We start from the raw sequence: 57,671 nt of genomic DNA on the forward strand, positions 1-57,671 counted from the left end.
TAGGCGACCAGGTAGATGGCCACGGCTGCGACGACGATCCAGAGGGCGTTGATCGGTTCGCCGCGGCGCAAGGCCACGACACTCAACGCACAAGCTCCCAGAACAGCCACGGCAAACCAGGCAAGGTGTTTAACCAGACGGGTTGTCATTGCGTGTCTCCTGCCGATATCCAGTGGATTGCGGCGATTGTTTTTATAGTGTGCCCCGACTATTCGGAGCCGGCCCAATATCCGTGGAAGCCGTCAATAAATAAATCCGCAGTACTACGTACGGGCCATCTACGTAGTTCTACGTAGATTCTTGCTGGATCCCTCTGTGAGAGCCCATGCAACCCAATGCAGGCCAACGACTGTGAGAGCCCATGCAAACTCAATGTGGGCCAAGACTGTGGGAGCCCATGCAAACCCAATGCGGGCCAACGACTGTGGGAGCAAAGCTTGCTCGCGATAGCGGTGGGTCTGTTAGCAACAGCAGACTATCCGACGCGATCGCGAGCAAGCTTTGCTCCCACAGCGTTATGATGCCGACCATTCGCCTCCCACCATTGAGTCCGGCCAGGAGTACACATGCTGCTCAAACACAAAATCGTCGCCCTGGGAATTCTGCCCCTGGTCCTGGCGATTGCTGTCATCTGCGCCTTGGTGATCTCGCTCAATCGCCAGTTGGGTGATCAACAGGCGCAACTGATCGAAGACAGCATCCTGGCCAGCAAGCGCGCGGAGCTTAAAAACTATGTCGAGATGGCGCAAAGCCTGATCGCCCCGCTGTATAACAACGGTCAAGGGGACGCACGCGCGCAGCAGCAAGTGCTGGAGGAGCTGCGCAAGCTCAGCTTTGGCATCAATGGCTATTTTTTCGTCTACGACCGCCAGGGCCGCAGCCTGATGCACGCCCGGCAGTCCGAATTGGTGGGCCAATACCTCTGGGACATGAAAGATCCCCAGGGTCTGCCGGTGATCCAGGCGCTGCTCAAGAGCGCCGAATCCGGCGAAGGTTTCCAGCGCTACGCCTGGAACAAGCCCTCCTCCGGCCAGGTGACCGACAAGCTGGCCTATGTGGTGATGCTCGATCGCTGGGGCTGGATGCTCGGGACCGGGATTTACCTGGAGGATGTCGAGCGTGCCACCCAGCAAGCCCGCGCAGAAGTGGCTCAGGGCATCCACACCACCATGCAGGCCATCGCCGCCATTGCGCTGGTGGCGGTCCTGCTGGTGTTTGCCGGCGGCATGACCCTCAACGTCAGCGAACACCGCCTGGCCGACAAAAAACTGCAGCGGCTGAACCAGCGCATCGTCAGCTTGCAGGAAGAGGAACGCTCGCGAGTGTCACGCGAGCTGCACGACGGCATCAGCCAATTACTGGTGTCGATAAAATTCCAGTTCGAACTGGCCAGTCATGTCCTCGAAAAGGGCCAGGAAAATGGTCTGGGCATCCTGAAAAACGCGACAGATCGGCTGGGAGAAGCCATTGGCGAGATCCGCAGCATCTCCCACGACTTGCGCTCTTCCCTGCTCGACACTCTGGGCCTGTCCGCCGCCATCGGCCAGCTCGCGGCCGAATTCCAACAACGCAGCGGGCTCGAGGTGTCGTACAAAAGCAACGAATTCAATTGCCGCCTGGAAAATGGAGCGCCCGTTTCGCTGTTTCGCATTGCCCAGGAAGCCTTGACCAATATCGAGCGCCACGCCGGAGCGAAAAGTGTCGGTATCACCCTGTTCGGCTCCGGCGAGTCTTTGCGCCTGACGGTGGTGGATGACGGGATGGGTTTCAACGTACCCCAGGTCGAACGTGGCCATACAGGCATCGGCCTGCGTAATATTCGCGAGCGGGTCGAGCATTTCGGCGGACGGCTGGAAATGACCTCGGCGCCGGGACGAAGCGAGCTGGATATCCTGCTGCCCATGAACATGCCGGCGATACAAAGCTGATGCGCGCCCAACCTGACAAGAGCACCTGCCGATGAACCTGCCCCCTGTGATCCGCGTCGCGCTGGTCGACGATCATTCCCTGGTCCGCGATGGCATCAGGGCTCTGCTGTCGGTGATGCCCCAACTGGACGTAGTGGGCGAAGCCGAGAACGGCGCACAGGCCATCGAGATGGTCGGGCGCTGCCAACCGGATCTGCTGCTGATGGACATCAGCCTCAAGGACATGAACGGGCTTGAACTGACCCGGCTGCTGGGCAAGCAATACCCCAGCCTCAAGATCCTCATCCTGAGCATGTATGACAATTATGAGTATGTGAGCGAGTCCGTGCGCTCCGGCGCCAGTGGCTACGTGCTCAAGAACGCCCCTTCACGGGAAATCATCGCCGCCATCGAAGCCATCATCAGCGGTGGCACCTTCTACAGCGCCGAGATCGCCCAACGGCTCGCCACCGACCAGACCACCGATAACGAGCTGACGCCGCGCGAGAGTCAGGTGCTGTACAAAATGGTCCAGGGATTGAACAACAAGGAAATGGCCCGGGAACTGGACATTAGCGTGCGCACCGTCGAAACCCACCGCCTGAGCATCCGCCGCAAGCTCAACATCGACAAACCCGCAGCCCTGGTGAAATACGCGATCGATCACGGGATCATTTCGCGCTAGCGTTTTATGATTGAACCTCAGTCTGTCTATCAATCCGACTCGGCAGATCATCGGCAACCGTTCGATTGCGCCCGGTTCGCTTTGCCTGGTAAAGCAGGAGATCCACACGCTTGTAGAGCCCCTTCCAGGTTTCCATGGGCCCCAGACTGCCTACACCGAAACTGGCGGTGACCGGCCCGACAGTGCCCACTGTGGCAGGCGTACCGTTCTCGATGGCGGTTCTCAAGCGCTCCGCGCATTCGAAGGCTTCCCGGGCATCGGTATCCGGCAGGAGCACAGCAAACTCTTCACCGCCGAGCCGACCGACGATGTCCCGTTTGCGCGCCGAGGTACGCAACAGGTGGCCAACCTCGCGCAAGATGTGATCGCCTACATCATGGCCATAGGTGTCGTTGATGCCCTTGAACTTGTCGATGTCGCACAGGGCCAAGGACGTCGTTCCACACGGGTTCTTCATCAACATCATCACCCGGTCTTCGAAGCCGCGCCGGTTCAGGACGCCGGTCAACGGGTCAAAATCGCGCTCGCGTCGCAAGTCATCGATCACATCGGCAATGGTGGCGGCCAGAATCGCAAAGGCGAGCCCAACGGCGAGCACCGCCAGGGACAACTGCAGGGCCTGCCAGAACACCGAGTTGGCGAAAGCCACCCGGTCGACGGGCGCCGACAGCCCGACGGTCAATAGTGTCCGCGGAAAGAAATGCAACGCGAAGGCCAGCAACACCCAGAACAACGCCTTGTCGACGAGCCGGCCGCGCATCAGCGATCTCAACTTGAGCGCCGCCACAAGCAGAATCAAACCATATCCGAAGTTCTGGATGTAAATGCGCACAAGAAGGTTACGGTCGATATAGAAAAACCAAGCCAGCGCCAGGGTAATGGCGCACACCACTACAACGTCCAGCCACCAGCCGAGCCGTTGATGCGAACGCAGCAAAACGCCTTCGGCCACCGCCAGGACCGCCGCGGTATACAGCGCGCCGGACACTACGGCATTGGGCCCGTGCCCGGGGGGCAGGCCGAAAATCTGCGACATGGCAGCACACGCGAACAGGGCGCAGCCACCAGCCAGCAGCAGCAAATAGTTGCGTTTTTTGTCGATAAGCCACGCGCAAACGAATGCAACCCCAAAGACCGAGAGGATCCCGGGGACCATCAACATAAGTGTGATTCTGACGACTGATGGGTCCATCTGAAACTGGCTTCTCGCCGAGAAAGGTCTGCAATGGCCCATGATGACAGAGCCGGGGACAGGAAACCTGCGAAGTTTGTCCGACCCGCTGATGGCGGCAAGATCCGTAGCCTGAAGTGACAGCCTGCAAACACTTTTACTACACTGGCCCGCGTTGACTCTTTCCCACCCGAGACGTCCCATCCCATGAAAAACATAACAAGCACGATGACGTTCTGTGGCCTGCTGGCCTTGTGCGGCAGCGCATTGGCCGAGCCAGCCCCTTCGCATCTGGATCAGGTCCTGCAACGCGGTGAGTTGAAAGTATGCACGACGGGCGACTACAAGCCCTATACCTACAAGGCCGAAACGGGCGAATACGAAGGCATCGACATCGACATGGCGCGCTCGCTTGCCGCCAGTCTGGGCGTCAAGGTGCAGTGGGTACAGACCACCTGGAAAACCCTGATGCCGGACATGATCGCGGGCAAATGCGACATCGGCATGGGCGGGATTTCCGTGACCCTGGAGCGCCAGAAGAAAGCCTACTTCAGCACCACTCTGGACGTGGATGGCAAGATCCCGCTGGTACGTTGCGAGGACCAGGCGCGCTACCAGACCATCGAGCAGCTCAACCAGCCTTCGGTGCGACTGGTGGAGCCGGCCGGCGGCACCAACGAAGCCTTCGTCCGGGCCTTCCTGCCCAAAGGGCAGCTCAAGTTCCACGACAACGTGACCATCTTTCAGGAGCTGCTGGACAAGCGGGCCGACGTGATGATCACCGATGCGTCGGAGGCGCTCTATCAGCAGAAACTCAAGCCCGGTCTTTGCGCCGTCAACCCCAGTCGCTACTTGCAGTATGGCGAGAAGGCCTACCTGCTGCCACGCGACGACACCACCTGGAAAATGTACGTCGACCAGTGGCTGCACCTGAGCAAAGCAAATGGCAGCTACCAGAAGGTCATCGGCCAATGGCTGGCGGTCCCCCAGCAGCAGTGACAACGCGAACGCCGCACCCTACTCACTCACCCAGGGTTTGTGTGCGGCCCCTGGAACTGGCATGTTGGTCTCTCAATTGATCAGTCACGAGGTTCCATGCAGATCGAGTTACTGGAAATCAGCGAGCACCTGCATCGCTTCCCCCCTTTCGATGCCCTGCCCCAGCAAACCCTGGAGGCCATAGCGCAGCGCGTCGAGGTCAGCTACTTCAAGGCCGGCAGCGATATTCTCGAAACGGGCGCCATCGTCCACGACCTGCACTATGTGCGCAGTGGCGCCGTCGAGATCTACCGGCGTAACGGCCAGCTGTACAACCGTCTGGTGGAAGGCGACATCTTCGGTCAGGCCAGCCTGCTGCGCAGCAACAAAGTGCGTTTTCCGGCGCGGGCCCTTGAAGACAGCCTGATCTATTTCATCCCGGCGGATGTGTTTGCCCAGCTATGCGAGCGACATGACAGCTTCGCCGACTTTGTCGAGGCCGAAGGACACTCCAGGCTCAAGTCCGCCGTCGAGGCCCAGGGCCGCGCCAGCGAACTGATCCAATTGAAATCCCGCGCGCTGATTTCCCGGGACCTGGTCTGGGTCACTCCACAAACCAGCGTTCACGAAGCGGCACGGTTGATGTCCCAGGAAAGTGTTTCCTGCATCGTCGTCCTGGAACCTGCCGGACATCATCCGGAAAAAATGCTCGGCATCGTCACCGACCGCGACCTGCGCACCCGGGTAGTGGCCGCCAACCGCAGCGGCGATACCTGCATCGGTGAAGTGATGTCGACCGATCCGGTGGTCATCCAGGCGGATGATTCACTGTTCGAAGCCATGTTGTGCATGCTTCGCAGCAACATCCACCACCTGCCGGTGGTTCACAAGGGACGCACGCTGGGGTTGATCAACCTGTCGGACATCATCCGGCACGAGTCCCAGAGCAGTCTGTACCTGGTCAACAGTATCTCCAACCAGACGTCTGTCGACGGCTTGCGATCATTGTTGCGCGATCTACGCGGCACCTACATTCGCATGGTGCGCGACGGTGCGACGGCCCACATGATCGGCAGCGCCATCTCGGGCATTGGCCGTGCCTTCACCCAGCGATTGCTGGAGTTGGCCGAACGGGAACTGGGGCCGCCGCCGGTTCCTTATTGCTTCATGGTGCTGGGATCGATGGCCCGGGACGAGCAACTGCTGGTGACCGACCAGGACAACGCCCTGGTGCTGGATGATCGTTTCGACCCGGCCCTGCACGACGAATACTTCAGGAACCTGGCCACCTTCGTCAGCGACGGCCTGGCAGAGTGCGGCTACAGCTACTGCAAGGGCGGCATCATGGCCACCAACGCGCAATGGCGTCAGCCGTTGCGCGTATGGCGCGAGTATTTCAGCCAGTGGATCGAGAAGCCCAATGCCGCCACCCTGCTCAACAGTTGCATCTTCTTTGACCTGGACGGGGTCTATGGCCAGTTGGACATGGTGAACGAGCTCAAGGTGCTCTGCGCTGAAAAATCCAGGGTGACACCCGCCTTCCTGGCGGCGATGGCCCGTAATGCCTTGAACCGCACGCCCCCCCTGGGCTTCTTTCGCACCTTCGTGATGGAAACCGACGGCAAGCAAAAACAGATCATCAACCTCAAGGGCCGTGGTACGGCGCCGTTGACCGATCTGATCCGTATCCACGCCCTGGCCTGCGGGTCCACCGCACAGAACTCCTTTGATCGTCTCGAAGCCATCAGCACCACGCAGCTCGTGCAACCGCAGGCCATTGAGCATCTACGCTACGCCCTGGAGTTTCTATCGATGGTGCGCATCCGACACCAGGTAGATGCCATCGAACAGGGCCAGAAACCAGATAACTACATCGAACCGGAACGCTTTTCCACCACTGAGCGGCACAACCTCAAGGAAGCGTTTCAGGTATTGAGTAACGCGCAGAAATTCCTGCGATTCCGCTACCCCGGTCACGCGCGGCCATCACGATGAACAATCCGAAGGGACAAGAAACGCTGGATTGGGCGGCACGCTTCAAACGTCTGGCAAAGCAAGCCCGGCACCCGCTTCTGCAACGGTTCTACCAACACGGGGTCGTCGACGCCACGACGGCTCTGGAGCAGGTGGAGCTGCTGGCCATGGACCTTGAAACCACCGGGCTCAACGCGCGCACCGACAGTATCGTCAGCATCGGCCTGCTACCGTTCACCCTAAAGCGGATACGTTGCGGCGAAGCCCTGTACTGGGTGATCAAGCCCTCGCAGCTCAGTCATGACTCGGTGACGTTTCACCACATCACCCACGCGGATATCCGCCATGCCCCCCGGTTGCCGGATGTCATGGAGAATGTACTGGAAGCGATGGCGGGGAAAATCATGGTGGTGCATTACCGGGCCATCGAACGCAACTTCCTGGATCAGGCGTTACGCAACCACCTTGGGGAGGGCCTGCATTTTCCGGTGATTGACACGATGCAGCTGGAAGCGCGACAGGTGCGCGGTCAGCGCCGCTGGCTGGACCGACTGTTACGCCGTCCGCCCGAGTCCGTCCGGTTGGCGGACAGTCGCTTGCGCTACAACCTGCCGCCCTATCACGCCCATCATGCCTTGACCGATGCCCTGGCGACGGCCGAGCTGTTGCAAGCGCAAATAGCCACTCACTACAGCCCGACCATCCCCATTGGCCAACTGTGGGATTAAAAGGTCAGGCGCGCGGTTCCGACATCAATCCCTTGACCAGGGAAATACAGCCCAGCAGCAAGACAATGGCAAACGGTAAGCCGGTGGAAACCGCCATGGCTTGCAACGCAATCAAACCACCGCCCAACAACAGCGCGATAGCGATCACGCCCTCGATGATGGCCCAGAACACCCGCTGTGGGACGGGCGCATCGACCTTGCCGCCAGCGGTGATGGTGTCGATGACCAGCGATCCGGAATCCGAAGAGGTGATGAAAAACACGATCACCAGCACGATACCGAGCAGTGACGTGATCTCCTTGAGCGGGAGCCCTTCGAGCATGGCAAACAGCTTGAGCTCCAACACCGCATCCTTGACCCCGCTCAGCCCCTGGAGGGTGGCCTGGTCGATGGCGGTCCCGCCAAAGGTGGTCATCCACAATACCGACACCAGCGAAGGCACCAGCAGCACCGAGATCAAGAACTCACGAACGGTACGGCCGCGACTGACGCGGGCAATGAACATCCCCACAAACGGCGACCAACTGATCCACCAGGCCCAGTAGAACGCCGTCCAGCCTTGGGTGAATTCAGTGTCCGTACGACCGAAGGGGTTGGACAATGCCGGCAGGTACTCGGCGTAGGTCACCAGGTTCTTGAAGAAACCGGTGAGGATCGCCAGGGTTGGCCCCACCACGATAATGAACAAAAGCAACAACAGGGCCAGACCCATGTTGATTTCGGACAGCAGCTTGACGCCCTTCTCCAACCCGGCGAGTACCGACCACAGGGCAATCAGGGTGATGCCGATGATCAGCACGACCTTGCTCACGCTGGTCGATTGAATGCCAAACAGGTGTTCGATCCCCGCGGCAGCCTGCTCGGCACCGATGCCCAGCGAAGTCGCCAATCCGAACAGCGTGGCGAATACCGCCAGGATGTCGATGATGTGGCCGGGCCATCCCCAGACGCGCTCACCCAGCAGCGGGTAAAAGATCGAGCGTATCGAAAGCGGCAAGCCTTTGTTGAAGGAAAACAGGGCCAGCGACAACGCGACGATGGCGTAGATGGCCCAAGGGTGCAGGCCCCAGTGGAAAATGGTCGCGGCCATGGCCAGGTCTGCGGAGGCTTTCACATCGCCCGCCGCACCGCCCAGAGGCGCCCAGTCGGTACGTGCGCCGCTGGCGTCGAGCGTGACACCGCCCATGGCGGCAGAGTAATGGGACATGGGTTCTGCCACGCCGTAGAACATCAGGCCGATGCCCATCCCGGCGGCAAACAACATGGAGAACCAGCCCACATAGGTGTGGTCCGGCGTGGCATCGCGGCCGCCCAATCGAACCTTGCCCAAGGGCGAGACGATCAGCGCAAGACACAGCACGACGAAGATATTGGCCACGCTCATGAAGAACCAGGCCAGATGCTTGGTCAACCAACTGCGCATGGCGCTGAAAAGCGGTTCGACTTCATTCTGCAGTGCAAGCGTCATGATGACGAACAGCAGAATGGTCGCCGCGGAGATGATGAAAACCTTGCCGTGGATATCCAGAGAGAAAGAGAACTGACCTCGGATATTGTCTTGCCCGATCACGTAGTCGGTATCGATGAGATTGGCTTTGCCGCTGGGGGCTGGTATCCCCTCTGTGCCGGTTGACTGGGGTTGTCCTGATAGATCGTCTACAGGGTTTTTTCCCACGAGAACCTCCTTTTATTATCCGCACGCTTGGGCGCGCAATGGTCTGATAAGCCCCGCTGTTCCTATGGTAAAAACGAGATGTGTGCGCATGTATCTTACAAGCTTATGAGCTTGTCTGGGACATTGTGGCCTTTCAAGCGTTCCCCCTGCTGGGAAAATGGCCCCTGCGCCGGCCCTCGGCGACGGTTTCGCGGCAGGAAAAACCTGAATCGCAAACGAAAAAAAGGGCACCGGGATTGCCCCAGCGCCCTTTGTTCAACCTCTATGGAACACCCGATTCAGCTCATTGTGCGGCGCGCACCTTGGCAATTTCGTCGTACATCATCTTCACCAGGCTGGCATCCAGGGACTTGGCGAATTTGTCGATCACCGGTTGCACACGCTCGCGAAAGCGATCTTTCTCGGCCGGGGTGATTTCGTTGACAGTCATCGCGCCGGCCAACGTAGCCTTGGCCTTGTCCATGCTCGCGGCGGTGACGTCGCGCTGGAACTTCTGCGCCTCAGCGGCGGCCTCGCGGATCAGGTTTTTTTCATCGTCATTCAGACGGTTCCAGGTTTTCTGGCTGATGATCAGCGACTGGGGATTAAAGATGTGGCCAGTCACCGACAGGTACTTCTGTACCTCGAAGAACTTGTTGCCTTCAATCACCGTGTAAGGGTTCTCCTGGCCGTCGATCGTGTGCTGCTCAAGGCCGGTGTAGACCTCGGGGAACGCCATCGGCACCGGATTGGCGCCGAGGGCGGAAAAGGTTTCCAGGTAGATGGGCGACTGGATCACGCGAATCTTCAAGCCTTGCATGTCTTCGAGCTTGGTCACTGGATGCTTGCTGTTGGTCAGGTTGCGGAAACCCAGGTCCCAATAGCCCAAGCCAACCAGCCCTTTGCTATCCAATTGCGCCGCCAGTTTCTGGCCGACCGGCCCGTCGATCACTGCGTGGGCTTCTTCGGCGTTGTTGAACAGGAAGGGAAAATCGAGCATCGCGAAATCCGCTGCCTGGGCGGCCAGGATGCCGGAGTTGAGCACGGTGATGTCCAGCGTGCCGCCCTGCAAGGCCGAGACCGTCTGCACGTCACCCCCCAACGTTCCACCGGGGAACAGACGGACCTTGATCTTGCCGCCGCTCTTCTCGCTCAGCAGGTCGGCGAACTTCTGTGCGCCCTGCCCTTGTGGGTGCTCCTTGACGTTCTGGAACGCGAATCGCAGGGTACGCTCGCGGATCTCGTCCGCGTGGCTGACCACGCTGCCCAGCAGCAGCCCCGTTGCACATGCCCCGGCCAACAGGGTTTTCATCAGTTGTCCCATGTCACTCTCCGATCATTATTGTTTTAGAAGTCGAGCTACTACCGCTTGCACCGGCGTCAACCGGTGAAGAATTTCAAAGGCCCCAGCACCAGTTGCGGGAACAGGACCAGAAGGAACAGCACTACCAGTTGCGCGAGCAGGAACGGCCACACGCCACGAACGATCTCTTCGATATTGAGTTTCGAAACCCCGCTCACCACATTGAGCACCGTGCCCACCGGTGGGGTAATCAGGCCGATGGCGGTGTTGATCAGAAACAGCACGCCGAAATAAACCGGATCGATACCCGCCTGAGTCACCGCCGGCATCAGCACCGGGGTGAGGATGAGGATGGTGGGCGTCATGTCCATGACCGTACCGACCATGATGATCAACAGCATGATCACCACCAACAGCAGGGTCGGGCTGTCCATGAACGGTTCGAGCACCGCCGCCAACTGGCCCGGCAAGTCGGCAATGGTCACCAGCCAGGAGGACACCATGGCCGCCGCCACCAGGAGCATCACCACCGAGGTGGTCTTGGCCGAGGACAGGATCACTTCGTACAGCTGGCTGACTTTCATTTCCCGGTAGATGACCAGGGACACAAACAGCGAATAGACCGCCGCGACCACCGCTGCTTCCGTCGGGGTGAAAATGCCGAACTTGAGACCCAGGATGATGATCAGCGGCAGGCCCATGGCCCAACTGCCCTCGACCAGGGCCCGCATCACTTCGGCCCGCGAGCGCTTGGGCGGGGTCTGCACATGCTCGCTACGGGAGATGAACCACCAGGCAATGGCCAGGGCGACACCGAGCATCAGTCCCGGCACGATCCCGGCCAAAAACAGCTTGGAAATCGATACCCCGGATGCCACGCCAAACACAATGAAGCCAATGCTCGGAGGAATGACCGGGGCAATGATGCCTCCAGCGGCAATCAACCCGGCCGAACGCGCCCGGTTGTGCCCCGCCAGCACCATCATTGGCACCAGCAAGGCCGCCAGCGCCGCCGCGTCGGCCACCGCCGAACCCGAGAGCGAAGCCAACAGGCAGGACGCGATGATCGCCACGTAACCCAGGCCGCCACGCTTGTGTCCCACCAGCGCCATGGCGATGTTGACGATGCGTTTGGACAGACCGCCAGAGTTCATCACTTCGCCGGCCAGCATGAAGAACGGCACAGCCATCAACGGAAAGCTGTCGGCGCCGTTAAGCAGGTTCTGGGCGATGATTTGTGCGTCAAACAGATCCAGATAAAACATCAACGCCACACTGACCACCAGCAAGGCAAAGGCAATGGGAATGCCCAACGCCATGCTGCCTATCAATGACCCGAGGAAAATAACCAGTGTCATGGGCGGGTACTCTTGATGGGGTTATGTGCATTCACCTCGGCGTCGCTGTCCTTGACCATGACCATTTCGTCATCCCTGAGTTTGCCGAACAGCGCCAGGTAGAGTTCGTAGACCAGGATGGCAGCGGCGCTGGCGCCGAACACCAGGCCGGCGGCGTAGAACAGTGCCATCGACAAACCCGAGGCCGGCGCGACCACATCCAGGTTGATCACCGCCTGCTGCCAACTGCCGCTGAAGATCAACCAGCAGATGTACAACATCATCAGGTGCCCGATCACCAGGCAGATGCGCTTGCCGGCCGGTGGCAGGCGTTTGACCAGACTGTCGAGCCCCAGATGGGCACGGTCCTTGAGCGCCACCAGGGCGCCGAGAAAAATCATCCAGACGAAGAACCAACGCGACAGCTCCTCCGAGACGCTGATGCCTGAATTGAAGGCATACCGCAGCACCACATTGCCGAACACCAGCACGATCATTGCGACCATGCACAGCACAATCAGCAGTTTGAGCAGTTTGAAATACAGATCGACGACCTTTGTCATCTTGAAGACCTCCCGGACTTGTCGAGCGCCGGCATCCAGCCACCGGCGCGATAGGACCGTAACGATGGGCGATGGCTATCGGGTCAGGACAGAACGGCCGAGCGTTGTTCCGGGTCCGGAGCAACGGAGCGTGGGATAGGGGCTTAGCGCTTGCAGACGGGTACGCATGGGGGTTCCTCAATTTTTTATTATGGTCTTGGTCATGCTGAGCAAGAGGTGTTGCGCCTAAAATGTACCAACCGGTTAGTTCGGTCAATCACCTTGGCAGGAGGGTCACACAAAGCGTGCGATTATCGGATAAGCGTTTGGGCCGGCTTGTCCGGTATTTTTCATGTTTGACACAGTGTCCAAGCGCGTTTCTTATTTATTAACCAACCACTTTATTTATGAACTAGCCCTGTACAAAACTGTTCGACTCCACCGATCTGAAAACCCAACAATAAAATTGAACCTTATTTAACTTCCGCACTTTAGCAACACTCCAGCCCACTTGATAATACGTTCACCCTCGACAACAAACAGGCGCCATTCCAATGACAAACATCTAAGCACCTTTCTATAAAGCGGCGTCAAAAATAAAACCTCGATGAACTTTGCGTGATCAAGCCGCTTCACAAGCACCCAATAAATCAATTAAAATCCTTTAAAATTCAACGCATTAAACCCTTCTCACTTCAAAGTAATAGCGCAACTTTCCAACCTCCCTTCAACCATTCACAGTCAAAACAACGAACTGTCTTTCAAATAAAACTTTGCGCCCGCGCCCTTCGGTGTTATTACTTCGCCGCTCCAAACTGCAATAGGCCATTACGCAACTTTCCGCGTGCGTAACACGCCTGCCTGATATTGGATCCCACTTAATTCAACTCGCTTGTTTACTCAAACGCATGATCGCGTTTGGGCGAACAGTTGTGCGGCGCAGCAAACTGCGCGAGGAAGGGCGTCATCGCTACTCATCAGTCACGGATCAGGATTCTTTCGATCTTCGGTACCCGTCCGGAAGCCATCAAGATGGCACCTTTGGTCAAGGCCCTCGCCGCCGAACCGGGCATCGAGTCGCTGATCTGTGTGACCGGCCAGCATCAAAGCATGCTTGAGCAGGTATTGAATCTGTTCGATCTCAAGGCCCATTTCACCCTCAACGTGATGACGCCGCACCAGACGCTCAACTCGTTGACGGCCGCGTTGTACGGCGCGATCGATCCGGTACTGGAACAGACCCGGCCGGATCGGGTGCTGGTCCATGGCGACACCACCTCGGCCATGGTGGCTTCGATGGCGTCCTTTCATCGACGCATTCCCGTGGGCCATGTGGAAGCCGGGCTACGCACCGGCGACATCTACAGTCCGTGGCCGGAAGAAATGAACCGTCGTTGCATCGATCTCAGCGCTGACCTGTTGTTTGCCCCCACCGCACAATCTCGCGCTAACCTGCTGGACGAACGTCTGCAAGGCCGCTGCCTGGTGACCGGCAATACCGTCATCGATGCGTTGCAGATGACCGCCCGGCGCATCGAGCAGGATGCACAGCTGCGACAAGCACTGGACCAACAGTTCCCGTTCCTGCAAACCGGACGCAAGCTGTTGCTGGTCACCGGCCACCGCCGGGAGAACTTTGGCGAAGGTTTCCTGAACATCTGCAAGGCCTTGCGCCACCTGGCACAGCGTCCCGACATCCAGATCGTCTACCCGGTGCACCTCAATCCCAGTGTATTGGGCCCGGTGACTGAACAACTGGGTGACCTGCTCAACGTCCACCTGATCAAGCCTCTGGATTACCTGGCGTTCGTGCGTTTGATGCAACACGCCCACGTCATCCTCACCGACTCCGGTGGTGTCCAGGAAGAAGCGCCGTCCCTGGGCAAACCGGTGCTGGTGATGCGCGACGTCACCGAACGTCCCGAAGCCGTAGCTGCGGGCACGGTGCGGCTGGTCGGCACCTCCCCGGCCTCGATCATTGCCGGCGTGGACGCATTGTTCGACGACAAAACCTTGTGGCGCCGCGCCTCACAGGCAGCCAACCCCTATGGAGATGGCAAGGCCAGCCAGCGCATCGTCGATACCCTGCTGGGGCGCCCGGTGGACGAATTTTTCGTGGGCCAGTCGCAATTGCCCCAAGGCTGGGCTCCCGCACCGATGTACGCGCCTCGCCAGTTACTCGCCTCCTAATCGCTGCTCCCCCTTATCAGACTCGAGATTTACCTGAATGAAGCCTTCCGTTGCCATCTCTACGGGCGCACTCAGCGCCCTTGCCTGTGGCCTGAGCCTGCTTGCGCTCATGCCAACCTTTGCCTTGGCTGCCGATAGCCCGCTCACCGAGGCTATCCATCGGCTCAACGCCGATACCCGCCAGGAGCGCGAAGTCCGCTTGAGCGACCTGGGTATCAGTGCGCCGATCCTGCTGGGCGCCAGCGATTCCCGACGGGAACTGTATTTGCCAGTGCCGGCCGGGGTTACCCTCAATGAGGCGACCCTGCAGCTGGACGCCAGCTATCTCAATGGCGAAGGGGGCCGCAACACCTTGCTGCTGTCACTCGATGGCTATCCGGTGCGCGCCGAAGGACTCAGCGAACCTCAGGGCAGTGCCAGCGCCACACTGGGCGTCGACAGTGCCCCGCGCGACAACGGCCTGGTGCGGCTGGGCATTGCCTGGTCTTCGGTGGTTTCGCGGCCGTTGTGCGAAGACGACCGGGTCATCGGCAACGTGCTGCGCATCCAGCCCGACACGCGCCTGAACTACAGCTACGACGCCCGCCAACTGCAGGATGTCGGCGCCGCCTGGACGGCATTACCTGCCGAACCCGGGATCCTGGTTGCACCCGGTTCGTTGTCCGCCGACAGCTACGACGCGGCCTGGCGATTGGGCGTGGCCCTGGAGCGAATGGGCAAGCACAGCCGCATCTTGCCGTTCCCTGCCGTACAAGACAGTGTGGATCTGAGCGCTCTGCGCATCCCGGCCGAACTGTTGAGCATCCCCGCTTTCGCCAGCCTCAACGCGAAGGGTCAGCACCGCCTGGCCAACCCGGCTGAGATCGGCGCGCTGCTGATGCTGGGGCAAACCCCGAACGCACAGGCCGACCTGGCCATCAACGACCCGCAATTGCTCCAGGCCATCAATCAGTCCCTGGATGCTTTGCAGAGTCAGGTCCAGAGCGTCGACCCAACGGCGGCCAGTGCATTGACCCAATGGCGCGAACAGCATGTCAATGCAGCCACGGCAGGCACCGGCCCTGACGATGTGCGTCTGGCGCTGCTAGGCACTCGCCCGGTCCTGATGATCGCCCCGCCCGCCACTGGCAAAGCCCTGTCGTTGCTCGGTTCGGCCTGGAACAAATTGGCGCGCAGCCGTCAGTTGACCGTGAGTGAAGCGCAAACGCCTTTGAGCAACGATGGCCGCGTAGCCTTGTCGCGACTGGGCGGCGCACCTGGTACCTACGACGTGGCCTCCCGATTCGACTGGAGCACCTCGTTCCCCTTGGGCAGCGTGGCGTATGACGGTCGCTTGCCGGTGACAGCCGTGGTGGATCTATCCGCAGCACCGGGTGCTTCACACACCCCGCCCGTGGCCTCGCTGTTTTTCAACGATTTCCTGATCGGTGCCCAGCAGTTGACCACCGATGGTCAGTCACAACGTATCCAGGCCCATATCCCCAGCTATGCCCTGGGTTCAAAAAACGTATTGCGCGTCTCGTTCCAGCGCCAGCCTGTCAGCGATCGTTGCCTGGAAACCCCCCAGGCCTTCCCGGTAGCGGTGCTGCCGAGCAGCCATATCGTGCTGGAAAAAATCGCCCTGGACGACGGTTTCTCCGGCATGGCCGCGCGCTTCGCCGTTGACACCCAGATCCTCGTTCCCCAGGCATACCTCGACCAACCGGCCGCCAGTCTGGCCCGGGTGATCTCGGTGGCCGATGCCGCCGGTGTTTCACCATTGCGCGCGCAGTTGAACGTCAGCGCCGATCCCAAAGCCGTGGTCAGCCCGGACAAAGCCTTCCTGGCGTTCGAACTGCCGCTTGAAGACAGCAAGGAATCGGTCCTGGTCGATGAGCAGGGTCGCCTGCGCATCAACCATGACGATCAGTTGCTGCTGGATGTGCAGCCCCTCAACCACCTGGCTTCGCTACAAGTGGTGCAAGCCTCGGGACAGCATGGGCTGGTGTATCGGACCCTGGGCCGCCAAGCGCCCGACTTCGCCCAGCCGATTGTGCTGACCCGTGGCGATGTGGCGATTCTCGGCGACAGCGGCGCCGTGACGATCATCGACAGCAAGGACCCCAGCGGCAGTCGGTTGATCGGCCGTGAAGAACCCAAAGGGCTGGATGCCTGGCGTAAACCGTCGCTGCTCTGGCTGATCCCTGGCGCCATTGTGTTGTTCCTCCTCCTGTTGCTGGCTGGCCGTAGCGCCCGTCGCAATCGCCAGTAACGGTAACCTTCGATGACGTCGCTTTATTGGCCCTATTGGCTGGCCCACTACTACAACTACCTGGAAGCGGCGACCATCGTCGTCGCGGTGGTGATCCTGATCTCCAGCCTGGACGACCTGATCATTGACCTGTGGTACTGGTCTCGCCGCCTGTACCGCAAGCTCACCGCGGACCGCAAATACCGCTCGCTGACCGTCGAACAACTGCTGGCCCGGGACGAACAGCCCTTGGCGATCATGGTGCCGGCCTGGCTGGAATACGACGTCATCGCACCGATGATCGAGAACATGGTCTCGACGCTCGATTACCAGAACTACGTGGTCTTCGTCGGCACCTATATCAACGACCAGCGCACCATCGACGAAGTCGAGCGGATGCGCCGGCGCTACAAACAACTGCACCGCGTGGAAGTGCCCCATGCCGGACCGACCTGCAAGGCTGACTGCCTGAACTGGGTGATCCAGGCGATCTTCCTGCATGAGAAAACCCATGGCATGACCTTCGCCGGGGTGGTGTTGCACGACAGCGAAGACGTGCTGCACCCGTTGGAATTGCGTCTGTTCAACTACCTGCTGCCACGCAAGGACATGATCCAGTTGCCGGTGGTGTCGCTGGAGCGCAACTGGTACGAATGGGTGGCCGGGGTCTACATGGACGAGTTCGCCGAATGGCACGGCAAGGACCTGGTGGTGCGTGAAAGCATGACCGACACCGTGCCCTCGGCCGGCGTCGGCACCTGTTTCTCCCATCGCGCGTTGCGGGTACTGGCCGGCGAAACCGAAAACCAGCCGTTCAACACCGACAGCCTCACCGAGGACTACGACGTCGGCGCGCGACTGGCCAAGGTCGGCATGAATGCGATCTTCGTGCGTTTCCCGGTGCAATTCCGGGTGCTGCGCAAATCCTGGTTCCGCAAACCCTACGAATCGACCCTGACGATGCCACTGTGCGTGCGCGAGTTCTTCCCGGACACCTTCCGCACCGCGTTCCGACAAAAGGCCCGCTGGACCCTGGGCATCGGCCTGCAAGGTTGGGAACAGATGGGCTGGAGCGGCTCGCTGGCCAACCGTTATCTGCTGTTTCGCGACCGCAAGGGCGTGGTGACGGCGTTCGTCAGCATCATCGCCTACGTGATTCTGGTGCAACTGCTGGGCTTGATCATTCTGCGCAACAGCGGCTGGTGGGATGTCACCTTCCCGACGCCCTTTGAAACCAACGATCTGGTCAAATACCTGCTGGTGGCCAACGGCATTGCCCTGCTCTGGCGGATCCTGCACCGCTGTTACTTCACCACCGTGCTGTACGGCTGGCAGCATGGCTTGCTGTCGATCCCTCGCATGCTGGTGGGTAACTTCGTCAACTTCATGGCCGCGTCCAGAGCCTGGCGGATGTTCCTGGTGGGCAAGGTAATGAATCGCAAACTGGTCTGGGACAAGACCATGCACGACTTCCCTTCCACCGACCTGGTGGCCATCGCGCCGCGCCGCCTGGGCAGTGTATTGCTGTCCTGGCAGGCCATTACCGACAGCCACCTGCAAAGCGCCCTGGACCAACAACAATCGCGAAACATGCCGCTGGGACGCATTTTGCTCAATAACGGCTGGCTGGATGACGAAACCCTGGCCGAAGCCATCGCGTTCCAGAATGACCTGCCCCGGGTCTTCGACGTGGCGCAAAAAGCCGCCGCCTCAACCTCGTCACTGACCGGCGAATTTGCTTTGCGCTGGCGGGTCATTCCTCTGGGCCGCAACACTGAAGGGTGCGAACAGATCGCCGTTGCCAACCCCCTGACTGACGAAGGCCTGCAACAGATCGCCGCCGAACTGGGCAGCGAACCGGTGCAACTGATCGCCCGGGAAAGTGAAATTCTCGCGCTGTTGCGCCAATTGCCCGAACGCAACGGCCACGCCGTTCCGAATGCCAGTGCACCGCTGCTGGGTGACTTGCTGATCGAAATGGGCCTGCTCGATCGCGATCAGTTCAGCCGCGCCATGTTGCAGTATCGACCGCAGCACCACGGTCGGATCGGCGATTACCTGGTCGACAGCGGCGTGCTGCCGCGGGCCACTATTGAACAGGTGGCGGCGCGTCAGCACAGCGTCTACCCCATGGAGCTTCCGGCATGAACCGCGCCCTTTTGACCCTCTTGGCCACGGGGCTGGGCCTGATACCGGCCCTGGTTGCTGCCGAAACCTTGCCGCTGCCGTTGTCCGGCCCGGCCTACACCGCCGCCAACCAAGCCTACAGCGCCTACGAGCGCAAGGACTACGACCTGGCCATCGCCAAGGCCCGCGAGGCCCTGCGCCTGCGCGCCGACGTGACGCGTCTGAACACCCTGATCGCCATGGCCGAACGTGACAAGAAACTGCGCGACCAGCCCCGGACCGTCGCTGCATCCGCCGTTGCCACGGCACCGGGTTTCATGGCCGCCACCCAAGGGTACAGGGCCTATGATCGCGAACGGTTCGGTCTGGCCGCGCAATCGGCTCGCCGGGCGATTGCCCAGGCTCCCCGTCGCCGGGAGTACCGGCTGTTGTTGATCGACGCCTTGCAGCGCCAGCATCTTCTGGTCGAAGCCGACCAGGCTGTGGGCGATGCACTCGGGGTCTTCGCCAACGATGACGCGCTCCTGATGCGTCGAAAGGCGATTCGTCGCCAACTGGCGGCGCCGCTGGCGGTCCAGGGCTACCGTGCCCTGCAGCAGGGCAATGCGGTGCTGGCCGTGGACAAGGCTCGCCAAGCCGTAGCTTGGGCTCCGGAAATCGCCGCCAACCAGCAATTGCTCAACAGTGCGCAGCTCGCTGCCGAGGATCGCGACGCACCGATTCTGGAGTGCCAGGAAAGTACCTTCGGCCTGACGTGCGCCACCAGGTCGGGTCACACCGATGAACAGGCACCGGTCAGTGATTTGCAACTGGCCTATGATTCGGGCCGGGCCGGTGACGACGAGGCCGCCCACGCCGCGTTCCGCAAGGCCGATGCCAGCACCCGGCTCGCTCCGGCGGCGGCCCAGGATGCAGCCTACAACGCCATGCGCGTGCATGAAGACGACGAAGCGGTGGCGTATTTCAAACGCGTCATCGATGCCCAGGCAACCACTGAATCACCCCTGTCTGCACAACAGCTGTTCGATACCCGTCGTGCCGTGGGCGACATCTCACGCACCCTGGGCCTGACCAGCACCACCAGCTATCGCGGCAACAGTTCCAGTGGCCTGAGCGCTGCCCCGGGCACCAGCAGCAGCGGCAGCCAAAGCAATGACCTGCTGCAGAACAGCACCGAGCTGTCCTGGCGCCCGCTGGGGTATCGCAATGCGCGTTTCATCGAACTCTACGGCCGCGTCACCGACACCCTGTGGAGCAAGAACAGCGACTCGGACACCGGTGCGCAAGCCTTGCAAGGGGCGCTGGGGGCACGGATCAAACCCTTCAGCTCCATCAACATCATGGCCGCCTTTGAACGCACCTTCCCCCTGGGCTCCTCGAACGTCGAGGGCGACTGGCTGGCGCGCCTGGGCTACGGTTCGAGTATCGGCACCGACCTGCGGGTCGATGCGCCCAGTTGGTGGACCTCGCAGCTGTACGCCGAGGTCGGCCGATACATCAACGACTCACGCAATTATTTCAACAGCGAATGGCAAGTGGGACGCAGCTATGCCATCGGCGGTACCGGCTCGCGCTGGGTGACCTTCCCCCATGTCGTGGCGGCGCTCGACTACGATTCCAAGATGAAGAGTGGCGCCGACGGGGACTTCTCGTCCGGCAACGCCGGCGGGATCGGGGTGGGCAATAACGTACGCTACTGGTTCCGGGAGGACGCCTACAACGCCCCGCGCTCCTATGTGGATTTCTCCCTGCAGTACAGGGCCAGGGTATTGGGCGAGGAACGAGCCAAAGGCGTGTTCGCTCGCTTGACCTACTCCTATTGAGGCCGTTGATGTGATGTGCAATTGCAGGAAAGCGCTCGTTTGAAAATCTTCGGCCATATCATCCGCCGCACGACCGTGGCGGTCATCTCGCTGGCAGCGGCCCTCGGCGCAGGCACGGGGACGTATTACATGCTGAACAAAGAGGTTGCACCGGATATCGTCGGCATCGTCTGGCAGCCAGACAACCAGACCGTGGGAATCAAAGGCAACTGGGAAAAGCTGGGGGTACGCGAGCTGCTGGTGCAATGGACGGTGGTGGATGACCAGGCCTTCGTGCCCGGCACCGGCCTGCCCAGCGTGCCGCTGCTGCCTGACTGGGCGCGCATTGCCAAGGCGCCCTGGGCCCAGGATGTCATCCTCGGGCTGGCCGGTCATTTCAGTGAAAACCGCTCCAGGGACAACATTGAGCAACTGGCCGCGGTGTCGGCGCGCATTGCCCGGTTGCCGACACCGCTGCACGTGACCGGGTGGTATTTTCCGGCCGAGGTCGATCCCAGCTGGTCTCGCGCCAAGGAACTGCCCGCCTTGCTGGCCAAGCTGCCACGCCCGTTGTGGATCAGCGTCTACGACGGCGCCAACATCGGCCCCGCCGCCACTGCCGACTGGCTCAAGCAATGGTTGCCGGACGACATTGGCGTGTTCTTCCAGGACGGCGTCGGCGTCTACGCCCGCACCGCCCCGGTGGCCCGCGACTACGCCGACACCCTGCGTGACCGGCTCGGAAAAGATCGCGTGCGGATCATCGTCGAAGCCTTCCGCCCCAAGTTCGGCGGCGGCTTCCGCTCGGCCACGGTTGCCGAACTCAAGCCGCAACTGGCCGCCTATGCCGGCTATCCGTTGTACCTGTTCGACGGCCCACATTACGTGACGCCTGAGTTGGTGGAGCAGTTGAGGCAATCCTTGACCAAGCCGTGACCCTGGTTCGGGACCCTCGCCCCAGGCCTGGCTTCAGAGATTTGTATCGCTGTGTATATGAACTGCGGATTGATACGAAACCGTTGAATTCGAGCCTTGCCGACACACAACGTCGATACACCTGCGCGTTTAACTGTGATCACCGGACAGCAGCACACCCGCTGCCACTGGCCCACTCAATCAAGCGCAAGGAGAATCACCATGTTCAATCTCTCGAAAGTTTCCTCCCTGGCAATCGCCCTGGCACTGGTTGGCGGGCTCGGCCTGTCGAACGTCGCTTCGGCCACGGCCATGAGTGCAGCGGCGAAGGGTCAGGCTGCACAATTGCTGGTTGAGGGCGGCTCCGATCGTCTGAGCCAGAACCGCGTCGCCGAAGGTGGCTCCGATCGCCTGCTTCAGAACCGCGTCGCCGAGGGTGGCTCCGATCGCCTGCTTCAGAACCGCGTCGCCGAAGGTGGCGCTGATCGTCTTCAGGAACTGCGCGAACGCAACGCTTAAGGGTTGCCGATAGCCGTGGCGCTCACCCCAGGTAGCGCTTGAACCACTCAAGGGTTCGCCCCCACGCCAGCTCGGCAGCCGCTTCGTCATAGCGCGGGGTCGAGTCGTTGTGAAAGCCATGGTTGACGCCCGGATAGATATAAGCCTGATAGGTCTTCTTCCCGGCCTTGAGCGCTGCTTCATAGGCCGGCCAGCCTTCGTTGATGCGGGTGTCGAGTTCGGCGTAGTGGATCAGCAGCGGTGCCTTGATTCGCGGCACGTCCTCAGGTTTGGGCCCGCGTCCGTAGAATGGCACCGCCGCGCCTAGCTCGGGATACGCCACGGCGGCGGCATTGGCCACCCCGCCGCCGTAGCAGAAGCCGGTAATGCCGACTTTCTTGCCGCCGATGGCGTCGTGTTTCATCAGAAACTCAACGGCAGCGAAAAAATCGTTCATCAGCTTCTCGGGATCAACCTGCTGCTGAAGCTCACGCCCCTTGTCATCGTTCCCCGGATACCCGCCCACCGAGGTCAGGCCATCCGGCGCCAGCGCCACGAAACCGGCCTTGGCCACGCGCCGGGCGACGTCTTCGATGTAAGGGTTCAAGCCACGGTTCTCATGGGCGACCACCACACCGGGCACCGGGCCACTGGCCTTGGCTGGCCGGACCAGATAGCCGCGCACCTGACCGTGACCGTTGGGTGAGGGATAAGTGATGTACTGCGCCACGATATCCGGGTCGGTGAAGTTCACCTGCATGGCCTGGGCATAGTTGGGGCTCAATGACGCCAGCAGCGCGCCGGCCGTCAGCCCGCCCACCGCGAACTGACTGGCCCGCTCCAGGAAGATCCGGCGGGATATCTGGCCGTGGGCGTAAAAATCGTAGAGCTCGAGCAGTTCGGGGGCAAAGTCCTTGGCGGTCAGGCGAGTCATGGTTTGATCCTCTTTGGGGATCGAAAAATCATAGACGAAAAAAAACGCCGCTCGATGAGCGGCGTTTTTTATTTCACCAGACAGCGTCCGGTTTACAGCGCCATGTCGGCCGCCGGGTTGCTTTGCGGGGCAGCAGCCGGCGCGGTCGGTGCAGGCGCGGTGCCCTGCTGGCTGATCGTCGGTGGTGTGTCCAGCTGCAGGACTTCGCTGGTGTAAGCCCACTCCTGAGCCACACGCTCAGGGCTTTCGTTGAGCTTGCTGCCGTAGCTTGGCACGATCTGATGCAGTTTTTCCTGCCAGGCCGGGGTGGCGACCTTGTCCTTGAAGACCTTCTCAAGCACCGTCAGCATGATCGGCGCGGCGGTCGAGGCACCTGGCGAAGCACCCAGCAGTGCGGCGATGCTGCCGTCCTGGGAAGCGACCACTTCAGTACCCAGCTTCAGGACGCCGCCTTTCTCTTCATCACGCTTGATGATCTGCACGCGCTGGCCGGCCTGCCACAGGCGCCAGTCTTGCTGCTTGGCGTCCGGGAAGTACTCCTTCAGGGCGTTGAAGCGGTCTTCGTCCGACTGCATCAATTGCCCGGCCAGGTATTCAACCAGCGGGTACTGTTCGATACCCACCTTGGTCATCGGCCACACGTTGTGGGTCGTGGTGCTGGTCAGCAGATCGAAGTACGAACCGTTCTTCAGGAACTTGGTGGAGAAGGTAGCGAACGGGCCAAACAGAATCACCCGCTTGCCATCGAGCACGCGGGTGTCCAGGTGCGGCACCGACATCGGCGGTGCGCCAACCGAAGCCTTGCCATAGGCCTTGGCCAGGTGCATCTGGGCGATGGTCGGGTTTTCGGTCACCAGGAACGAGCCGCCTACCGGGAAACCAGCGTATTCACGGGCTTCCGGGATGTCGGTTTCCTGCAGCAGGTGCAAGGCACCGCCGCCAGCGCCGATGAACACGAACTTGGCGTCGGTCTCGGTTTCGCTACCGTCCTTCAGGTTCTTGTACGAAACGCGCCAGGTGCCGTCTTCGTTGCGGGTGATGTCGCGCACTTCGCTGGACAGCTTGAGAGAGAAGTTCGGTTTGGTTTGCAGGTGAGCAGCAAACTGACGGGTGATTTCGCCGAAATTCACGTCGGTGCCCAAGGGACTCCAGGTGGCCGCGACTTTCTGGCTCGGGTCACGCCCTTGCATCATCAGCGGTACCCACTTGTTGATCTGCTCGCGATCTTCGGAGTACTGCATACCGGCGAACAACGGGCTGGCCTGAAGGGCTTCGTAGCGCTTCTTCAGGAACGCGATGTTGTCCTCGCCCCAGACAAAGCTCATGTGCGGCGTGGAGTTGATGAACGAGCGCGGGTTCTTCAGCACGCCGTTCTTGACCTGCCAGGCCCAGAACTGACGGGAAACCTGGAACGCCTCGTTGATCTCGATGGCCTTGGCGATTTCGACCTTGCCATTCTTGTCTTCGGGCGTGTAGTTCAGCTCGGCCAGCGCGGAGTGACCGGTACCGGCGTTGTTCCAGCCGTTGGAGCTCTCTTGGGCAACACCGTCCAGGCGCTCGACCATTTCCATGGTCCAGTCCGGTTCCAGCTCATTGAGCCAGACGCCGAGTGTCGAGCTCATGATGCCGCCACCAATGAGCAAGACATCCACTTTTTTTGCTTCGGCGGCGTGCGTGGTCGCAAGACCCATCGCCATCGCCAGGCCCAGCAGCGCCGTGTGTGTTTTCTTCAACATGTGTGTATCCCTAGGGTAGAACGCCATTCCGCCCACCAGTCCGGCAATGATAGACCACGCCATGGCCTGTATACGGCATGACGGGGGTCGAGACGGGACTGGAGGATGGACCTACAGGGGCCGAGCATCATCGGCCTCGCATTTATGTCTCTCCGGCGCTGACTTCTTGTAGGTCTTGGCTTCAGCTGGGTGAGGGACACTGCAAAACGCTTGTAATCGGGCCTGACATGGCCGTGCCCGATTGTCGCAGCGGGGGGAGTTTACAGAATGAACTAAACAGACCGAAGCCTCTTTTTTCATCCAAGGCATAAACACCCAGCAAATGACGGCGTTTTAAGGGCGCACTGGCTGAAAAATGTGGGAGCGAGCCTGCTCGCGATGGCGGTGGTGCATTAGACAGTGATGCCAGCTGACCCGGCGCTATCGCGAGCAGGCTCGCTCCCACAGGGGATTGTCGGTGAAATCTGACTTCACCTCTCCATTCGCTACCCGAGCAACTGACTCAACACCGCCCGCAATTTGCCGGGCTTGAGCGGTTTGTTGAGCAGTGGTGCATTGAGTTTGCGCAAGGCGCGGCGGCACTGGTCGCTGCGATCGGCGGTGATGATCACCGCCGGTATGGTTTGTTGGAAATGCTCGCGCAAGTGCTTGACCACTTCGCACCCGACCACGCCATGATCCAGGTGAAAATCCGCCAGGATCAGTTCCGGCGCACGGCCTTGCAGCACGTCAAAGGCCCCCGCCTCGTCCGTGGCGGTCAACACGTCACACCCCCACTGCCCGAGCAGCGCGGCCATGCTTTGCAAAATGCTCAGCTCATTGTCGATGACCAGCAGACGGCGTCCAGGCAGCGGGTTTCCCGCGACCACCTGGATGGGGACCTGGGACATGGGCAGCAGCCTTTCTGCCGACAACGGCACCTCGATGCTGAATACCGAACCGCGCCCCGGCCGGGAACGCACCCGGACCCGATAGCCGAGGATATGGGCGATGCGCTCGACAATCGCCAGCCCCAGGCCGACGCCCTTGCGGTCCGCCGCCCGGCCCACGTCCAATTGGTTGAATTCCAGGAATATCGACTCCAGGCAGTCGGCGGCAATGCCGCGCCCCGTGTCCCAGACCTCCAGGCTCAACCGCTCGCCCCGACGCCGCGCAGCCAACAGGATGCCGCCCTGGGTGGTGTAGCGACAGGCGTTGCTGAGCAGGTTGCGCAAGATCCGGGTCATCAGCCGCAGGTCGGTCATCACCGTTTCGTCGCCGAAACGTACCCGTAGCTCCAACCCGGCGGCGCCAGCCACTGATTGAAATTCCGAAGCCAGTGGCGCGAGCAGCTCATCGAGCCGATACGGCGCCAGGTCCGGCTTGACCGCGGCCTGGTCCAGCCGGGAAATGTCCAGCAGGTCGGTGAGCAGGTCTTCCGCCCCTTCGAGAGCCTGGTGGGTACGCTCCACCAGTACCTGCTCGGACGTGGGCAGCGAGCGTTCGCGTAATGTGGATATCAGCAAACGTGCGGCATTGAGTGGTTGCAGCAGGTCGTGGCTGGCGGCGGCCAGGTATTTGTCCTTGCTGCGGTTGGCCGCCTGCGCAGCATCCCGGGCGTCGCGCAGTTGTTGTTCGATCAGCTCGCGCTGGGCGATCTGCTGCTGCAGATTCAGGTTGGCTTCCATCAACGCGTCGGTGCGCTCGGCCACCCGCTGTTCCAACTGATCGTTGAGCTGTTGCAGGTGTTGCCGGGCCTGTTCCAGTTCATCCAGGCGCGCGGCCAGTTCCGGATAGTGGCTCTTGCGCGTCGAATGGTTGCCTAGTCCCAGCAGCCCGGCCAGGGCTTTTTGCTGTTCGTCAGAGGGCTTCGCCATAGACGACCTCGACATCCCGCTGGCTCGACTCCCGAGGGTTGGTGAGAATGCACGGGTCATGCATCGCATGTTGCGACAGGAACGGAATATCCGAAGTGCTCACCCCGTGCAGCCCCAGGGTTTCGTGAAAGCCGATGGTGCGTTTGAGGGCAATCAGGTGTTCCACCAGGCGGGTACAGATCTGCCGGTGATTGAGGCCACGGCAATCAATGCCCAGCGTCTGGGCAATCACCTTGAAACGCTCGGGAGCCGAGTTGTAGTTGAACGCCACCACATGCTCCACCAGCACGGCGTTGCACAAGCCATGGGGCAAATCCAGGAAACCGCCCAGGCTGTGGGACATCGCGTGCACCGCCCCAAGGATCGCGTTGGAGAACGCCAGCCCGGCCTGCATGCTGCCGAGCATGATTTTTTCCCGCAGGGCCACATCAGCCGGGTTGGCGATCATCTGCACCAGGTTGCCGTTGATCAGGCGCATCGCCTCCAGCGCATGGGGGTCGGTGAGCGGGCCGTGGCCGGTGGATACAAACGCCTCGATGGCATGCACCAGCGCATCGATGCCGGTGCAGGCCGACAGGAAGGGGTCCATGCTCAAGGTCGTTTCCGGGTCGATCAGCGACACGTCCGGCACCGCGGCCTTGCTGACGATGGAAAACTTCATGCGCTCTTGCTGGTTGGAAATGATCACGAACTGCGACACGTCCGCCGAGGTGCCGGCGGTGGTGGGAATCAGGATCAGCGGTGGACTGGGCACGTGCAAGGTGTCCACGCCTTCGAACTCGAGGATATTGCGACCATGGGCAACGACGATGCCGATGCCTTTACCGCAATCCATCGGGCTGCCGCCACCGACCGCGACGATGACATCGCAGTGGTTTTCCCGGTACAGCTCGGCACCGAGCATGACTTCTTCGACCCGGGGATTGGGTGAGACGGCACTGTAGATACAGTAATCAATGGCCTGGGCCTGGAGGCTGGCTTCGACGTCGGCGACCCATCCTGCAGCGATCACGCCGGGATCGGTGACAATCAGCACCTTGCGTGCGCCGAACGTCTTGGCGTAATTGCCGACATTGTGCCGGCAACCGGCGCCAAACATGATTTCAGGTGAAACGAACTTGCGCAGCGGGCTGAGACTCTGGCTCATCGGTAAGCCTGTTCTTATTGTTCCGGGAATACCCTGAGCCTAAAGCATCCCACCGTGATTGCAATCCGACCAAATGGGTAGCCCGGCCTGAACATCTCAGGCCGGGCCAGCGCTCATCGGTTGGCGAAGTACATCGTCACTTCAAAGCCGATACGCAGGTCGGTGTACGCGGGTTTAGTCCACATGGGTCTTTCCTCTTCTTGTACCGGGCCATTCCGGCAAGGTCATTAATGCACAGGGCGCCCAAGGCTCGAATGCTACTTTCGAAGCGGTGGGTGGGGTGCGTTGGTACTACGAGAGAAGCGAGCATCTGTGGCGAGGGAGCTTGCTCCCGCTGGGCTGCGCGGTAGGAGCTGTCGAGCGGAGCGAGGCTGCGATCTTTCCCCAGACACTTGAGTCTTAAGCGGAAAATCAAAAGATCGCAGGCTTCGCCAGCTCCTACAGGGCCCAGCGGGAGCAAGCTCCCTCGCCACAAGGTTCAGTCAGCTACATTTTCGGGGAATCAGAAGAACCCCAACGGATTAATGTCGTAGCTCACCAGCAGGTTCTTGGTCTGCTGATAGTGATCGAGCATCATCTTGTGATTCTCCCGGCCGACGCCGGACTTTTTGTAGCCACCGAACGCCGCGTGGGCCGGGTACAGGTGGTAGCAGTTGGTCCACACACGCCCGGCCTTGATCGCCCGGCCCATGCGGTAGGCGCGGTTGATGTCGCGGGTCCACAAACCGGCACCAAGACCGAACTCGCTGTCGTTGGCAATCGCCAGGGCTTCGGCTTCGTCCTTGAAGGTGGTGATGCCTACTACCGGGCCGAAGATTTCTTCCTGGAACACGCGCATCTTGTTGTGGCCCTTGAGCAGGGTCGGCTGGATGTAATAGCCACTCGACAAGTTCCCCTCAAGCCGCTCTGCCGCACCGCCGGTGAGCAGTTCTGCCCCCTCTTGCCGAGCAATCTCCAGGTACGAAAGGATCTTGTCGTATTGCTGCTCAGAGGCCTGGGCGCCCACCATGGTGTCGGTGTCCAGCGGGTCGCCACGCTTGATCCTGGCGATCTTTTTCATGACCTCGACCATGAACGGTTCATAGATCGACTCCTGCACCAGTGCCCGGGACGGACAGGTGCAGACTTCACCCTGGTTGAAGAACGCCAGCACCAGGCCTTCGGCCGCCTTTTCGATGAAGGCCGGCTCGGCCTGCATGATGTCTTCGAAGAAGATGTTCGGTGACTTGCCGCCCAGCTCCACGGTGGACGGGATGATGTTCTCGGCCGCGCATTTCATGATGTGCGAGCCCACCGGGGTGGAGCCGGTAAAGGCAATCTTGGCGATGCGCTTGCTGGTGGCGAGGGCTTCACCGGCTTCGCGACCAAACCCATGGACGATGTTCAACACACCGGCTGGCAGCAGGTCGGCAATCAGTTCGGCGAAGATCATGATCGACAGCGGCGTCTGCTCCGCCGGTTTGAGCACGATGCAGTTACCGGCGGCCAGGGCCGGGGCGAGTTTCCAGGCGGCCATCAGCAGCGGGAAATTCCACGGAATGATCTGCCCGACCACGCCCAGCGGCTCGTGAAAATGATAGGCGGTGGTCAGTTCATTGATTTCGGCTGCACCGCCCTCTTGGGCGCGGATGCAGCCGGCGAAGTAACGGAAGTGGTCGGCCGACAGCGGCACGTCGGCGTTGAGGGTTTCGCGCACCGCCTTGCCATTGTCCCAAGTCTCGCTGACGGCAAGGATTTCCAGGTTCTGTTCGATGCGATCAGCGATCTTCAGCAGCACCAGGGAGCGGTCCTGGGCCGAGGTCTTGCCCCAGGCATCGGCCGCGGCATGGGCCGCATCCAAGGCCTTGTCGACATCCGCGGCGCTGGAGCGCGGGAATTGCGCAATGACTTGGCCATTGACCGGGGACGTATTGGTGAAGTATTCGCCGTTGACCGGCGCGACAAATTCGCCGCCGATGAAATTGCCATAGCGCGGCTTGAAGGTGACGACGGCGCCTGGGGTTCCGGGTTGTGCGTAGATCATAATGGGCCTCTGCCTGGTCGATGCCTGTCACGGGACAGGCGATAGGCCGATGGTAGAGAGCCTCGCGCGGTGGACGAATGCGTCGTTGGCAGGGGGGCTCTCGTTATTTGGTCGTAGATTTCAAGCATTGGAACGGGCTTTTTGGCGAAACGCCGCACCGCCCCTGTGGGAGCAAGGCTTGCCCGCGATGAAGGCAATGCGGCCTCCAAGGAACCGAGGCGACTGCATCGCGAGCAAGCTTTGCTCCCACGAAGCAGTCGCCACAAGGACAGTGCCCGGCCCTGTTTCAACTCAGCGCTTGGCCACCAGATCCTTCGGCAGCTTGAAGGTCCAGAGCATCCCGCCCTGGTTGAAGTCCTTCACGCGCTTGGCCACTTCGCCGCCCCACAACGGCACCGCACCACCCCAGCCCGAGAGCACGGAGACGTATTGCTCGCCGTCCATCTCCCAGGTGATAGGCGAACCGAGCACGCCGGAGCCGGTCTGGAACTCCCAGACCTTTTCCCCGGTCTTGGCGTTGAAAGCCTGCAGGAAACCTTCAGGCGTACCGGTGAACACCAGGTTGCCTTTGGTGGTCAGCACCCCGCCCCACAGCGGCGCGTAGTTCTTGTGGCGCCAGACTTCCTTGCCGGTCTTGGGGTCGATGGCCCGCAACACGCCAATGTAGTCCTCGTTCAGCGGCTTGATGGTGAAACCGGCCCCCAGGAACGCCGCGCCCTTCTTGTAGGCGATGCCTTCGTTCCAGATATCCATGCCCCACTCGTTGGAGGGCACGTAGAACAACCCGGTGTCCTGGTTGTAGGCCATCGGCATCCAGTTCTTCGCCCCGAGGAAGGCCGGCGCGACAAACACCGAGCCGCCCTTGGCTTCGCTGCCCGGCGCGCCCGGACGACCGGCCTCGTTGTAGATCGGCCGTCCGTCCTTGTCCAGGCCGTTGGCCCAGGTGATCTTGTCGACAAACGGGAAGCCACGGATGAACTTGCCGTTGGTGCGATCGAGTACGTAAAAGAAGCCGTTGCGGTCGGCGGTGGCCGCAGCCTTGATGTCCTTGCCCCCTTCCTTGTAGTTGAAGGAGACCAGCTCGTTGACGCCGTCATAGTCCCAGCCGTCGTGAGGGGTGCTCTGGAAGTGCCATTTGATGCTGCCGTCGTCCGGGTTAAGGGCCAGGCGCGACGAGGAATAGAGGTTGTCGCCCGGGCGCAGATGGGAGTTCCACGGCGCCGGGTTACCGGTGCCAAACAGCAACAGATTGGTTTCCGGGTCGTAGTAGCCGCCCAGCCAGGGCGCGGCACCACCGGTTTTCCAGAGGTCCCCCGGCCAGGTCTTGCCGGCTTCGCCGCCGGAAATGCCATTCTCGATGGCCTTGCCGTCCTTGTAGACATAACCCATGTGCCCTTCCACGGTCGGGCGGGTCCACAGCAGCTCGCCGTTTTTCGGGTCGTAGGCGCTGATCTTGCCCACCACGCCGAATTCGCCGCCCGCCACACCGGTGATCAACTTGCCGTTGATAACCATGGGCGCAGCACTGATGGAATAACCTTCCTTGTGGTCAGCGACCTTCTTGCTCCACACCACTTTGCCGGTGTCTTTGTTCAACGCCACCAACTTGGCGTCCAGGGTGCCGAAGTACACCAGGTCGCCATACAGCGCCACGCCACGGTTGATCACATCGCAGCAAGGGCGGATGTCATCGGGCAGGCGCGCGTCGTACTGCCAGAGCTTCTTGCCGGTGCGCGCATCCACCGCGAACACGCGCGAATAGGAGCCGGTGAGGTACATCACCCCATCCTTGACCATCGGCTGGGCCTGCTGGCCGCGCTGTTTTTCACCGCCAAAGGAAAACGCCCAGACCGGCCGCAGCTCCTTGACGTTATCGGTGTTGAGGGTCGCCAATGGACTGTAGCGCTGGCCCTGGACACCCAGGCCGTTGGTCACGATCTGTTGCGGGTTTTTCGGATCCTGGAAGATCTCCTGATCGGTCACGGCGGCCAAGGCCGAACCGGACAGCAGCATGGCACTGAGCAGCAGGCTCACGGCGAAGGGCTGGCGACGTGCGGGATGAGTCATGACGGCTACCTCTGCGGTTATTGTTATACCCGGGAAATTTTCCCGGTCTGTCGCAGATTCTTGGGCCCGCAGCCCCTGGCAACAATTGCCCGCAGTGTTGAGTTTTCTAGTTCCTTGGTACATGTGGGGGGTGGTCGTGCCTGCCCCTGTGGCGAGGGAGCTTGCTCCCGCTGGGCTCTGTAAGAGCTGGCGAAGCCTGCGATCTTTCGCTTGAGACTCAAGTGCCTGGGGAAAGATCGCAGCCTCGTTGCACTCGACAGCTCCTACGGGCGTAGCGTAGCGGGAGCAAGCTCCCTCGCCACAGGGGGACCGGCCTGAATTATTCGGAATTGCTATCCATCCGCCTCATCCCCACCCGCTCATAGCGCGGATACAGATGACTGACACTGCGAATCAGCTCATACCGAGTCAGGCTGATCCCGGCAAAACGCTGGGGAATGGGGCTGCGGATCATCTCGGCCATGTCATCGCCACGGGCCGCGCCGTCGCGCATCAGTTGGTCGAGCCAGCCCAGGTAATCGTGCATCTGGGCAAACGGCTGCGGGTCAGTCGCGACCGGGCCATGACCGGGGACGATCTGCTTCCAGGGCAAGGCTTGCAGGGTGTCCAGGTCCTTGAGCCACACCTCGAGTCCCGGGCTGTTGGGGGTGGTCAGGGCCCGCTGGTAAAACACCAGGTCGCCGGCAAACAGCACGCCGGTGGTTTCATCGAGGATCGCCAGGTCCGCCCCGGTGTGCCCGGCCAGTTCCAGCAACCGCAAGGAATGACCGCCCACCTTCAGCGGTCCGGGAACCAGCACCTGGGTCGGCAACACCACTTCGGTGCCACGCATCCAGTCACCGACCAGCCGATACATGTTCTCGGCCATGGCATCGCCCTGCTGGCGCAACAGCTGCGTGGTCGCCGCCAGCGCGCCGATGGAGACGTCGCTGAAGGCCTGGTTGCCCAAGACATGGTCGGGATGATGATGAGTCAGCAATACCTGGATCACCGGTTTATCGGTGGTCGCGGCAATCGCCTGGCGCAAGGCCTGCCCGTAGCGCCGGGATGGGCCGGTGTCGATGACCACCACGCCGGCCTCGGTGACAATGAACGCGGTGTTGACGATGTTGCCGCCGTTGGCCTTGGCAAAATTGTCCGTGCTGCCTTCCAGCAGCCAGGTGCCTTCGGCGATCTGCCGGGGCTTGAGTGCATAGTCCGGCCCGGCCCATGTCGGCAGGCACAGGCCGAGCCAGATCAGCAACAACCAACGCATGGCGCGCTCCTTGTGGTCAGGGGACCGTTGCCTCGAATTCATTGCCGCTGTTGTCACGCAACAACAGGCGGGTCTGCCCGGGGCCGCGAATATCGAAGCCCAGGTTGGGGTTTTCGCTGACGGCCGGAAACAGCTCCAGGCGCGCCAGCACCTGGCCGTCGGCGTCCAGCAACTGCGCCTGGTTGAGGTAAAACTCAGGGATGCCGCTCACTAGCCCATTGTCCATCGGGTGGGCCACTTGCAGGCGCAGGCGACTGTCTTCACCTCGGGGGTAACGGGCTCCCAGCACTTCGCCCAAGTGTTCTTCCCAGCCCGGCTGGGTGCGTACCACGCTTGGCGCGGTGCAGCCGCCACCGGCCGCGTCGATCAACGTTGAGCCGACGTGCCACAAGCCGTCACGGGTCTGCACGGCGGCGCGCAACGGCGTGGCCTGCTCGATGCGAATGCGGATTGACAGCCAGGGCAGCACCCGCCCCCCCGGCTGGAAATCGACGATCTTGGGCAGCGGGTTCAGTTCGGCCCAAACCAGCATGCGCACCACGTCACCGGCGAATGCCCGGGCATCGATCTGCAACGGCACCTGGCGCGCGTCTTCGGCAAAAGGCGGCGCCAGCAACCGGACCCGGTCGTCGAACACGAACGGCGCCTCACCCAATAGTTGTTTGTGATAGAAGGCCCACATCACCGAGGGCACCGGGTCCTTCCCGGTCTCGAGCGCCGTCGCCGTCAACGGCAGGCAGCACAACAGCAGACCCAACGCTCGCCAGTTCATCCCTGCGCTCCTATTGATACATCTCGGGTACTTCGTAACGCAGGCCGTAATGGGCATAGATGGTTTTGAGACTGCCGTCGCGGATCAACCCTTCCAGCGCTTCTTCCACCGCATAAGCCAGCTGCCGGTTGCTCTCATGCACCGCCATGCCGATTTCCCAACGTTGCTTGCCCATGTTCGGGTAAGCATTTTCGGCCAATGCCAGTTGCGGATCGGCTGCCTCATGCAGTTGCCAGTCGATCTCCCCGCGCATGGCCATGACCGCGTCGACCTGCCCGGCCCGCATGGCCTTGAACGCCTGGCCTACGCCGGGGAAGTGATGGGTCCTGGCGCTGAGCATGCCGTTGAACACCGAGGTCAGGTAGAACGACGGCACGCTGTCGACTTCAACGCCAATGGGGTGCTGCTGGAATACCGCGACACTGCCTACGCTTTCAAGCCGGCGGCGGTCGTACGCCACTTGCCAGCACTCCTGCTGATAAGGCCCGAACATGGCGACCTGGGCGTTTTCCAGTTCACCGATGTCGTTGCGCTTTTGCACGTAGTCGCGATCGTAAGGCACGCGCATCATCAGGTCGGCCAGTTGCCGACCATGCAGGGCGCTGCTGCGCCAGATGTAATCGCGCAGGTCGTCATCGAGCTTTTCGCCGGGCGGCGCCCAGATCAATCGCAGGCGCACGCCAAGGGCTTTGGCGAGGGCCTGGGCCAGTTCCACGTCCACGCCCCGGGGCTGGCCGTGGTCTTCGAAGCTATAGGGGGCAAAATCCTTGTACACCGCCACTTTCAGCTCGCCGGCGGCGATCATTTCGTCGTAGTTGCGCACCTGTGCCTGAACCGTCTGGCCACACAGCAACAGGCTGCACAATATCCACGCGAACAGGCGCATGACGATCACTCCTCGACGTGCACACTGTCGAGATAGGTGCGCACCGCCCACAAGGCTTCCTGACTCAAGTAGTCCGCCATTTTCGGCATGTAGACCCGACCGTCGCGCACCGCGCCGTGGCGCACCCGTTCGACAAACCACTCATCCCCAGCTTCGGCGGCATCCAGCAGGCGCAAATCCGGCGCGATCCCGCCGGACTTGGCTTCCAGCCCGTGGCACGCGGCGCAGTTCTGGTTGTAGGCCGAGGAGCCGATTTCCACGGCCTTGTCCCGCTCGGGAGAGCTGCGATAGGGGTTCTGGGCGACCCAACCATCGCCGTCCACCGGCAGGCCGGTGTCCTTGATCGCGGTCAGCCCTTTGGTTTCCACTGCCTGGGGCACTACGTTGCCATGGGCCCACACGGAGCCTGCGCCGGTCAGCCCTATCAGCAATGCGGTAGCGATGATGGCGTTGCGTTTTGTTGTCATTGTTATGCCCTCGAATTTACACGCAAGACCTCTCTACAGAGGCCGTGCCGTCATCTTAGGAACGCCTGCACCCCAGCCGAATGCTGCTTTGGTGGCCGCACTCTAGTTCCTTGGTAGCGGGTCATCCGGCGCGGTTCGCAAAGACAGCCGGTTCGGGAAGTCTTCCCGGCAAGGGCGGGACTTTTTCCGTATCGGTAGAGCCCTGGCGCGACCCAACCTAGTCAGGCCAAAACCTCACTGGGAATGCCCACCATGACAATAAAAACGCTACCCGCCCTCTCTTCCCTGACCGTCGCCTTGCTGCTGGCCGGTAGCCTGTCGTTGAGCCCCCTGGCCAACGCCGCAGCGCCCGGGGTCACCTGGGAAGACATCGCCAACGACCACCTGACCACCCGCGACGTATTGCAATACGGCATGGGCACCAACGCCCAGCGCTGGAGCCCGCTGGCCCAGGTCAATGACAAGAACGTGTTCAAGCTCACGCCGGCCTGGTCTTACTCATTCGGCGACGAAAAGCAGCGCGGCCAGGAATCCCAGGCCATCGTCAGCGACGGCGTGGTGTACGTCACCGGCTCTTACTCGCGGGTGTTCGCCCTCGACGCCAAAACCGGCAAACGCCTGTGGACCTACAGCCATCGGCTGCCGGACAACATTCGCCCGTGCTGCGACGTGGTCAATCGGGGCGCAGCCATTTACGGCGACAAGATCTACTTCGGCACGCTGGATGCGCGAGTGGTCGCCCTGAATAAAAACACCGGCAAAGTGGTGTGGAACAAGAAATTCGGTGACCACGCCGCCGGCTACACCATGACCGGCGCCCCGGTGCTGATCAAGGACAAAACCAGCGGCAAGGTGCTGTTGATCCATGGCAGTTCCGGGGATGAGTTCGGCGTGGTCGGCCAACTGTTCGCCCGGGACCCGGACACCGGTGAAGAAGTCTGGATGCGGCCTTTCGTCGAAGGCCACATGGGCCGTCTCAATGGCAAGGACAGCACGCCGACCGGCGATGTGAAAGCACCGTCCTGGCCCGACGACAAAACCACCGAGACCGGCAAGGTCGAGGCCTGGAGCCACGGCGGCGGCGCGCCTTGGCAGAGCGCCAGTTTCGACCCCGAGAGCAACACCATCATCGTCGGCGCCGGCAACCCGGGGCCATGGAACACCTGGGCGCGCACGGCCAAGGATGGCAACCCGCAGGATTACGACAGCCTCTACACCTCCGGCCAGGTGGGCGTCGACCCGAGTACCGGCGAGGTGAAGTGGTTCTACCAACACACACCCAACGATGCCTGGGATTTCTCCGGAAACAACGAGCTGGTGCTGTTCGACTACAAGGACAAGGACGGCAAGCTGATCAAGGCCACTGCCCACGCCGACCGCAATGGTTTTTTCTACGTCGTGGACCGCAACAACGGCAAGCTGCAGAACGCCTTCCCGTTCGTCGACAACATCACCTGGGCCAGCCACATCGACCTGAAGACCGGCCGCCCGGTGGAAAATCCCGGTCAGCGTCCGGCCAAGCCACTGCCGGGTGAAACCAAGGGCAAACCGGTGGAAGTCTCACCGCCCTTCCTCGGTGGCAAGAACTGGAATCCCATGGCCTACAGCCAGGACACCGGGCTGTTCTACGTCCCCGGCAACCAGTGGAAAGAGGAATACTGGACCGAAGAAGTGAATTACAAGAAAGGCTCGGCCTACCTGGGCATGGGCTTTCGCATCAAGCGCATGTATGACGATCACGTCGGCAGCCTGCGCGCGATGAACCCCACCACCGGCAAGGTGGTCTGGGAACACAAGGAAGCCTTGCCGCTGTGGGCCGGGGTGCTCGCCACCAAGGGCAATCTGGTGTTCACCGGCACCGGCGACGGCTTCTTCAAGGCCTTCGACGCCAAGACCGGCCGGGAGCTGTGGAAGTTCCAGACCGGTAGCGGCATCGTCTCCCCGCCCATCACCTGGGAACAGGACGGCGAACAGTACATCGGCGTGACCGTCGGCTATGGCGGCGCCGTGCCGTTGTGGGGCGGCGACATGGCCGAGCTGACCAAGCCGGTGGCCCAGGGCGGGTCGTTCTGGGTGTTCAAGATTCCGAGTTGGGATAACAAGGTAGCCCGCCAATAACCCTTGTGGGAGCGAGCCTGCTCGCGATAGCGGTGGTTCAGTTGCCAGTGATGTTGAATGTGCCAACGGCTTCGCGAGCAGGCTCGCTCCCACAGTTGATGGTTGTCAGACACAGACTTTGTGTCCGCCAAAGATCCCTTGTGGGAGCGGGCTTGCTCGCGAAAGCGATGGTTCAGTCAACGCTGATGTTGAATGTACCGCCGCCATCGCGAGCAGGCTCGCTCCCACAGTCAACCGAGTTTACCGCCATGAGATTTCTCCCTCTGCTGCTTCTGCTCATCGGCGCCCATGCCGGCGCCGACGACACCGACACGCCCCTGACCATCAACGGCTGCATCATCGCCGAATCCAGCCAATGCCCCGGCGCTGACCTTCGCGGCGCCCGGCTGGCCAATCAGGACCTGCGCAAAATGAACCTCAGCGGTGCCGACCTGCGGGGTGCCGATCTGCGCCATGCGCGGCTGGACCTGGCCAATCTGGAAAAGGCCCGTCTGCAAGGCGCCAACCTGACCCGCGCCAGCCTGCAGCAAAGCAACCTGCGCCTGGCGGACTTGCGCGGTGCCACGCTCAAGGCGATCCAGGGCTGGGGCCTGTTTGCCCAGGGCGCCCAGTTCCAGAAAGCAGACCTGAGCGCCGCATATCTTCAATTCGCCCGACTGTCCGGCGCCCGAATGCACGAAACCAACCTGCAAGCCGCCGACCTGGAGATGGCCTGGCTGAGCAAGGCAGACCTCAAGGGCGCCGACCTGCGCGACGCCAACCTGCAGGAAGCCAAGCTTGGCGAAAGTAACCTGGAAGGCGCCAACATGAGCGGCTCACGCCAGCATTACGGGAATTTTCAGGATGCGAATATGCAAGGGTGTACGGGTTGCCCGACGACTTGGGATTAGTACCCCATTCAAGGACCGACACAGATCCCGTGGCGAGGGAGCTTGCTCCCGCTGGGCTGCGCAGCAGCCCCCATCCAGACAACTCAATCTTCCTGATGCCCCGAAGCGATTGGTATTGGGGTTGCTTCGCAGCCCAGCGGGAGCAAGCTCCCTCGCCACAGTTGTGTATTGCTTTCAAGGATGGGATTTACCCCGCCACCCGCACCACGCCCATGTCGATCCCCAGGTGCACCAGTTCGGCATGGGAACTGACCTGCAGCTTGCTCTTGAGCAGCGTCAAGTGATTGGACACGGTCTTGGCGCTGATGCACAGCTGTTCGGCAATGGTGCGCGCCGGGGTGCCCTTGGCGAGCATGACGAAGATCTCCAGCTCGCGCTGGGTCATGCATTGCAAGCGCGGGTCGGTGTTGTGCCGGGTGCTGGCGCAGGCCAACTGGGTAGCCAGGGCTTGCTCGATGTAGGCATGGCCGGCCAACACCCGGCGCACGGCCTCCACCAGCACCTGGGGCGCCGAGTTCTTGGTCAGGTAGCCTGAGGCACCGGCGTCCAGCGCCTGGCGGACCAACGGCAGTTCATCGTGCATGCTGAAGAACAACACCCGCAGTTGCGGCAGGCGCTGGCGCAGGCGCCGGGTGGTTTCCAGCCCACTGATACCGGGCAAGCCAAAGTCCATGATCACCAGATGAGGCACCTGCTCCAGCACTTGACTCAACGCCTCTTCACCGGTGGCGGCTTCCCGCACCTGCAGGTCCGGCATCAGTGCCCGCAAAAGGCTGGCATAGCCCTGCCGAACCACCGCATGATCGTCTACCAACAAGATGTTCATCACGCCTCCAGAGGAATATTCAAGGCCAGCGCCCAACCGGCACCGGGCTGGCTGATGATGCGCAGTTCGCCGCCCAGACTGCGGGCACGCTCGGACATCGAGTGCAGGCCAACGCCCGGACGATGGGGTGCGGTCGCTCCCCGACCATTGTCACGCACCAGCAACCGCAAGCGCCCGGCCCGATGTTGCAGGCGAATCCGCACCTGCGTGGCGCCGGCATGCCGGACGACATTGGTCAGGGCTTCCTGCAACAGGCGATACAGGTGGGTCTTGTTCGAGCCGGACAACGGCGGCAACGGCGCGTTGATCCGCAGCTGACAGGCGATGCCCTGGGTTTGTTGCCACTGAGCCACCAGCAGTTCGAGGGCCTCGGACAGTGGCAGGTGTTGCAGCACCACCGGATACAGGTCTTGCACCAGCGCACGGAAGCCCTGTTGCAGATGCTCGCAATGATCCTCGAGCTGGCTGACGGTCTGCTCCAGCATCGGCGGCTGATCGATCACCAGCCGCAGCAAGCACGCCCGGGCACGGATCCCCGCCACGTATTGGCCCAGGTCATCGTGCAGGGTCCGAGCCAGTTGCGTGCGCTCCTGCTCCTGCACGGCCAAAAGGGCTTGGGTGAGCCGGGTGTTATCGACCTGCGACTGGGCCAGGGCGGCGGTCATGCGATTGAAATGCCCCGCCAATTGCCGGGCCTCCGGGATCGCGTCTGCGGCCAGCCGCACCTGCAGATCGCCAGCGGATACCTGACGCAAGGCCCGCAGCAATTCATCGAGCAATCCCATGCCCCGGCGTACCGCCCAGCGGATCACCAGCAGGCTGACCAACAGCGCCAGCGCACAGACGCCCAGCAGTTGCACCAGGGAATCGAGGATTTCTTCGATTTCGTCCCGAGGATCGACCGCGATCCAGGCCCGACGACCGTCGCGCAGATCCACCACCTCGGCAGCGGGACCGTCGGCCAGCAACCAGCGGCCAAGCCAGGCGTTCACCCCGCTCTCGATATTCACCGGGTGCATTTGCCCCGCCGCCAGCCAGTGAACCCGCACATGCCGCAGACTGCCGGTCAGCCGCGACTGGAGACTGGCCGGGTTGCGCTCGGCGGTTTCGCTCAGGTAATGCACCACGGACTCGGCCGATTGCAGCTCGCGCTTCACATCGGCCGTGGCTTGATGCAGCAACAGGACCGCACAAGCCAGGGTGACCAGGGAGAAAAACGCCGTCACCCAGAGGTTGATTCGCCACAGGGCCGACATGGTTAGCGGCCCATTCCCTGGCCAGCACAGAACCCCGGTGGGAGCGAGCCTGCTCGCGATGAGATCGGCACATTCAACAGCGCTGTCGACTGAACCACCGCTATCGCGAGCAGGCTCGCTCCCACAGGGGGACCTGTGTGCTCGCAGGTTTTGTGTGCGCGGCAGCTCTTTGGTTTGCCAGACAACCGATCCACGCCAATCAGACTCAAGATCAGCAACAACGGCAGAAGCAGGGCTTTGAAAATCCGCACGGTCTGTCCGCTCCTGATGAATGACGATGACTGGCATCCTAAAACCCTGGCGTCGGTAGCGGGTTACTACCTTGGTACTGGCCCGGCGGTACTTTCTGCATATTTCCCCCTGGCCACAGGCTTCCTATGCTGGCGCTACCCGCAAATGGAGGTGTTATGCGCCGGCTCGTCAGTTACGCCTTGATCCCTTTGCTCGCAGCAGTCAGCGCCGGGTTGCCGGTCGCCGCCCAGGCGGGCGACGCCGCGCCGCTGCAAGTGCACATCGGCTACCTGGGCTATCGCCCCGATCCGGGGCCGCTGCTGTCCAACGTCATTGAAGAGCCCGCCGATGCCGGGCTGCGCGGGGCGCAGTTGGCGATTGTCGACAGCAACAGCACCGGGCGTTTTCTCAAGCACGATTACCAGCTGCAAAGCGCCAGCGTCGACAGCCCCGAAGCCTTGCTCCAGGCCGCCCGCGCGCAGCATGCCCAGGGCCTGCGGTTGTTTGTGGTCAACGCGCCATCCGCCAGCCTGCGCCAGCTCAGTGCCGCCCTGCCTGACAGCCTGCTGTTCAACGCCGGCAGCGCCGACGACAGCCTGCGCACCACCGACTGCCTGGGCAACGTGCTCCACAGCTTGCCCGACCGGGCGATGCTCGCCGATGCCCTGGTGCAGTTCAGCGTCGTACGCAAATGGCAGCGGGCATTACTGATCGTCGGCCAGACGGCCGAGGACCAGGCCTATGCTGCCGCGCTGCGACGAGCCATGAAGCGCTTCGGCATGAAGGTCGTCGCGCAAAAAGACTGGCAGTTCGATAACGACCAGCGCCGCAGTGCCCAGGCCGACATGCCTTTGCTCACCCAGACCGCCGAATACGACGTGGTGCTGGTGGCCGACGAGCGCGGCGATTTCGGCGAATACGTGCCCTACCAGACCTGGTACCCGCGTCCGGTGGCCGGCACGCAAGGCCTGACCCCCATTGCTTGGCACAAGACCGTGGAAACCTACGGCGCGGCACAACTGCAAAAACGCTTCGAAGCCCTGGCCGGGCGCTGGATGAACGACCGCGATTTCGCCGCCTGGATCGCCGTGCGCAGCATTGCCAGCGCCGTGAGCAAACTGCGCCAGGACGACCCGTTCGCCATCCGCCAACTGGCGCTGAGCGAGCAGTTGCCACTGGACGGTTTCAAGGGCCGCAAGCTCAGCTACCGGCCGTGGAACGGGCAATTGCGCCAGCCGATTCCCCTGGTTCAGCCACGGGCGCTGGTGAGCACCTCGCCCCAGGACGGTTTTCTGCACCCTACCAACGAAATGGACAGCCTGGGCTATGACCGGCCCGAAGTGAGCTGCCGCTACCCCTGATCCCTTCAAGAACAACAATAAGGAAACCGCCATGCGCCGCCCCCTGCTTTACCCGACCCGGTTCCAACCTGCGCTGCTTTGCCAGGCCCTCACCCTGGCGGCGGCGTTGTTCGTCGCCGGCCCCGCCACCGCCAGTATCGCCTGGGTCTCCAACGAGAAAGACAACAGCCTGAGCCTGATCGACATGCAAAGCCTGGAGGTCATCGAGACCCTGCCGGTGGGCCAGCGCCCCCGAGGCCTGTTGCTGTCCCACGACAACCGCTTGCTGTACATCTGCGCCAGTGATTCGGACCGGGTCCAGGTGATGGACGTCGCCACCCGCAAGATCATCAAGGAACTGCCCTCCGGCAAAGACCCGGAGCAGTTCGCCTTGCACCCCAATGACCGCTGGCTCTACGTATCCAACGAAGACGATGCCCTGGTGACCGTGATCGACACCCAGACTTCCGAGGTGCTGGGCCAGATCGGCGTCGGCGTCGAGCCCGAAGGCATGGCCGTCAGCCCCGATGGCAAATGGGCGGTCAACACCAGTGAAACCACCAACATGCTGCACTGGATCGACACCAGCACCCAGACCTTGGCCGACAACACGCTGGTGGACCAGCGGCCGCGTTTCGTCGAGTTCAGTCGCGACGGTTCGCAGCTCTGGGCCTCGGCGGAAATCGGCGGCACGCTGACGATTCTCGATGTCGCCAGTCGCCAGGTGCTCAAGACGCTGACGTTCCAGATCAAGGGCGTTCACCCCGACAAGGTACAGCCGGTGGGCATCAAGCTCAGCGCCGACGGAAAACTTGCCTTCGTCGCCCTGGGCCCGGCCAATCACGTCGCCGTCATCGATGCCAAGACCTTCGAAGTGCTGGACTACCTGCTAGTGGGGCGGCGCGTCTGGCAACTGGCATTCACCCCCGATCAACGCCAACTGCTGGCAACCAATGGCGTCAGCGGCGACGTGTCGGTGATCGACGTGCAGAGCCGCAAAGTGCTCAAGTCGGTCAAGGTCGGGCGTTATCCCTGGGGCGTAGTGGTGACGCCATGAACGCCCTGGAGGTCAGCGACCTGAGCTTCGCCTACGGCGCACGCGAAGCCCTCAGGCAGGTGAGTTTCAGCCTGGCGGCCGGGGGCTTCGCCGCGTTGCTGGGGCCCAATGGCGCCGGCAAATCGACGCTGATTGCCTTGCTCACGCGCCTGTACGACGTGCAGCGCGGTGAAATCCGTGTCGGCGGCCATTCGTTGCGGACCTCGTCGCGGCCGGCCTTGCGCCAGTTGGGCGTGGTGTTCCAACAGAGCACCCTGGACCTGGACCTGAGTGTCGAGCAGAACCTGCGTTACCACCTCGCACTGCATGGCCTGTCGCGGCGCCAGGGCAGTGTGCGCATCGACGCCGAGCTGGCCCGCCAGCAGTTGACCGAGCGGCGCCACGAACGGGTGCGCGCCCTCAACGGCGGCCATCGTCGCCGGGTGGAAATCGCCCGGGCTTTGCTGCATGAGCCACGTCTGTTGCTGTTGGACGAGCCCAGCGTCGGCCTTGACCCGGCCAGCCGCCTGGCCCTGAACCAACACGTCCGCCAGCTGTGCCGCGAGGGCATCAGCGTGCTGTGGACCACGCACCTGCTGGACGAAGTACAGCCCAGCGACGATCTGCTGATCCTGCATCAAGGCCGCCTCGTCGCCAGCGCACGCGCCGACGCCGTGAGCCAGGCACACGGCGGCACCCTCGGTTCGGCCTTCACCCACCTGACCGCACCGGGAGTTCACTCATGAATGCGTATTGGCACTGCTTCAGCGGCATCGTGGTGCGTGAATGGCTGCGTTTCGTGCTGCAACGAACGCGGTTTCTCAGTGCCCTGGTACGACCGCTGTTGTGGCTGCTGGTGTTCGCCGCCGGCTTTCGTGCGGCACTGGGCATCGCCATCATTGCTCCCTATGACACCTACATTCCCTACGAGGTGTACATCGTGCCTGGGCTCGCCTGCATGATCCTGTTGTTCAATGGCATGCAGGGATCACTGTCGATGGTCTATGACCGGGAAATGGGCAGCATGCGCGTGCTGCTCACCAGCCCTCTGCCGCGGGCCTTCCTGCTGGCGAGCAAGTTGCTGGCCACCTCGCTGATCTCGTTGTTGCAGGTCTACGCATTTCTCGCCATTGCCTGGCTGTACGGCATCCAGCCACCGGCCATGGGCCTGGTGCTGGCGTTTCCGGCGCTGCTGCTGGTGGCCCTGATGCTCAGCGCCCTGGGCCTGCTGCTGTCCAATGCCATCCGGCAACTGGAGAACTTTGCCGGGGTGATGAATTTCGTGATCTTCCCGATGTTCTTCCTGTCCTCGGCGCTGTATCCGTTGTGGAAAATGCTGGAGGCCAGCCCTTGGTTGTACTGGCTGTGCGCGGTGAATCCGTTCACCCATGGGGTGGAGCTGGTGCGTTATGCGCTGTATGAACGGTTCAATCTGCTGGCGATGCTGGTATGCACGGGCTTGACCCTGGTGTTCGCGCTACTGGCAGTGTGGACGTTCAATCCGCAGCATGCAGCGTTACGCAAAGCAGGCTGATTGCACGACGAATAACCCTTGTGGGAGCGAGCCTGCTCGCGATAGCGGTGGTTCAGTTGGCAGAGAAGTGACTGACGCACCGCTATCGCGAGCAGGCTCGCTCCCACAGGGGATTGTGCATGACCTAGGTTTCACGCTTGTCTTTGAGCCCGAAATTACTACTTTAGTACCGGTTTTCCTGTCTATGGTCGCATTCACAAGAGCTCGACCCTGGCATGTAATGGGCGCATAACAAAAAGGATAAATGCCTATGCGCCGTTTGCTGGTGATCGTCTTGCTGGGTCTGTCGCTGACTGTCGCCCAGGCTGATACTGCGCTGTTCTCCGCGCAGGGCTATCGCATTGCCCAGTACCGCAGCCCGACGCCCGCCGCCGTGGATGGCGCAAAAACGCTCGATACCCAGGCACTGCAACAGCTGATGGCGCAAACGCCGTCTCCGATTCTGATCGACGTCTACCGCCGCCCCTGGCTCCAGGGACGCTTCATCGACAACGAGCCCCACGCCAACCTCCCCGGCAGCCTGTGGCTGGCCAATACCGGCGATGGCGACCTCGACCCGACCTGGCAGGATTACTTCAACCATCACCTGGAAAAAGCCACTGGCGGGCGAGCCGATCAACCGCTGGTCTTTTATTGCCGCGCTGATTGCTGGTTGAGCTGGAACGCGGTAAAACGCGCCGCCGCCATGGGCTATAAACAGTTGTATTGGTACCGCGATGGCCTCGACGCCTGGGAGGCGGCCCATCAGCCCCTGCAAGCGGCCCGTCCCGAACCCTTTCCCTGATCCAAATGAGTGCGTGCACCCGCCCCTCCCACACGACAATAACGAGGTGAATGGCCATGTATAAAATCCTGATAGCCGACGATCACCCACTGTTTCGCGAAGCCATCCACAACGTCATCAGCGACGGTTTTCCTGGCAGCGAGGTAATGGAAACCGCCGATCTGGACAGCGCGCTGGCGCTGACCCGCGAGCACGACGACCTCGACCTGATCCTGCTGGACCTGAACATGCCCGGCATGCACGGCCTCAACGGCCTGATCAACCTGCGCAACGAGGCTCCGACCATTCCCGTGGTGATCGTCTCCGCCGAGCAGGACAAACAGGTGGTGCTGCAAGCCATCACCTACGGCGCGGTGGGGTTCATCACCAAGTCCTCACCGCGCTCGCAGATGACCGACGCCATCGAGCAGATTCTCAATGGCAACGTGTACCTACCACCGGACATCATCCGCACGCAAAAAAGCCCGATGGGCCGCCGCCTGAACGAAACCCCGGCCTTTGCACCCGAACTGCTCCAGGCCCTGACCCGCAAGCAACTGCTGGTGCTGGAACGCATGACCAAGGGCGAGTCGAACAAACAGATCGCCTACACGCTGGAGATCGCCGAAACCACGGTCAAGGCGCACGTCTCGGCCATCCTGCGCAAGCTCAATGTGCACAATCGGGTGCAGGCGATTCTCAGTGCCGGGGACATTGATTTCGGGGCTTATCTGCGCCGTTGAACAGGCAAGCACAGGGCGGACAACCCTGTGGCGAGGGAGCTTGCTCCCGCTGGGGCGCGAAGCGCCCCCAAACCCAGGCACCTCGGTGAGTCAGGCTTACTCAGTGAGCTGGATGGGGCTGCTTCGCAGCCCAGCGGGAGCAAGCTCCCTCGCCACAGAAGCGGTAAGGCTTAACGACTCGTTGCACCACCCAATAAATGACTCATCGCAATCTTCAGTTTCATTGGCCGCACCGGCTTGTGCATCAGGGTGTGGCCGAGTTCGCGGATCTGCTGCTTGAGTTCGTTGCTGTAGTTGGCGGTGATCATCATGGCCGGGATCGCCGAGGCCCGGCGGGCGTTGATCCGGGCCACGGCGTCGACGCCGTTCTGCTCGTTGTCCAGGTGATAGTCGGCAATCAGCAGGTCGGCCTCGGCATGGTAGTTGTCCACCTGGCGCGCCAGGTCCTGCTCCGACAGCGCGGTCACCACCCGACAACCCCAACCTTCCAGCAGCGTGCGCATGCCGGCGCAGATGGCTGCGTCGTTATCCAGCACCCAGACCCGTGCCCCGCGCAGGCGCTCAAGCATCGGCTCGCTCATCTCCAGGCTCGGTAACGGCTTGGGCGCGGTGGCGCTCAAGGGCACGTCGATGGAGAACACCGAGCCCTTGCCCGGCCATGAACGTACCTGAATCCGGTGCCCAAGGATCCCGGCGATTTTCTCGACGATCGCCAGTCCCAGGCCCAACCCTCGATCCTGATCCGGGCGCTGCACATCGCCGCGCTTGAACTCCTGGAAGATCTCCTCAAGGCGGTTTTCGGCAATGCCGATGCCGCTGTCCCAGACCTGGATGGACAGGCGCTGACGGTGCCGGCGACAGCCCAACACCACCCGCCCGCTGGGGGTATAGCGAATGGCATTGCTCAGCAGATTGCGCAGGATCCGCGCCAGCAACTGCATGTCGCTACGCACCAGGGCCGAACACGGCACAAAGTGCAGTTCCAGCCCCTCACTGCGTGCGACCTGGACGTATTCGGCGGCCAGGTTGTCGAGCAACTCGCTGAGGGCGAACGGCGCGATATCGGCCTTGATCACCCCGGCATCGAGCTTGGAAATGTCCACCAACGTGCCCAACAGGTTTTCCACGTCCTGCAACGAGTGGCTGACGTTGCGCACCAGTTGCGCGTTCGCCACCGGCTCACGGCGCTCGAGCAAGGCGCTGGTGAACAGCCGCGCGGCGTTGAGCGGTTGCAGCAGGTCATGGCTGACCGCCGCGAGGAATTTGGTTTTCGACAGGTTGGCCTGTTCGGCCTCGCGCTTGGCCTCGCGCAAGCGCAACTCCACCCGGCTGCGCTCGTCAATTTCGCGCAATAGCTGGTCATTGAGGGTGGTCAGTTCGGCGGTGCGTTCCTGGACGCGCTGCTCCAGGTTCTGGTAGGCCTGGTGCAGCGCCTCGGCGGTACGACGCCGTTCGGTGATGTCGCGGATGAGCACGAAGATCCCCACCACTTCACCATTGGCCAGCCGATTGGGCACGTAGGAGCGCAACATATAGCGCTCCTGGTTGTTGATATTGGTTTCGGCAAACTCGAACGTCACACTCTCACCCGCCAAGGCCCGGGCCACGTAGGCCTCCAGGCGCTGGTAATGCTGTTCGCTGTGGGCCTCGCGCAGGCTCTGGCCGAGCATCACGCCACGGGGCCAGCAATACCATTGCTCGTAGACTTTGTTGGTAAATTCGTAGACCAGGTCGGCATTGAGGTAGGCGATCAGCGCCGGCACGTGGTCGGTGATCAGGCGGATCCAGCGTTCGCTTTCGCTCAGGGCCTCGGCGTGCTGGTAGCGCTCGGTGATGTCGGTGAAGGTGTTGACGTAGCCGCCGGTGGGTAACGGATGGGTGCGAATCTCCAGGACCCGACCGTCCGACAGACGCTGCTCGCTTTCGTGGATGAGCCGGCCATTGCTGTCGCGACTGGCCGGGGTCAACAGTTGCAGTTCACTGTCGGCGATTACCTCGGAAAACGGCCGATGGGCCGCCACCGGCGCCAAACCGCTGAGCTCCAGGAAACGACGGTTCCACAACTCCAGCACACCCTGGGCATTGACCATGGCAACACCCTGGGAGAGGTTGTCCACCGCGCGTTGCAACAAGTGCGATTTCTGCGCGATGGCCTGTTCGCGACGCACGGTTTCACTGAGTTTGACGTCGGTGATGTCGGTAAACAGGATCACCCGTCCGCCTTCCTGGGTCGGCCGCTCGCTGACTTGCAGCCAGCGCCCGTTCTGCAAGCGGTAGAGCACATGCTCATCAGCCTGGCCACGCGGTTCTTCGCTGAACAACCCGTTGGCGGTCATCAGTCGCTTGACCTCGGAGATGCGCATCCCGGCGATGATACGCACGCGACTGTGAGCCCAAAACGCCTTGAAGCGGCTGTTGAACAGGACGATGCGCTGTTGTTCGTCGAACAGCACAAACGCATCGGAAATGCTCTCAATGGCATCGATCAGGTGCCGGTGGGCGGTTTCCGCGCGCAGCCGCGCTTCGCCCAGCAGGTGATTGCCGGCCTTGAGTTCGGCCATGGCCTGGTTCAGGGCGTCGGTGCGTTCGCGAACCTGCTCGGCCAGCACCACTGAATGCTGGAACGCCGCATACGGATCGTTGCCCCGCGTCACGCCGGACTCCACCCGCTCGATCAGTGCATCGTTGATGCGCCGCAGTTTGTGGTTTTCGTGCTGGAGGCTGGCGATCTGAGCCTGCAGGTCAGCGATGGCCGGGGACGCGATGGCGGGCAATGGCAACTCCGGTGAAGGTCTGGTTGATGTGCATGCCATTGAACTGTTCTCCATAGGTGTTGAAGCCCATCACACGATGGTCGCGCAGGAACTGGCCGATCTGCTCCAGGCCACCGCGGTCTTCCAGCTCCAGGCGCCGAAGAAAACAGTCGCAGCCGATGGTCAGCAGCAAGTCACCCAGACGCTCCTGCAAGCCGCTGAACAGTTCTTGCAGGTTGTGCAGCAAAGGCCCCGGGGTCATGGCCGTGAGCACGATGCCGTTCTCCACCGCGCAGTAAAAACTCAGGCTCAGGTCCGGGTGCACCTGCTGGATCGCCCGCACGTAGTACTGGTCGTTGATGCGCACCGCCAGCGGATGGGCGGCAAAAACCCGATAGTTCAGCGCGCTCACCGGCACGCCGATGTGCCGGGCATACTCCTCGGCGGCGGGCTCGGCGTTGAGCTCATATACACGCCGTGAGGTGCTGTCGGCCCCGGTCACGACCAACTTCTCCTCCCGAGGCAGGATGTGATGGGTGGTGAACACCTCGAAATCCAGCCAGGTGTTGATCAGCACCACCACGGCCGCACCGCTGTGGAACTGACCTTCGTAGTACACGTGGGTGTGGGTCAGGTAGTTGTCGTCGCCGGCCGAACCGCCGAAATGCGGAATGTCTCCCAGGGCCGCGCTCAGCGCCGCCAGCACCATCTCCTCGCGACTGGACAGGCCATCGAGCAAGGTCAGGGCAAAACTGTGGCCCTTGATCGGCGCCAGCGCATTGCTGCGGCAACCGCTGGCCAGCCGTTCGACCATTTGCTGGGCGTCGATCAGGCTAAAACGCTCCATTTCCCCGATCAGCTCGGCGGCAATGGAAAAATGCCGGTGATCGAAACCCACCGCTGTGACGCAGTTGCGGCCATAGCCTTGGCTGGTGATTTCTCCGGCGCTGGTGCAGCCCACCAGGCGAATCCCGCCGAAGCTCTGTGAGAGCGCCTGGCCAAGAGCCGGTAAATCGTATTCGGCGGAACAGAAGAACAACACGAACCCCAGGTGCGGGTGCAGCAACTGCCGCGCCAGCTCCTGAGCAACCTGCTGGACGTTCGTTGCCTGGGACATGGCGCTTATCACACCTTCGCTCTGGGCCTTTAGCATCTTCGCCTCCGACGGGTGCGTGACAGAAGCCTTGAGTGTACGAAGCGGCGCCCGACTCACGAATGCTACTTGGGTAGCGGGTAGACGCTTCCATGGGAGGAGAACAGTGGCGGCCCCTGCCGCGATGCGCACGGCAGGGGCCACCACAAAACCCTAGGACTTGGCCTGGAATGCTCTTGTGGTGAGGGCGCTTGCTCCCGCTGGACAACGGTAGGAGCTGCCGAAGGCTGCGATCTTTTGATCTTCGCTTTGGGCTCAATGGACAGAGCAAAGATCGCAGCCTCGTTGCACTCGTCAGCTCCTACAGCCCAGCGGGAGCAAGCTCCCTCGCCACGGGATAGGGGGATCGTCTTTACCAGGTCAACACCGCCCCCACCGCAAAGGTGTCGGTGTCTTCGTTCTGGGCGCTGGTGTCGTGGCCGGCGATTTCGAACTGGTTGTATTCGGCCACGAGCTTGAGGTTGTCGTTGACGTCATGGAACAGCGCGATGCCACGGGTTTCATAGTCGGCGCCGCTGCCCACCACGCCATTGCCGTCGTCCTCGGTCTTGCCGTAGGACAGCGCCAGGCGGTTCTTGCCGAGTTTGTAGGAGCCCTGCAACAGGTACCCGGTGCTGTCGACATTGCGCAACGTCGCTTCGCCGGCATTGTTGGTGAAGAACGGGTTGATGCCCTTGGCCTGGAACCCGGACCCGGTGAGCGACAACCCGCCCATCTTCGCCTGTACGCCATAGCCCAGGCCTTTGGAGGTCACTGAATCGACCGTGGTGTCGGTGTTGTCCGAGGTCTGGTAGCTGCCGTTGAGCCAGCTGTAGATCTTCGCCCCACCCAGGTCGAACTGGTAGGTCACCTCACTTTCAGTACGCGGATTCTCCTGATAGGCCTTCCCGGTGGCACTGCTGTCGTTGGTGTCCACCGGGTCCATGATGCCCACTGCCACCCGCAACCCATCCATCACCGGCGTACGGTAGGTGATCTGCGAGGTCGGGAACGGATATGGATAGCCGCTGCCGATGTTGCCGAACGACACGCCGCCACCGTCCACCAGCCCAAGCGTGTCGCTGACCTGTCCGTAACCGGCCAGCAACTCGTCCAGCAGAATGTTGGAGCGGGCGAACAGACCGAAGTCCTTGCCGATCAGCACTTCACCCCACTGTGGGTTGGCGACGGTGCCGTAGAACTGCCGCACGTCGATGGCGGTGTCGGTGCCGTTGGTTTCGCTGTCGTTGATGGTCACCCAGAACGAGGCACGCGCGCCGAGCTTGAGGTCATCGACCTGCTTGCCCATGTTGAAGCCCAGGTAGTTGGGCAAGAAACCCATCTTGACCCGCGCCTGCCGACGATCGAACTGCTCCCCTGCCCGGTCAACATCGCTGTTGACGTAAAAGGCGTTGATGTAGCCGTCGGTGGAAAAGGTGGTCTGGTCCTTGTCGTACAGCATGATTTCAGCCTGGGCCCACGGCGTCAGGCCAAGGGTCGCAAGACCGGCGATGACTGCAGGCAAAAAACGGTGGCGAGTATTTTTATTGTTGTGCATGGCGCGCTCCGCAACATGAGACGGGATGTCGGAGGCGATTATCGAAAGGCGTCAGGCCGCGTCATACGCTGCCTTGGAGGCAATTGGCGGATGCTTTGGAAGCACCGGCCCGGCGCGGCAGTTTGGGTGTAAGACGCTGATAGCGCCGGGAGCGAGACTTTGGATGTGGGTCGCAGGGTGGCCCGGGAGGATCAACTCATTGCTGTCATACAGAGTTGTAAGCTTTCAGGTCTGCTGCGCAGCCCAGCGGGAGCAAGCTCCCTCGCCACAGGGGAGCGTTCGTACTCAAGAATGAAGTCAAACACCGCTTTTGTGGCGAGGGAGCTTGCTCCCGCTGGCCTGCGCAGCAGGCCCCCTCGTCATCACCTCAGAACCTCGGTTTGACGGCTTTCCAGTCCGGCTTGTAGCGCTGCATCTGCCGCACGTCGTCGCGCTGGCGGATGCCGCACCTGAGGAACTGCTCATGCAGCTTGGCCAGTTGATCGCGGTCCAGCTCCAGCCCAAGTCCCGGCGCACGGGTGATTTTCACGCAACCGTCGACAATCGGCAGCTTGCCGCCCTTGATCACTTCTTCATCCGGCTCCTGCCACGGGTAGTGGGTGTCACAGGCGTAGTCCAGGTTCGGCACCGAAGCCGCGACGTGAGCCATGGCCATCAGGCTGATGCCCAGGTGGGAGTTCGAGTGCATCGACACCCCCAGGCCAAAGGTATCGCACATTTTCGCCAGCGCCTGGGTGTCTCGCAGTCCGCCCCAGTAATGGTGGTCGGCCAAGACGATCTGCACGCTGTTCAGCGCCACGCTGCGACGGAACTCGTCGAAATCGGTGACCACCATATTGGTCGCCAGCGGCAGGCCGGTGCGTCTGTGCAGTTCGGCCATGCCCTCGAGCCCCGGCGTGGGGTCTTCGTAGTATTGCAGGTCGTCGCCCAGCAGCTCGGCCATGCGAATGGAGGTTTCCAGCGACCAGTTGCCATTGGGATCGATGCGCAGCGGGTAGCCGGGAAAAGCCTGTTTCAACGCCTTGATGCAGGCCACTTCGTGTTCCGGTTCCAGGGTGCCAGCCTTGAGCTTGATGCTCTTGAAGCCGTAGTCCTGGATCATGCGCCGGGCCTGGGCGACGATCTGCTGTTCGTTGAGCGCCTCGCCCCAACTGTCCGGCGGATACGGCGAATCAACGTGCTCGGCGTACTTGAAAAACAGATAGGCGCTGAACGGAATCTCATCACGAATCGCCCCGCCCAGCAGATCCACCAGCGGCACGTTCAGGTAACGGGCTTGCAGGTCCAGGCAGGCCACCTCAAACGCCGAATAAGCATTGCTCACCGCCTTGCTCGCATGGGAACCCGGCGCCAGCTCCGCACCGGCAACGCTGGCGGGCCGGTGCGCGGCCACGGTGGCCTGGACGATGGCCCGCAACTGGTTGAGGTTGAACGGGTCCAGCCCGATCAACTGGCTTTGCAGTTGCTGCTGGATCGCCAGGGCCGGCGCATCGCCGTAACTCTCTCCCAAGCCGATGTAACCGTTGTCGCTCTCGATCTCGATGATCGAACGCAGCGCGTAGGGCTCATGAATGCCGCTGGCGTTGAGCAGCGGCGGATCGCGAAAGGCGATGGGTGTGACGGTGACGCGTGTGATCTTCATGCAGCGGCTCCGATCATTGTTTTTGTAGAGAACGGGCCGATGATGGACGGTGGGTATTGTTCCCGTCTAATCTAACTTGGCACTTGATTGATACCTGGATTGAATCAATGTTTGAACTGGCCCAGCTACGCTGCTTCACCACGGTGGCGACCGAACTCAATTTCCGTCGTGCCGCCGAACGTCTGAACATGACCCAGCCTCCGCTGAGCCGGCAGATCCAGTTGCTGGAACATCACCTGGGCGTCGAACTGTTCACCCGCAGCACTCGCAGCGTGGCGCTCACCGCCGCCGGGCGGGCGTTTTTCATCGAAGCGCAGAACCTCCTGGAGCAGGCGCAACAAGCCGCGGTGGCCGCCAAGCGGTTTGCCCAGGGCGACATCGGCTCGGTTACCATCAGCTTCGTCGGCAGCGCGGTGTATGAGTTTCTACCCAAGGTCATCGCCGAAGCCCGCCTGAAACAGCCCCAGGTAAAAATCGTCCTGTCGGAGATGAACACCTACCAGCAACACGAGGCCCTGCGCGCCCGCCGCATCGACCTGGGGATCGTCCGCTCGCCACTGCTGGAAACCGGCTACGCCACCGAGTGCCTGGTGCGCGAGCCGTTCGTCCTGGCAGTACCTGTCGGGCATCCGCTGGCCAGTGCCGATTCGGTGGGCGTCGAGGATCTCGACGGTGAACCCTTCCTGATGTACTCCCACTCTGCCTACCCGCCCTTCAACGAACTGCTCACCGGCATGCTGCGCTCGGCCCGCGTTGCACCGCAGTTCGTGCAATGGCTGGGCTCCTCGCTGACGATCCTGGCACTGGTCAACGCCGGCATGGGCCTGGCGCTGGTGCCTCGGTGTGCCACCAGCGTGGTGTTCAGGCAGGTGGTGTTTCGCGAGATCGATCTGGGTGAAGGGGTGCAGAGCGAGTTGCACCTGGTATGGCGCCAGGACAATGACAACCCGGCGTTTGCCATGCTGCTGGAGGGGATTCGCGGGGCGGTTCGGGAAGGGTTGTGAAGGCGGAGCCAGATTGCCCGTGTTGCTGGCTGACTCCGCAAGATGCACAGCGAGCCGTAAACCTTTTACTTGAAAAGCGGCTCAGACCTGCGAGTAAAACGCATCCGCCATGGCTTCAATCTCCTGGCGCATCCACAATTTCTGCAACCAATCGGAGGGAATAGCCTGCACCCCATAAAATGCCCCTGCCACCTGACCGACAATGGCAGCGGTGGTGTCAGCATCGTCACCCAGGTTCGTCGCGGCCAGCACCGCATCAGTGAAACTGTCCGTCTGATGAAAGCACCACAGCGCCGCTTCCAAGGACGCCACCGAATAACCGGTGCCTGACACTTCACTACGACCTTTTCCCTGATAGGCCCCTTGGGCGAGCGCTATCACTTTAGCCTCGGTCAGTTGCTCGGACGACACACGCAACACATCCGCCTTTGAAGCGCCGGTCAATGCGTTGGCAATGACATCAGCCAACACCTGGCAACACTCCACCGCCTCCATTGCCCCATGGGTTGTGCGTGAACTCAGAGCCGCAAAATCGCGAATGCGTTTGCGATCCGGATAAAAGAACAGCACGACCGGTGCCAGTCGCATAAGCGAGCCATTGCCAGCCGTATCAGGAGCGGTATCCCCCGCGAATGGGTCGCCATGGGACTGATAGCGTTCCAGTGCACCGCGCACGGTAAAACCAATGTCAAAGCAATCACCAGTGGAACTCAGATAACCCCAATGCCACCAATTGAGGTATCGGCCCATCTGGTCAGCCGCATCAAAACCACGCTTTTGCAACAGGCTCTCAGCCAGACACAAAGCCATCGATGTGTCATCGGTCCATTGGCCAGGCTTGAGACTGAAGGGGCCGCCACCGACCATGTCGGTCACAGGGGTAAAGGAACCCCGTGGCTGGAATTCAACAGTCGTGCCAACGGCGTCACCACATGCCAAGCCCAGTAAGCATCCGCGATAGCGGTCTGAAAGTGTCGGAGACATCCTGATTCCTTCTGTTTCGAGTTCGTCCGCGCAAGAGCGGCGTACAACCAGCGAGATGATAACGGCAGGGCATGCCCAAGGAACCTGATCGCAATCTTTTTTATCGAAAACGCAACGCACACTCGCTCGGCTGTTCCCCCATCTCAAAACAAGTTGTACGATGACCGACGAGCTAACAATTGCTCGTGCTCCCAATACCTACAAAAATAAGGAAATCCCCATGAAAAAAGCCACATTGGTCATCAGCTTCCTGTGCCTGTTCAGCGGCTACGTAGCGGCGGCCCCTTCACCGGCCGAGCAGGAAGTGGCCCAGGCCGTCGACCATCTGACCCAAGCCATGCTGCACAAAGACATCCCACAACTCCAGGCACTGGCCGCCGAAAACCTGACCTACGGGCACTCCAGCGGGAAGATTCAGGACAAGAAAGCCTTCATTGCCGACATCGAAACCGGCAAGAGCGCGTTCAAGACCCTGGAGATGAAGGATCAGAAAATCACCCTGTCAGGCGATGTGGCCCTGGTGCGCAACCACTTCTCGGCGCAGGCGCTCAAGGGCACCGAAGTGGTCCCGACGGAAATCGAAAACTTTCTGATCTGGCAGAAGCAGAAGAATGGCAAGTGGCTGCTGATTGGGCGGCAGGCGTTTCGGTTCTGACCTAAAGATCTCCGTGGGCGCCGTTAGTTAACTTGAAGCGGCTGGGATTCAATGTGGCGAGGGGATTTAGCGAATCGTCGCCCCGCTGGGCGCTGTAGGAGCTGACGAGTGCAACGAGGCTGCGATCTTGTCCCTGACAATTGAGTCGAGAGCGAAAGATCAAGATCAAAAGATCGCAGGCTTCGCCAGCTCCTACAGTGCACAGCGGGGATAAATCCCCTCGCCACAGGTCACAGTGACTTCATTCCGCCGCCCACTGCTCCCGGTACTGCAGCAGGAAATCGACAAAGGCGCGCACCCGCTGGGGCACGTACCGACCGTGGGGATACAGCAAGGTGAACGGCCGTGAGCGCCCCGCAAAAGGCGCAAGCACCTCCACCAATTGCCCGTTGGCCAGCTCCTGCTCCACGATGAATTTGTAGGTCTGGAACAAGCCGGCACCATGTTTGGCCAGCGTCACGCCGCCGAGCACATCGTCCGAACAGCAATACCCCCCTTCGCCGAACACCTCCTTTTCCTTGCCTTCGACATTGAACAACCAGGAAATCCGCCGCCCGCTGCTGGGCAATTCGAACTGGATGCACTCATGATCGTCCAGGTCTTCAAGGACCTGCGGCGTGCCGGCCTTGCGCAAGTAATCCGGGGACGCGACCACCACCAGTTTCGCGTCTTCGAGCAGCCGGGCGATCATCGAGGAGTCTGGCTGAGCCCGCACCCGGATGGCGAGGTCATAACCCTCGGCCACGAAGTCGATGTTTCGGTTGCTCAGGTGAATATCCACGGTCACTTGCGGGTACAGCGCCCGAAATGCCGGGAGCAACGGCAGGATCCGGTGATGAGCATAAGTGGTTGGAAGACTGATGCGCAGTTGTCCGGACGGCACCGATTGAGCACCCATCATTTCCTGTTGCGCCTCCACCAGTTGCGTCAGCGCTTGCCGGCATTGCTCGAAATAGGTCTTGCCGGCTTCCGTCAGCCGGATGCTGCGTGTGGTGCGCACGAAAAGACGCGAACCCAGGCGCTCCTCCAGACGGAAAATAGAGCGACTCACCGCCGCCGGAGTCACCCCGGCTAGCTGGGCCGCCGCGGTGAAACTCCCTGCCTCCGCCGCCAGGCAGAACAGTTCTATGCTGCCCAACTGCAGATCTTCGAAATGACGCTTCATGATTCGTTACACCGCGTATCAACTGAAGATTCCAGACACCTGTTTATCAGCCGCAGGCGTATAAATATAGTGGCCCTCGTGGCGCGGGAACCGTCCTGCGCTCATTTCTCATCAGCAGGAGTGCATCATGCCTTTCGTCAACGTGCGTATTACCCGCGACGGCGTCACTCGCGAGCAGAAAGCCCAAGTCATTTCCGAAATCACTGAAACCCTCCAGCGGGTGCTGGGTAAGGATCCGCACTTGACCCACATCGTGATCGAGGAAGTCGATACCGATAACTGGGGTTACGCGGGCATGACGACGACGCAATACCGAAGTCTTCCCAAAGAGTGACGGCTCTACATTCCCGAGCCCGGTCCAACTGACCGGGCTTTTTTGTGCCTGCAAACGAATATCCCTGTGGGAGCGAGCCTGCTCGCGATGGCGATGGACCGGTCACATTGAAGTTGGCTGGGATACCGTCATCGCGAGCAGGCTCGCTCCCACATTGAATTGATTACATGACGTATCAACTCAAGTACCAGAACCCATATTTATCAAACTCAAGCGCACCAATACCCTGATCGCAACCACCGCCCACATCGGCGCAACGGTTTCAATTCAATTGATCAGGAGTCCAATCATGAGCCTCAACAAAACCGTCATCATCACCGGCGCTTCCAGCGGCATCGGCCTGGGTCTGGTCCAGGCGTTCCTGGATCGGGGTTATAACGTGGTGGGCAATGCCCGCTCTCAGTCCGGCCTGGACAGCGCTGCGCAACAGCTCAGCCATCCGGCGAATTTCATTGGCGTGGCCGGTGATATCGCTGACCCGGCGACTTCAACCCGTCTCATCAACAAAACCATTGAAACCTTC

Annotated in this window: 47 protein-coding genes (1 of these 47 running past the window's edge); 23 read left to right on the top strand and 24 right to left on the bottom strand. The window is 61.4% G+C overall.

Annotated elements, in window-relative coordinates; all coding sequences use genetic code 11:
• Positions 1-566: 566 nt before the first annotated feature.
• Both MA884_RS19200 and MA884_RS19205 read left to right on the top strand, forming a co-directional pair.
• A complete protein-coding gene (locus MA884_RS19200) occupies positions 567-1,928 on the top strand; it encodes a cache domain-containing protein (protein WP_256231956.1) in 1,362 nt (453 codons plus the stop codon).
• A 31-nt stretch (positions 1,929-1,959) separates the two neighbouring features.
• Positions 1,960-2,592 carry a response regulator transcription factor gene (locus MA884_RS19205; protein ID WP_256231957.1) on the top strand — a complete coding sequence of 211 codons (633 nt, stop codon included), beginning with the start codon at positions 1,960-1,962 and terminating at the stop codon, positions 2,590-2,592.
• 4 nt (positions 2,593-2,596) lie between these two features.
• Here MA884_RS19205 and MA884_RS19210 read toward each other — a convergent pair whose 3' ends face one another.
• Positions 2,597-3,673 carry a GGDEF domain-containing protein gene (locus tag MA884_RS19210; RefSeq protein WP_256231958.1) on the bottom strand — a complete coding sequence of 359 codons (1,077 nt, stop codon included), beginning with the start codon at positions 3,671-3,673 and terminating at the stop codon, positions 2,597-2,599.
• A gap of 297 nt (positions 3,674-3,970) precedes the next feature.
• On the opposite strand from MA884_RS19210, the gene MA884_RS19215 reads away from it, so the two are divergent.
• From MA884_RS19215 to MA884_RS19225, 3 genes are all read left to right on the top strand, one after another.
• Positions 3,971-4,762, top strand: coding sequence for a transporter substrate-binding domain-containing protein (locus MA884_RS19215; RefSeq protein WP_256231959.1), 792 nt, complete (start codon positions 3,971-3,973; stop codon positions 4,760-4,762).
• 96 nt (positions 4,763-4,858) lie between these two features.
• Positions 4,859-6,736 carry a DUF294 nucleotidyltransferase-like domain-containing protein gene (locus MA884_RS19220; protein WP_256231960.1) on the top strand — a complete coding sequence of 626 codons (1,878 nt, stop codon included), beginning with the start codon at positions 4,859-4,861 and terminating at the stop codon, positions 6,734-6,736.
• Positions 6,733-7,443 (top strand): 3'-5' exonuclease, encoded by a 711-nt coding sequence (locus MA884_RS19225; RefSeq protein ID WP_256231961.1) that lies wholly within the window; start codon positions 6,733-6,735, stop codon positions 7,441-7,443. Before MA884_RS19220 ends, MA884_RS19225 begins: the two co-directional genes overlap by 4 nt.
• A gap of 4 nt (positions 7,444-7,447) precedes the next feature.
• Here the strand turns inward: MA884_RS19225 and MA884_RS19230 are convergent, their stop codons facing one another.
• The 4 genes from MA884_RS19230 to MA884_RS19245 all read right to left on the bottom strand — a co-directional run bounded on the left by MA884_RS19230 (position 7,448) and on the right by MA884_RS19245 (position 12,300).
• Entirely contained in the window at positions 7,448-9,118 is a 1,671-nt protein-coding gene (locus MA884_RS19230) for a BCCT family transporter (RefSeq protein WP_256231962.1), read from the bottom strand.
• 283 nt (positions 9,119-9,401) lie between these two features.
• On the bottom strand, positions 9,402-10,421 hold the full coding sequence (locus MA884_RS19235) for a TRAP transporter substrate-binding protein (protein ID WP_256231963.1): 1,020 nt from the start codon (positions 10,419-10,421) through the stop codon (positions 9,402-9,404).
• 56 nt (positions 10,422-10,477) lie between these two features.
• The gene (locus MA884_RS19240; protein WP_256231964.1) at positions 10,478-11,758 is read right to left on the bottom strand and encodes a TRAP transporter large permease subunit; all 1,281 of its coding nucleotides are present in this window, start codon (positions 11,756-11,758) and stop codon (positions 10,478-10,480) included.
• Positions 11,755-12,300: a TRAP transporter small permease gene (locus MA884_RS19245; protein ID WP_256231965.1), complete on the bottom strand. Its 546-nt coding sequence runs from the start codon at positions 12,298-12,300 to the stop codon at positions 11,755-11,757. Before MA884_RS19245 ends, MA884_RS19240 begins: the two co-directional genes overlap by 4 nt.
• 1,011 nt (positions 12,301-13,311) lie before the next feature.
• On the opposite strand from MA884_RS19245, the gene wecB reads away from it, so the two are divergent.
• The 6 genes from wecB (at position 13,312) to MA884_RS19275 (ending at position 22,062) form a co-directional block, all read left to right on the top strand.
• Positions 13,312-14,469: a non-hydrolyzing UDP-N-acetylglucosamine 2-epimerase gene (gene wecB / locus MA884_RS19250; RefSeq protein WP_371134790.1), complete on the top strand. Its 1,158-nt coding sequence runs from the start codon at positions 13,312-13,314 to the stop codon at positions 14,467-14,469.
• Positions 14,470-14,506: 37 nt separating this feature from the next.
• The gene (locus tag MA884_RS19255) at positions 14,507-16,720 is read left to right on the top strand and encodes a hypothetical protein (RefSeq protein ID WP_256231967.1); all 2,214 of its coding nucleotides are present in this window, start codon (positions 14,507-14,509) and stop codon (positions 16,718-16,720) included.
• A gap of 12 nt (positions 16,721-16,732) precedes the next feature.
• Positions 16,733-18,847 (top strand): glycosyl transferase family protein, encoded by a 2,115-nt coding sequence (locus MA884_RS19260; RefSeq protein ID WP_256231968.1) that lies wholly within the window; start codon positions 16,733-16,735, stop codon positions 18,845-18,847.
• The gene (locus tag MA884_RS19265; RefSeq protein ID WP_256231969.1) at positions 18,844-20,649 is read left to right on the top strand and encodes a bacteriophage N4 adsorption protein A; all 1,806 of its coding nucleotides are present in this window, start codon (positions 18,844-18,846) and stop codon (positions 20,647-20,649) included. The genes MA884_RS19260 and MA884_RS19265 overlap by 4 nt, the downstream gene beginning before the upstream one ends.
• A gap of 129 nt (positions 20,650-20,778) precedes the next feature.
• A complete protein-coding gene (locus MA884_RS19270; RefSeq protein ID WP_371134792.1) occupies positions 20,779-21,564 on the top strand; it encodes a hypothetical protein in 786 nt (261 codons plus the stop codon).
• Between the two features lie 201 nt (positions 21,565-21,765).
• On the top strand, positions 21,766-22,062 hold the full coding sequence (locus MA884_RS19275; protein ID WP_256231971.1) for a phage infection protein: 297 nt from the start codon (positions 21,766-21,768) through the stop codon (positions 22,060-22,062).
• 22 nt (positions 22,063-22,084) lie between these two features.
• On the opposite strand, the gene yghX is transcribed toward MA884_RS19275, so the two are convergent.
• The 11 genes from yghX to pedF form a co-directional block, all read right to left on the bottom strand.
• Positions 22,085-22,975 carry a YghX family hydrolase gene (gene yghX, locus MA884_RS19280; RefSeq protein WP_107321704.1) on the bottom strand — a complete coding sequence of 297 codons (891 nt, stop codon included), beginning with the start codon at positions 22,973-22,975 and terminating at the stop codon, positions 22,085-22,087.
• A gap of 92 nt (positions 22,976-23,067) precedes the next feature.
• Positions 23,068-24,711 (bottom strand): malate dehydrogenase (quinone), encoded by a 1,644-nt coding sequence (gene mqo / locus MA884_RS19285; protein WP_256231972.1) that lies wholly within the window; start codon positions 24,709-24,711, stop codon positions 23,068-23,070.
• Positions 24,712-25,196: 485 nt separating this feature from the next.
• The gene (locus MA884_RS19290; RefSeq protein ID WP_256231973.1) at positions 25,197-26,567 is read right to left on the bottom strand and encodes a hybrid sensor histidine kinase/response regulator; all 1,371 of its coding nucleotides are present in this window, start codon (positions 26,565-26,567) and stop codon (positions 25,197-25,199) included.
• Positions 26,551-27,714, bottom strand: a complete 1,164-nt coding sequence (ercA, locus tag MA884_RS19295; RefSeq protein ID WP_256231974.1) for an alcohol dehydrogenase-like regulatory protein ErcA — start codon at positions 27,712-27,714, stop codon at positions 26,551-26,553. The genes MA884_RS19290 and ercA overlap by 17 nt, the downstream gene beginning before the upstream one ends.
• Positions 27,715-27,827: 113 nt before the next feature.
• Positions 27,828-27,899 carry a pyrroloquinoline quinone precursor peptide PqqA gene (pqqA, locus tag MA884_RS19300; RefSeq protein ID WP_003243383.1) on the bottom strand — a complete coding sequence of 24 codons (72 nt, stop codon included), beginning with the start codon at positions 27,897-27,899 and terminating at the stop codon, positions 27,828-27,830.
• Positions 27,900-28,216: 317 nt separating this feature from the next.
• Positions 28,217-29,737 (bottom strand): aldehyde dehydrogenase family protein, encoded by a 1,521-nt coding sequence (locus tag MA884_RS19305; RefSeq protein WP_256231975.1) that lies wholly within the window; start codon positions 29,735-29,737, stop codon positions 28,217-28,219.
• A 291-nt stretch (positions 29,738-30,028) separates the two neighbouring features.
• On the bottom strand, positions 30,029-31,804 hold the full coding sequence (locus MA884_RS19310) for a PQQ-dependent methanol/ethanol family dehydrogenase (protein ID WP_256231976.1): 1,776 nt from the start codon (positions 31,802-31,804) through the stop codon (positions 30,029-30,031).
• A gap of 319 nt (positions 31,805-32,123) precedes the next feature.
• Positions 32,124-33,059, bottom strand: coding sequence for a quinoprotein relay system zinc metallohydrolase 1 (locus MA884_RS19315; protein WP_256231978.1), 936 nt, complete (start codon positions 33,057-33,059; stop codon positions 32,124-32,126).
• Positions 33,060-33,075: 16 nt separating this feature from the next.
• Positions 33,076-33,831 carry a quinoprotein dehydrogenase-associated SoxYZ-like carrier gene (locus tag MA884_RS19320; RefSeq protein ID WP_256231979.1) on the bottom strand — a complete coding sequence of 252 codons (756 nt, stop codon included), beginning with the start codon at positions 33,829-33,831 and terminating at the stop codon, positions 33,076-33,078.
• A gap of 10 nt (positions 33,832-33,841) precedes the next feature.
• On the bottom strand, positions 33,842-34,717 hold the full coding sequence (locus MA884_RS19325; protein ID WP_256231980.1) for an ABC transporter substrate-binding protein: 876 nt from the start codon (positions 34,715-34,717) through the stop codon (positions 33,842-33,844).
• A 5-nt stretch (positions 34,718-34,722) separates the two neighbouring features.
• A complete protein-coding gene (pedF, locus tag MA884_RS19330) occupies positions 34,723-35,184 on the bottom strand; it encodes a cytochrome c-550 PedF (protein WP_256231981.1) in 462 nt (153 codons plus the stop codon).
• 252 nt (positions 35,185-35,436) lie between these two features.
• Here pedF and exaA point away from each other — a divergent pair, with 252 nt between their 5' ends.
• Complete coding sequence (gene exaA, locus MA884_RS19335) at positions 35,437-37,302, top strand: quinoprotein ethanol dehydrogenase (protein WP_256231982.1); 1,866 nt, start codon at positions 35,437-35,439, stop codon at positions 37,300-37,302.
• A gap of 248 nt (positions 37,303-37,550) precedes the next feature.
• Positions 37,551-38,192 (top strand): pentapeptide repeat-containing protein, encoded by a 642-nt coding sequence (locus MA884_RS19340; RefSeq protein WP_256231983.1) that lies wholly within the window; start codon positions 37,551-37,553, stop codon positions 38,190-38,192.
• Positions 38,193-38,379: 187 nt separating this feature from the next.
• Here MA884_RS19340 and MA884_RS19345 read toward each other — a convergent pair whose 3' ends face one another.
• Positions 38,380-39,018 carry a response regulator transcription factor gene (locus MA884_RS19345; RefSeq protein WP_256231984.1) on the bottom strand — a complete coding sequence of 213 codons (639 nt, stop codon included), beginning with the start codon at positions 39,016-39,018 and terminating at the stop codon, positions 38,380-38,382.
• On the bottom strand, positions 39,018-40,274 hold the full coding sequence (locus MA884_RS19350) for an ATP-binding protein (RefSeq protein ID WP_256231985.1): 1,257 nt from the start codon (positions 40,272-40,274) through the stop codon (positions 39,018-39,020). The genes MA884_RS19345 and MA884_RS19350 overlap by 1 nt, the downstream gene beginning before the upstream one ends.
• Before the next feature lie 407 nt (positions 40,275-40,681).
• On the opposite strand from MA884_RS19350, the gene MA884_RS19355 reads away from it, so the two are divergent.
• From MA884_RS19355 to MA884_RS19380, 6 genes are all read left to right on the top strand, one after another.
• The gene (locus tag MA884_RS19355) at positions 40,682-41,866 is read left to right on the top strand and encodes an ABC transporter substrate-binding protein (protein ID WP_256231986.1); all 1,185 of its coding nucleotides are present in this window, start codon (positions 40,682-40,684) and stop codon (positions 41,864-41,866) included.
• A gap of 31 nt (positions 41,867-41,897) precedes the next feature.
• The gene (locus MA884_RS19360) at positions 41,898-42,902 is read left to right on the top strand and encodes a YVTN family beta-propeller repeat protein (protein WP_256231987.1); all 1,005 of its coding nucleotides are present in this window, start codon (positions 41,898-41,900) and stop codon (positions 42,900-42,902) included.
• Positions 42,899-43,627 (top strand): ABC transporter ATP-binding protein, encoded by a 729-nt coding sequence (locus MA884_RS19365; protein WP_256231988.1) that lies wholly within the window; start codon positions 42,899-42,901, stop codon positions 43,625-43,627. Before MA884_RS19360 ends, MA884_RS19365 begins: the two co-directional genes overlap by 4 nt.
• Positions 43,624-44,415 (top strand): ABC transporter permease, encoded by a 792-nt coding sequence (locus MA884_RS19370; protein ID WP_256231989.1) that lies wholly within the window; start codon positions 43,624-43,626, stop codon positions 44,413-44,415. The genes MA884_RS19365 and MA884_RS19370 overlap by 4 nt, the downstream gene beginning before the upstream one ends.
• Before the next feature lie 250 nt (positions 44,416-44,665).
• On the top strand, positions 44,666-45,199 hold the full coding sequence (locus MA884_RS19375; RefSeq protein ID WP_371134791.1) for a PQQ-dependent catabolism-associated CXXCW motif protein: 534 nt from the start codon (positions 44,666-44,668) through the stop codon (positions 45,197-45,199).
• A gap of 56 nt (positions 45,200-45,255) precedes the next feature.
• Complete coding sequence (locus MA884_RS19380; RefSeq protein ID WP_047229013.1) at positions 45,256-45,921, top strand: response regulator transcription factor; 666 nt, start codon at positions 45,256-45,258, stop codon at positions 45,919-45,921.
• Positions 45,922-46,091: 170 nt separating this feature from the next.
• Here MA884_RS19380 and nahK read toward each other — a convergent pair whose 3' ends face one another.
• From nahK to MA884_RS19400, 4 genes are all read right to left on the bottom strand, one after another.
• Positions 46,092-48,734 (bottom strand): hybrid sensor histidine kinase/response regulator NahK/ErcS', encoded by a 2,643-nt coding sequence (nahK, locus tag MA884_RS19385; RefSeq protein WP_256231991.1) that lies wholly within the window; start codon positions 48,732-48,734, stop codon positions 46,092-46,094.
• Complete coding sequence (gene nosP, locus MA884_RS19390) at positions 48,664-49,827, bottom strand: nitric oxide-sensing protein NosP (protein ID WP_256231992.1); 1,164 nt, start codon at positions 49,825-49,827, stop codon at positions 48,664-48,666. Before nosP ends, nahK begins: the two co-directional genes overlap by 71 nt.
• Before the next feature lie 352 nt (positions 49,828-50,179).
• A complete protein-coding gene (locus MA884_RS19395) occupies positions 50,180-51,364 on the bottom strand; it encodes a porin (protein ID WP_256231993.1) in 1,185 nt (394 codons plus the stop codon).
• Between the two features lie 367 nt (positions 51,365-51,731).
• A complete protein-coding gene (locus MA884_RS19400) occupies positions 51,732-53,006 on the bottom strand; it encodes a glucarate dehydratase family protein (protein WP_256231994.1) in 1,275 nt (424 codons plus the stop codon).
• Between the two features lie 107 nt (positions 53,007-53,113).
• Between MA884_RS19400 and MA884_RS19405 the strand changes: the two genes are divergently transcribed.
• Positions 53,114-54,010, top strand: a complete 897-nt coding sequence (locus MA884_RS19405; RefSeq protein ID WP_047228988.1) for a LysR substrate-binding domain-containing protein — start codon at positions 53,114-53,116, stop codon at positions 54,008-54,010.
• Between the two features lie 81 nt (positions 54,011-54,091).
• Here MA884_RS19405 and MA884_RS19410 read toward each other — a convergent pair whose 3' ends face one another.
• On the bottom strand, positions 54,092-54,994 hold the full coding sequence (locus tag MA884_RS19410) for an ADP-ribosylglycohydrolase family protein (RefSeq protein WP_256231995.1): 903 nt from the start codon (positions 54,992-54,994) through the stop codon (positions 54,092-54,094).
• A 220-nt stretch (positions 54,995-55,214) separates the two neighbouring features.
• Here MA884_RS19410 and MA884_RS19415 point away from each other — a divergent pair, with 220 nt between their 5' ends.
• Positions 55,215-55,649, top strand: coding sequence for a nuclear transport factor 2 family protein (locus MA884_RS19415; protein WP_256231997.1), 435 nt, complete (start codon positions 55,215-55,217; stop codon positions 55,647-55,649).
• 241 nt (positions 55,650-55,890) lie between these two features.
• On the opposite strand, the gene MA884_RS19420 is transcribed toward MA884_RS19415, so the two are convergent.
• A complete protein-coding gene (locus tag MA884_RS19420) occupies positions 55,891-56,814 on the bottom strand; it encodes a LysR family transcriptional regulator (protein ID WP_256231999.1) in 924 nt (307 codons plus the stop codon).
• A gap of 127 nt (positions 56,815-56,941) precedes the next feature.
• Here MA884_RS19420 and MA884_RS19425 point away from each other — a divergent pair, with 127 nt between their 5' ends.
• Both MA884_RS19425 and MA884_RS19430 read left to right on the top strand, forming a co-directional pair.
• Positions 56,942-57,148, top strand: a complete 207-nt coding sequence (locus MA884_RS19425) for a 4-oxalocrotonate tautomerase family protein (RefSeq protein ID WP_003202537.1) — start codon at positions 56,942-56,944, stop codon at positions 57,146-57,148.
• A 289-nt stretch (positions 57,149-57,437) separates the two neighbouring features.
• A protein-coding gene (locus tag MA884_RS19430) for an SDR family NAD(P)-dependent oxidoreductase (RefSeq protein WP_256232000.1) crosses the window boundary here: on the top strand, positions 57,438-57,671 show its beginning. It continues 501 nt past the right edge of the window; only the first 234 of its 735 coding nucleotides appear in the window; the start codon lies at positions 57,438-57,440; its stop codon lies off the right edge, out of view.

Origin of the sequence: Pseudomonas sp. Q11, from assembly GCF_024494355.1 — a bacterium.
In the GTDB taxonomy this organism is placed as follows: Bacteria; Pseudomonadota; Gammaproteobacteria; order Pseudomonadales; family Pseudomonadaceae; genus Aquipseudomonas; species Aquipseudomonas hefeiensis.

What these genes read in the sequence shown, in the direction of transcription:
- exaA (WP_256231982.1), top strand. Translation starts at nt 35,437, where the DNA reads ATGACAATAAAAACGCTACCCGCCCTCTCTTCCCTGACCGTCGCCTTG.
- MA884_RS19270 (WP_371134792.1), top strand. Translation starts at nt 20,779, where the DNA reads ATGCTGAACAAAGAGGTTGCACCGGATATCGTCGGCATCGTCTGGCAG.
- nahK (WP_256231991.1), bottom strand. Translation starts at nt 48,734, where the DNA reads ATGGCATGCACATCAACCAGACCTTCACCGGAGTTGCCATTGCCCGCC.
- MA884_RS19205 (WP_256231957.1), top strand. Translation starts at nt 1,960, where the DNA reads ATGAACCTGCCCCCTGTGATCCGCGTCGCGCTGGTCGACGATCATTCC.
- MA884_RS19310 (WP_256231976.1), bottom strand. Translation starts at nt 31,804, where the DNA reads ATGACTCATCCCGCACGTCGCCAGCCCTTCGCCGTGAGCCTGCTGCTC.
- MA884_RS19225 (WP_256231961.1), top strand. Translation starts at nt 6,733, where the DNA reads ATGAACAATCCGAAGGGACAAGAAACGCTGGATTGGGCGGCACGCTTC.
- MA884_RS19425 (WP_003202537.1), top strand. Translation starts at nt 56,942, where the DNA reads ATGCCTTTCGTCAACGTGCGTATTACCCGCGACGGCGTCACTCGCGAG.
- MA884_RS19405 (WP_047228988.1), top strand. Translation starts at nt 53,114, where the DNA reads ATGTTTGAACTGGCCCAGCTACGCTGCTTCACCACGGTGGCGACCGAA.
- MA884_RS19370 (WP_256231989.1), top strand. Translation starts at nt 43,624, where the DNA reads ATGAATGCGTATTGGCACTGCTTCAGCGGCATCGTGGTGCGTGAATGG.
- yghX (WP_107321704.1), bottom strand. Translation starts at nt 22,975, where the DNA reads ATGACTCGCCTGACCGCCAAGGACTTTGCCCCCGAACTGCTCGAGCTC.
- MA884_RS19345 (WP_256231984.1), bottom strand. Translation starts at nt 39,018, where the DNA reads ATGAACATCTTGTTGGTAGACGATCATGCGGTGGTTCGGCAGGGCTAT.
- MA884_RS19400 (WP_256231994.1), bottom strand. Translation starts at nt 53,006, where the DNA reads ATGAAGATCACACGCGTCACCGTCACACCCATCGCCTTTCGCGATCCG.
- MA884_RS19315 (WP_256231978.1), bottom strand. Translation starts at nt 33,059, where the DNA reads ATGCGTTGGTTGTTGCTGATCTGGCTCGGCCTGTGCCTGCCGACATGG.
- MA884_RS19290 (WP_256231973.1), bottom strand. Translation starts at nt 26,567, where the DNA reads ATGGCGAAGCCCTCTGACGAACAGCAAAAAGCCCTGGCCGGGCTGCTG.
- MA884_RS19420 (WP_256231999.1), bottom strand. Translation starts at nt 56,814, where the DNA reads ATGAAGCGTCATTTCGAAGATCTGCAGTTGGGCAGCATAGAACTGTTC.
- MA884_RS19415 (WP_256231997.1), top strand. Translation starts at nt 55,215, where the DNA reads ATGAAAAAAGCCACATTGGTCATCAGCTTCCTGTGCCTGTTCAGCGGC.
- MA884_RS19215 (WP_256231959.1), top strand. Translation starts at nt 3,971, where the DNA reads ATGAAAAACATAACAAGCACGATGACGTTCTGTGGCCTGCTGGCCTTG.
- MA884_RS19245 (WP_256231965.1), bottom strand. Translation starts at nt 12,300, where the DNA reads ATGACAAAGGTCGTCGATCTGTATTTCAAACTGCTCAAACTGCTGATT.
- MA884_RS19340 (WP_256231983.1), top strand. Translation starts at nt 37,551, where the DNA reads ATGAGATTTCTCCCTCTGCTGCTTCTGCTCATCGGCGCCCATGCCGGC.
- MA884_RS19265 (WP_256231969.1), top strand. Translation starts at nt 18,844, where the DNA reads ATGAACCGCGCCCTTTTGACCCTCTTGGCCACGGGGCTGGGCCTGATA.
- MA884_RS19410 (WP_256231995.1), bottom strand. Translation starts at nt 54,994, where the DNA reads ATGTCTCCGACACTTTCAGACCGCTATCGCGGATGCTTACTGGGCTTG.
- MA884_RS19350 (WP_256231985.1), bottom strand. Translation starts at nt 40,274, where the DNA reads ATGTCGGCCCTGTGGCGAATCAACCTCTGGGTGACGGCGTTTTTCTCC.
- MA884_RS19235 (WP_256231963.1), bottom strand. Translation starts at nt 10,421, where the DNA reads ATGGGACAACTGATGAAAACCCTGTTGGCCGGGGCATGTGCAACGGGG.
- wecB (WP_371134790.1), top strand. Translation starts at nt 13,312, where the DNA reads ATGGCACCTTTGGTCAAGGCCCTCGCCGCCGAACCGGGCATCGAGTCG.
- MA884_RS19325 (WP_256231980.1), bottom strand. Translation starts at nt 34,717, where the DNA reads ATGCGCCTGTTCGCGTGGATATTGTGCAGCCTGTTGCTGTGTGGCCAG.
- MA884_RS19380 (WP_047229013.1), top strand. Translation starts at nt 45,256, where the DNA reads ATGTATAAAATCCTGATAGCCGACGATCACCCACTGTTTCGCGAAGCC.
- ercA (WP_256231974.1), bottom strand. Translation starts at nt 27,714, where the DNA reads ATGAGCCAGAGTCTCAGCCCGCTGCGCAAGTTCGTTTCACCTGAAATC.
- MA884_RS19355 (WP_256231986.1), top strand. Translation starts at nt 40,682, where the DNA reads ATGCGCCGGCTCGTCAGTTACGCCTTGATCCCTTTGCTCGCAGCAGTC.
- pedF (WP_256231981.1), bottom strand. Translation starts at nt 35,184, where the DNA reads ATGACAACAAAACGCAACGCCATCATCGCTACCGCATTGCTGATAGGG.
- MA884_RS19255 (WP_256231967.1), top strand. Translation starts at nt 14,507, where the DNA reads ATGAAGCCTTCCGTTGCCATCTCTACGGGCGCACTCAGCGCCCTTGCC.
- MA884_RS19240 (WP_256231964.1), bottom strand. Translation starts at nt 11,758, where the DNA reads ATGACACTGGTTATTTTCCTCGGGTCATTGATAGGCAGCATGGCGTTG.
- MA884_RS19220 (WP_256231960.1), top strand. Translation starts at nt 4,859, where the DNA reads ATGCAGATCGAGTTACTGGAAATCAGCGAGCACCTGCATCGCTTCCCC.
- MA884_RS19320 (WP_256231979.1), bottom strand. Translation starts at nt 33,831, where the DNA reads ATGAACTGGCGAGCGTTGGGTCTGCTGTTGTGCTGCCTGCCGTTGACG.
- MA884_RS19375 (WP_371134791.1), top strand. Translation starts at nt 44,666, where the DNA reads ATGCGCCGTTTGCTGGTGATCGTCTTGCTGGGTCTGTCGCTGACTGTC.
- MA884_RS19200 (WP_256231956.1), top strand. Translation starts at nt 567, where the DNA reads ATGCTGCTCAAACACAAAATCGTCGCCCTGGGAATTCTGCCCCTGGTC.
- mqo (WP_256231972.1), bottom strand. Translation starts at nt 24,711, where the DNA reads ATGTTGAAGAAAACACACACGGCGCTGCTGGGCCTGGCGATGGCGATG.
- MA884_RS19260 (WP_256231968.1), top strand. Translation starts at nt 16,733, where the DNA reads ATGACGTCGCTTTATTGGCCCTATTGGCTGGCCCACTACTACAACTAC.
- MA884_RS19365 (WP_256231988.1), top strand. Translation starts at nt 42,899, where the DNA reads ATGAACGCCCTGGAGGTCAGCGACCTGAGCTTCGCCTACGGCGCACGC.
- MA884_RS19360 (WP_256231987.1), top strand. Translation starts at nt 41,898, where the DNA reads ATGCGCCGCCCCCTGCTTTACCCGACCCGGTTCCAACCTGCGCTGCTT.
- MA884_RS19275 (WP_256231971.1), top strand. Translation starts at nt 21,766, where the DNA reads ATGTTCAATCTCTCGAAAGTTTCCTCCCTGGCAATCGCCCTGGCACTG.
- nosP (WP_256231992.1), bottom strand. Translation starts at nt 49,827, where the DNA reads ATGCTAAAGGCCCAGAGCGAAGGTGTGATAAGCGCCATGTCCCAGGCA.
- MA884_RS19395 (WP_256231993.1), bottom strand. Translation starts at nt 51,364, where the DNA reads ATGCACAACAATAAAAATACTCGCCACCGTTTTTTGCCTGCAGTCATC.
- MA884_RS19305 (WP_256231975.1), bottom strand. Translation starts at nt 29,737, where the DNA reads ATGATCTACGCACAACCCGGAACCCCAGGCGCCGTCGTCACCTTCAAG.